46 protein-coding genes and 1 tRNA gene (1 of these 47 only partly in view) are annotated in these 49,245 nt (G+C 44.5%); 27 read left to right on the forward strand and 20 right to left on the reverse strand.

The genetic code is table 11. The annotated features are described in order from the left end of the window. Together ABHV44_RS09060 and ABHV44_RS09065 are read left to right on the forward strand one after the other, a co-directional pair. Window positions 1-1,795 carry the 3' portion of a ligase-associated DNA damage response DEXH box helicase gene (locus ABHV44_RS09060; RefSeq protein WP_459074360.1) on the forward strand. The gene continues 632 nt to the left of window position 1, outside the view, so the window shows 1,795 of its 2,427 coding nt (coding positions 633-2,427); its start codon lies beyond the left edge, outside the window; its stop codon occupies window positions 1,793-1,795. A gap of 143 nt (window positions 1,796-1,938) precedes the next feature. Then, window positions 1,939-4,260 (forward strand): TonB-dependent receptor, encoded by a 2,322-nt coding sequence (locus tag ABHV44_RS09065; RefSeq protein WP_459074361.1) that lies wholly within the window; start codon window positions 1,939-1,941, stop codon window positions 4,258-4,260. A gap of 65 nt (window positions 4,261-4,325) precedes the next feature. On the opposite strand, the gene recN is transcribed toward ABHV44_RS09065, so the two are convergent. The 5 genes from recN to ABHV44_RS09090 all read right to left on the reverse strand — a co-directional run bounded on the left by recN (window position 4,326) and on the right by ABHV44_RS09090 (window position 9,407). After that, window positions 4,326-5,984, reverse strand: coding sequence for a DNA repair protein RecN (gene recN / locus ABHV44_RS09070; protein WP_459074362.1), 1,659 nt, complete (start codon window positions 5,982-5,984; stop codon window positions 4,326-4,328). A gap of 18 nt (window positions 5,985-6,002) precedes the next feature. Then, window positions 6,003-6,896 (reverse strand): type IX secretion system protein PorD, encoded by an 894-nt coding sequence (gene porD, locus ABHV44_RS09075; protein WP_459074363.1) that lies wholly within the window; start codon window positions 6,894-6,896, stop codon window positions 6,003-6,005. Beyond that, window positions 6,893-8,095, reverse strand: a complete 1,203-nt coding sequence (gene coaBC, locus ABHV44_RS09080) for a bifunctional phosphopantothenoylcysteine decarboxylase/phosphopantothenate--cysteine ligase CoaBC (protein ID WP_459074364.1) — start codon at window positions 8,093-8,095, stop codon at window positions 6,893-6,895. The genes porD and coaBC overlap by 4 nt, the downstream gene beginning before the upstream one ends. 74 nt (window positions 8,096-8,169) lie before the next feature. Further along, window positions 8,170-8,586 carry a DNA-directed RNA polymerase subunit omega gene (locus ABHV44_RS09085; RefSeq protein WP_459074365.1) on the reverse strand — a complete coding sequence of 139 codons (417 nt, stop codon included), beginning with the start codon at window positions 8,584-8,586 and terminating at the stop codon, window positions 8,170-8,172. Next, window positions 8,583-9,407 (reverse strand): outer membrane protein assembly factor BamD, encoded by an 825-nt coding sequence (locus ABHV44_RS09090; protein WP_459074366.1) that lies wholly within the window; start codon window positions 9,405-9,407, stop codon window positions 8,583-8,585. The genes ABHV44_RS09085 and ABHV44_RS09090 overlap by 4 nt, the downstream gene beginning before the upstream one ends. Window positions 9,408-9,737: 330 nt before the next feature. Here ABHV44_RS09090 and ABHV44_RS09095 point away from each other — a divergent pair, with 330 nt between their 5' ends. Next, the gene (locus ABHV44_RS09095; protein ID WP_459074367.1) at window positions 9,738-10,982 is read left to right on the forward strand and encodes an aminotransferase class I/II-fold pyridoxal phosphate-dependent enzyme; all 1,245 of its coding nucleotides are present in this window, start codon (window positions 9,738-9,740) and stop codon (window positions 10,980-10,982) included. A 101-nt stretch (window positions 10,983-11,083) separates the two neighbouring features. Here the strand turns inward: ABHV44_RS09095 and ABHV44_RS09100 are convergent, their stop codons facing one another. After that, complete coding sequence (locus tag ABHV44_RS09100) at window positions 11,084-11,395, reverse strand: helix-turn-helix domain-containing protein (RefSeq protein WP_459074368.1); 312 nt, start codon at window positions 11,393-11,395, stop codon at window positions 11,084-11,086. Then, window positions 11,373-11,699, reverse strand: a complete 327-nt coding sequence (locus tag ABHV44_RS09105; RefSeq protein ID WP_459074407.1) for a type II toxin-antitoxin system RelE/ParE family toxin — start codon at window positions 11,697-11,699, stop codon at window positions 11,373-11,375. The genes ABHV44_RS09100 and ABHV44_RS09105 overlap by 23 nt, the downstream gene beginning before the upstream one ends. Before the next feature lie 126 nt (window positions 11,700-11,825). Between ABHV44_RS09105 and truA the strand changes: the two genes are divergently transcribed. The 4 genes from truA (at window position 11,826) to ABHV44_RS09125 (ending at window position 15,390) form a co-directional block, all read left to right on the forward strand. After that, complete coding sequence (gene truA / locus ABHV44_RS09110; RefSeq protein ID WP_459074369.1) at window positions 11,826-12,572, forward strand: tRNA pseudouridine(38-40) synthase TruA; 747 nt, start codon at window positions 11,826-11,828, stop codon at window positions 12,570-12,572. Window positions 12,573-12,606: 34 nt separating this feature from the next. Beyond that, on the forward strand, window positions 12,607-14,355 hold the full coding sequence (locus ABHV44_RS09115; protein ID WP_459074370.1) for an ABC transporter ATP-binding protein: 1,749 nt from the start codon (window positions 12,607-12,609) through the stop codon (window positions 14,353-14,355). Between the two features lie 3 nt (window positions 14,356-14,358). Further along, a complete protein-coding gene (locus ABHV44_RS09120) occupies window positions 14,359-14,787 on the forward strand; it encodes a hotdog fold thioesterase (RefSeq protein WP_459074371.1) in 429 nt (142 codons plus the stop codon). A 75-nt stretch (window positions 14,788-14,862) separates the two neighbouring features. After that, a complete protein-coding gene (locus ABHV44_RS09125) occupies window positions 14,863-15,390 on the forward strand; it encodes a DUF4382 domain-containing protein (RefSeq protein WP_459074372.1) in 528 nt (175 codons plus the stop codon). Window positions 15,391-15,433: 43 nt separating this feature from the next. Here ABHV44_RS09125 and paaD read toward each other — a convergent pair whose 3' ends face one another. The 4 genes from paaD to paaA form a co-directional block, all read right to left on the reverse strand. After that, complete coding sequence (paaD, locus tag ABHV44_RS09130; RefSeq protein ID WP_459074373.1) at window positions 15,434-15,931, reverse strand: 1,2-phenylacetyl-CoA epoxidase subunit PaaD; 498 nt, start codon at window positions 15,929-15,931, stop codon at window positions 15,434-15,436. An 86-nt stretch (window positions 15,932-16,017) separates the two neighbouring features. Further along, on the reverse strand, window positions 16,018-16,776 hold the full coding sequence (gene paaC / locus ABHV44_RS09135; RefSeq protein ID WP_459074374.1) for a 1,2-phenylacetyl-CoA epoxidase subunit PaaC: 759 nt from the start codon (window positions 16,774-16,776) through the stop codon (window positions 16,018-16,020). 10 nt (window positions 16,777-16,786) lie between these two features. After that, complete coding sequence (gene paaB, locus ABHV44_RS09140) at window positions 16,787-17,080, reverse strand: 1,2-phenylacetyl-CoA epoxidase subunit PaaB (protein ID WP_459074375.1); 294 nt, start codon at window positions 17,078-17,080, stop codon at window positions 16,787-16,789. A 224-nt stretch (window positions 17,081-17,304) separates the two neighbouring features. Further along, window positions 17,305-18,255 (reverse strand): 1,2-phenylacetyl-CoA epoxidase subunit PaaA, encoded by a 951-nt coding sequence (gene paaA, locus ABHV44_RS09145; protein ID WP_459074376.1) that lies wholly within the window; start codon window positions 18,253-18,255, stop codon window positions 17,305-17,307. Between the two features lie 220 nt (window positions 18,256-18,475). Here paaA and paaE point away from each other — a divergent pair, with 220 nt between their 5' ends. Then, window positions 18,476-19,558: a 1,2-phenylacetyl-CoA epoxidase subunit PaaE gene (paaE, locus tag ABHV44_RS09150; protein WP_459074377.1), complete on the forward strand. Its 1,083-nt coding sequence runs from the start codon at window positions 18,476-18,478 to the stop codon at window positions 19,556-19,558. Window positions 19,559-20,014: 456 nt separating this feature from the next. Here paaE and ABHV44_RS09155 read toward each other — a convergent pair whose 3' ends face one another. Next, window positions 20,015-21,895, reverse strand: coding sequence for an ABC-F family ATP-binding cassette domain-containing protein (locus tag ABHV44_RS09155; RefSeq protein ID WP_459074378.1), 1,881 nt, complete (start codon window positions 21,893-21,895; stop codon window positions 20,015-20,017). Window positions 21,896-22,077: 182 nt separating this feature from the next. Here ABHV44_RS09155 and ABHV44_RS09160 point away from each other — a divergent pair, with 182 nt between their 5' ends. The 3 genes from ABHV44_RS09160 (at window position 22,078) to ABHV44_RS09170 (ending at window position 25,015) form a co-directional block, all read left to right on the forward strand. Next, entirely contained in the window at window positions 22,078-22,752 is a 675-nt protein-coding gene (locus ABHV44_RS09160) for an FAD-binding oxidoreductase (RefSeq protein ID WP_459074379.1), read from the forward strand. A gap of 76 nt (window positions 22,753-22,828) precedes the next feature. Continuing rightward, entirely contained in the window at window positions 22,829-24,265 is a 1,437-nt protein-coding gene (gene rlmD, locus ABHV44_RS09165; RefSeq protein WP_459074380.1) for a 23S rRNA (uracil(1939)-C(5))-methyltransferase RlmD, read from the forward strand. Between the two features lie 156 nt (window positions 24,266-24,421). Further along, on the forward strand, window positions 24,422-25,015 hold the full coding sequence (locus ABHV44_RS09170) for a class I SAM-dependent methyltransferase (RefSeq protein ID WP_459074381.1): 594 nt from the start codon (window positions 24,422-24,424) through the stop codon (window positions 25,013-25,015). 258 nt (window positions 25,016-25,273) lie between these two features. Here ABHV44_RS09170 and ABHV44_RS09175 read toward each other — a convergent pair whose 3' ends face one another. Continuing rightward, window positions 25,274-25,684, reverse strand: coding sequence for a GxxExxY protein (locus tag ABHV44_RS09175; protein ID WP_459074382.1), 411 nt, complete (start codon window positions 25,682-25,684; stop codon window positions 25,274-25,276). A 186-nt stretch (window positions 25,685-25,870) separates the two neighbouring features. Beyond that, complete coding sequence (locus tag ABHV44_RS09180; RefSeq protein ID WP_459074383.1) at window positions 25,871-26,545, reverse strand: hypothetical protein; 675 nt, start codon at window positions 26,543-26,545, stop codon at window positions 25,871-25,873. Window positions 26,546-26,711: 166 nt separating this feature from the next. Here ABHV44_RS09180 and ABHV44_RS09185 point away from each other — a divergent pair, with 166 nt between their 5' ends. Then, window positions 26,712-27,218, forward strand: coding sequence for a phosphoribosyltransferase family protein (locus ABHV44_RS09185; RefSeq protein WP_459074384.1), 507 nt, complete (start codon window positions 26,712-26,714; stop codon window positions 27,216-27,218). On the opposite strand, the gene ABHV44_RS09190 is transcribed toward ABHV44_RS09185, so the two are convergent. After that, window positions 27,206-27,727 carry a shikimate kinase gene (locus tag ABHV44_RS09190; RefSeq protein WP_459074385.1) on the reverse strand — a complete coding sequence of 174 codons (522 nt, stop codon included), beginning with the start codon at window positions 27,725-27,727 and terminating at the stop codon, window positions 27,206-27,208. The genes ABHV44_RS09185 and ABHV44_RS09190 overlap by 13 nt on opposite strands. A 204-nt stretch (window positions 27,728-27,931) precedes the next feature. Here ABHV44_RS09190 and clpB point away from each other — a divergent pair, with 204 nt between their 5' ends. The 8 genes from clpB to ABHV44_RS09230 all read left to right on the forward strand — a co-directional run bounded on the left by clpB (window position 27,932) and on the right by ABHV44_RS09230 (window position 37,471). Continuing rightward, window positions 27,932-30,553, forward strand: coding sequence for an ATP-dependent chaperone ClpB (clpB, locus tag ABHV44_RS09195; protein WP_459074386.1), 2,622 nt, complete (start codon window positions 27,932-27,934; stop codon window positions 30,551-30,553). A 172-nt stretch (window positions 30,554-30,725) separates the two neighbouring features. Then, the gene (locus ABHV44_RS09200) at window positions 30,726-31,829 is read left to right on the forward strand and encodes an efflux RND transporter periplasmic adaptor subunit (RefSeq protein ID WP_459074387.1); all 1,104 of its coding nucleotides are present in this window, start codon (window positions 30,726-30,728) and stop codon (window positions 31,827-31,829) included. Then, entirely contained in the window at window positions 31,830-33,089 is a 1,260-nt protein-coding gene (locus tag ABHV44_RS09205) for an ABC transporter permease (RefSeq protein ID WP_459074388.1), read from the forward strand. 1 nt (window position 33,090) lies between these two features. Then, window positions 33,091-33,765 carry an ABC transporter ATP-binding protein gene (locus tag ABHV44_RS09210; RefSeq protein ID WP_459074389.1) on the forward strand — a complete coding sequence of 225 codons (675 nt, stop codon included), beginning with the start codon at window positions 33,091-33,093 and terminating at the stop codon, window positions 33,763-33,765. A 27-nt stretch (window positions 33,766-33,792) separates the two neighbouring features. Next, window positions 33,793-34,365, forward strand: a complete 573-nt coding sequence (locus tag ABHV44_RS09215; protein ID WP_459074390.1) for a DNA-3-methyladenine glycosylase I — start codon at window positions 33,793-33,795, stop codon at window positions 34,363-34,365. A 288-nt stretch (window positions 34,366-34,653) separates the two neighbouring features. Next, window positions 34,654-35,154: a SixA phosphatase family protein gene (locus tag ABHV44_RS09220; RefSeq protein ID WP_459074391.1), complete on the forward strand. Its 501-nt coding sequence runs from the start codon at window positions 34,654-34,656 to the stop codon at window positions 35,152-35,154. A gap of 38 nt (window positions 35,155-35,192) precedes the next feature. Continuing rightward, entirely contained in the window at window positions 35,193-35,738 is a 546-nt protein-coding gene (locus tag ABHV44_RS09225) for a hypothetical protein (protein ID WP_459074392.1), read from the forward strand. Between the two features lie 74 nt (window positions 35,739-35,812). After that, on the forward strand, window positions 35,813-37,471 hold the full coding sequence (locus ABHV44_RS09230) for a CTP synthase (protein WP_459074393.1): 1,659 nt from the start codon (window positions 35,813-35,815) through the stop codon (window positions 37,469-37,471). Between the two features lie 16 nt (window positions 37,472-37,487). On the opposite strand, the gene ABHV44_RS09235 is transcribed toward ABHV44_RS09230, so the two are convergent. Genes ABHV44_RS09235 through ABHV44_RS09245 form a run of 3 tightly spaced genes read right to left on the reverse strand, consistent with a single transcriptional unit; the run spans window position 37,488 to window position 40,634 of the window. Next, on the reverse strand, window positions 37,488-38,147 hold the full coding sequence (locus ABHV44_RS09235; RefSeq protein WP_459074394.1) for a transglutaminase-like domain-containing protein: 660 nt from the start codon (window positions 38,145-38,147) through the stop codon (window positions 37,488-37,490). Continuing rightward, window positions 38,144-39,400, reverse strand: coding sequence for an O-antigen ligase family protein (locus ABHV44_RS09240; protein WP_459074395.1), 1,257 nt, complete (start codon window positions 39,398-39,400; stop codon window positions 38,144-38,146). Before ABHV44_RS09240 ends, ABHV44_RS09235 begins: the two co-directional genes overlap by 4 nt. Continuing rightward, window positions 39,381-40,634 (reverse strand): glycosyltransferase family 4 protein, encoded by a 1,254-nt coding sequence (locus ABHV44_RS09245; RefSeq protein ID WP_459074396.1) that lies wholly within the window; start codon window positions 40,632-40,634, stop codon window positions 39,381-39,383. Before ABHV44_RS09245 ends, ABHV44_RS09240 begins: the two co-directional genes overlap by 20 nt. A 228-nt stretch (window positions 40,635-40,862) precedes the next feature. On the opposite strand from ABHV44_RS09245, the gene ABHV44_RS09250 reads away from it, so the two are divergent. Next, window positions 40,863-41,225 (forward strand): BlaI/MecI/CopY family transcriptional regulator, encoded by a 363-nt coding sequence (locus tag ABHV44_RS09250; protein ID WP_459074397.1) that lies wholly within the window; start codon window positions 40,863-40,865, stop codon window positions 41,223-41,225. Beyond that, window positions 41,222-42,517, forward strand: coding sequence for a M56 family metallopeptidase (locus tag ABHV44_RS09255; RefSeq protein WP_459074398.1), 1,296 nt, complete (start codon window positions 41,222-41,224; stop codon window positions 42,515-42,517). Before ABHV44_RS09250 ends, ABHV44_RS09255 begins: the two co-directional genes overlap by 4 nt. A 55-nt stretch (window positions 42,518-42,572) precedes the next feature. On the opposite strand, the gene ABHV44_RS09260 is transcribed toward ABHV44_RS09255, so the two are convergent. Then, window positions 42,573-43,103 carry a DinB family protein gene (locus ABHV44_RS09260; protein ID WP_459074399.1) on the reverse strand — a complete coding sequence of 177 codons (531 nt, stop codon included), beginning with the start codon at window positions 43,101-43,103 and terminating at the stop codon, window positions 42,573-42,575. After that, window positions 43,104-43,568 carry a GNAT family N-acetyltransferase gene (locus ABHV44_RS09265; protein WP_459074400.1) on the reverse strand — a complete coding sequence of 155 codons (465 nt, stop codon included), beginning with the start codon at window positions 43,566-43,568 and terminating at the stop codon, window positions 43,104-43,106. 105 nt (window positions 43,569-43,673) lie between these two features. On the opposite strand from ABHV44_RS09265, the gene ABHV44_RS09270 reads away from it, so the two are divergent. The 5 genes from ABHV44_RS09270 to ABHV44_RS09290 all read left to right on the forward strand — a co-directional run bounded on the left by ABHV44_RS09270 (window position 43,674) and on the right by ABHV44_RS09290 (window position 49,031). Next, window positions 43,674-44,375, forward strand: a complete 702-nt coding sequence (locus ABHV44_RS09270; protein WP_459074401.1) for a hypothetical protein — start codon at window positions 43,674-43,676, stop codon at window positions 44,373-44,375. A gap of 79 nt (window positions 44,376-44,454) precedes the next feature. Next, a complete protein-coding gene (locus ABHV44_RS09275; RefSeq protein WP_459074402.1) occupies window positions 44,455-45,897 on the forward strand; it encodes an SLC13 family permease in 1,443 nt (480 codons plus the stop codon). Between the two features lie 29 nt (window positions 45,898-45,926). Continuing rightward, a complete protein-coding gene (locus ABHV44_RS09280) occupies window positions 45,927-48,011 on the forward strand; it encodes an HD family phosphohydrolase (protein ID WP_459074403.1) in 2,085 nt (694 codons plus the stop codon). A 146-nt stretch (window positions 48,012-48,157) separates the two neighbouring features. Continuing rightward, on the forward strand, window positions 48,158-48,859 hold the full coding sequence (locus ABHV44_RS09285; RefSeq protein ID WP_459074404.1) for a hypothetical protein: 702 nt from the start codon (window positions 48,158-48,160) through the stop codon (window positions 48,857-48,859). Between the two features lie 83 nt (window positions 48,860-48,942). Further along, window positions 48,943-49,031 (forward strand) — tRNA-Ser (locus tag ABHV44_RS09290). Window positions 49,032-49,245: the final 214 nt, after the last annotated feature.

The raw sequence follows: 49,245 nt of genomic DNA on the forward strand, positions 1-49,245 counted from the left end.
CGACATAAAGAAAGAAATTGAGCTGAGATCTGTAATGCCCGATGAGGTGGAACGCTTTCCCTGGGCTGGACATCTTGGCATTAAGTTGCTGCCAGAGGTGGCAAAGATAATTGATAGCAGCACCTCCACATTGATCTTCACAAACACTCGATCTCAAGCTGAAATTTGGTTTCATAGACTGCTCGATGCCCGGCCAGACCTTGCAGGAGTTCTCGCCATGCACCACGGAAGCATCAGTCGTGAAATGCGCGACTGGGTGGAGGAGGCGCTTTACGAAGGTCGGCTAAAAGCTGTGGTTTGTACATCCAGTCTCGACCTCGGTGTTGACTTTAGGCCAGTGGAAACAATAGTTCAAATTGGCGGTCCTAAAGGCGTTGCCAGATTTGTGCAAAGAGCGGGGAGATCAGGTCATGCTCCCGGCCAAAAAAGTACGATTCATTTTGTGCCAACCAACTCTCTTGAACTTATCGAAGCTGCTGCTCTGCGACAGGCAATAGCTGAAAACTACCTCGAGAATAGAACGCCTTACTTGCGCTCATTTGATGTCTTAAGCCAGTACCTGGTGACGCTGGCTGTTTCCGATGGATTTGATCAGAAAGAGATTTTCGAAGAAGTGAAAACCACGCACGCCTACAAAGATATTTCAGAAGAAGAGTGGACGAGAGTTCTAACTTTCATTACCTCCGGAGGTGAATCATTGGGTGCCTACGATGAGTTCAAGAAAGTGGAGATTGTAGATGGGAAGTACCTCGTGACAAGCAGAAGAACTGCCATGCGACATCGACTCAATATGGGGACCATCGTTAGCGACAGCATGATTGCAGTGAAGTTTCTAAAAGGCGGGTTTATAGGGTCGGTAGAAGAGTGGTTTGTTTCTCGACTCAAAGAAGGAGATGTCTTTTGGTTTGCCGGCAGAAGTCTGGAGTTCATCCGGATAAAGGACATGCAGGCGCTCGTAAAGAAATCTAAAAGTAAGAAAGGGCAAATTCCTTCGTGGCAAGGAGGTCGATTGCCATTGACATCGCACATGAGCCACATGCTGAGAAGAAAATTGACTGAGGCCATGGTGAACAATAAACTGAAAGATCCGGAGCTTGAAAAAGTCCAACCACTCTTAAAATTCCAGGAAGATCGCTCGCATGTGCCTCTCGATGACGAATTTCTAATAGAAAAATTCACTACAAGAGAAGGCTTTCACGTTTTAATGTATCCTTTTGACGGTAGGCTTGTTCATCAGGGAATTGCAGGATTGATTGCCTATCGAATTTCTAAAATGGTGCCCATTTCGTTTTCTCTCGCTTTCAATGATTATGGATTTGAGCTGCTGAGCGATTCTGAAATCCCTATCGAGAAAGCCATTGAAGAAGGTGTTTTTGAAACCAAAAACCTCTATGCAGATTTAAGGGCGAGCATCAATGAATCGGAGATGGCCCGCAGAAAGTTTCGCGACATTGCCAGCATTTCCGGCCTCGTTTTCAAGGGCTATCCCGGCAAGGCGGTCAAAGAAAAACACCTGCAGAGTTCTTCGCAGCTTTTCTACGATGTATTCGAACAGTACGATCCCTCCAACTTGCTCCTCAATCAAGCACACGATGAAGTGCTCGAGTTTGAGTTGGAATTCCAGCGCTTTCATGAAGCGATGGAAAGAATCGGTAAACAGAAAATTATAGTGAAATCTCCACAAAAACCCACACCTTTTTCTTTCCCCATCATGGTTGATCGGCTCAGAGAAAGGCTCAGCAGCGAGAAGCTCGAAGACCGAATAAAAAAGATGAGCCTGCAATTTGAAGATTAATCTGCGTTAGGTACTCGTTAGAAATGTAAGATTGCTCAAAAATTGGCGACTGGCAGAACTGTGAGAAGCAAAATCCCACGCTTTAATTGTTACTTTTGCCCGTCTCGGTCCGAGATTTAAACCTGTTTTTAGACGTGTAAGGAATGATAAAAAGACTTAGTATTCTCTGTTTCCTCCTCCTGGGAACACTGGCAGCCTTTTCTCAAGGCTCCATCCGTGGTTTTGTGTATGATGAATCAAATGGTGAACCAGTAATTTTTGCCAACGTGGTGCTCGAAGGAACTTCTTTCGGGATTTCCACAGATGTGAATGGTTACTACTCCATTACCGATGTGCCGGCTGGAACTTACACTTTGATTATTTCTTCAGTGGAGTATCAGAAATTTACCGAGGAAATTGAAATCGTAGACAACAAGGTGAAGAGTAAAAACTTCAACCTGAAGAAAGGTGTGATTGAGCTCGAAGGTGCTGAGATTTCTGCCGAAAAACAGGAGCAGAAAACGGAAGTAAATATGTCTGTGGAGACCGTGAGGCCTAAAGAAATTAAGCAGCTACCATCAGTTGGTGGCCAGCCCGACCTCGCGCAATACTTGCAGGTTTTGCCTGGTGTGGTTTTCACTGGTGACCAGGGTGGACAGCTTTACATTCGAGGTGGATCTCCTGTTCAAAATAAAGTGTTGATGGACGGGATGATCGTTTATCAACCGTTTCACTCTATCGGTTTGTTCTCTGTTTTCGACACGGATATCATTCGAAATGCCGATGTCTACACCGGAGGATTCAATGCGGAGTTCGGAGGAAGAATTTCCTCTGTGATGGATATCAAAACACGCGATGGTAACTCTGTAGAAACTGCCGGAAAAGTTGGTATCAGCCCTTTTGCTGCCAAGCTTTTGCTCGAAGGTCCCATCAAGAAGAGAGCAGAGAATGGAAGCTCGATTTCTTACCTCGTTTCCATGAAGCACTCCTACCTGGAAGAAAGCTCCAAGTTTTTATACAGCTACATCGATGAGGACGGGTTGCCTTTCAATTTCACTGACATCTACAGTAAAATTACTTTTAGCGGGTCTAACGGAAGTAAGTTTAATCTCTACGGTTTCAACTTTACCGATGACGTACGCTATCGAGGCATTGCCGATCTAAACTGGAGAAACTACGGTGCAGGTGGTAATTTTGTGGTGATTCCTTCTGGGTCACCAATGCTGATTTCTGGTAACTTCTCCGCTTCGAATTATGTTGTTTCGCTGAATGAAGAAAGCCTTCAACGCGACCTCACAAGAAGATCAGAGATCGGTGGGTTCAACTTCGGGCTCGACTTTAAGTACCTCAAAGGGGAAGACAACATCCGCTACGGACTTCAGGTAGTTGGAAGAAAAACCGATTTCCAAACTGTCAACCCTGTTGGTCTCAAGGTTCAGCAAGTGGAAAACACTACCGAACTCGGTGGTTACCTCGTTTACAAAAAGACCATTGGAAACCTCATTCTTGAACCGAGCTTCAGGTTGCAATACTATGCATCACTCACTCAGTTTTCTCCTGAACCACGTCTCGGAATCAAATACAACGTGAATGAGCGATTTAGAGTGAAAGGTGCAGTGGGCCGTTACTCTCAAAACATCATCGCTGCTAACAGCGATAGAGATGTTGTAAACTTGTTTTATGGCTTCCTCTCGGGGCCACAGAATCTTCAGGATGAATTCTACGAGCAAGACGGAGAAGTGCGCGAAATCGAATATCCGTTGCAAACTGCCAACCACTACATTGCCGGTTTTGAGTTTGACATTACAGAGAAAATCAACTTGAATGTAGAAGGATATATCAAGGATTTCACGCAGTTGACAAACATCAACAGAAACAAGATATTTAATGACACTCCTGCAAATGCCGATAAGCCAGAAGTTCTCACAAAGGACTACATCGTGGAGTCGGGATTGGCCCGGGGAGTGGATGTTGTCATCAAGTACGAAGAAAAGTATTCTTACTTCTGGGTGGTTTACTCTCTGGGGAAAATCACTCGTTGGGACGGAATTCGCGAATACGCGCCAGTGTTTGACAGAAGACACAACGTCAACCTGGTGGCTTCTCAGGCTTTCGGAAAAGATCACCTCTGGGAGGTTAGTGCTCGCTGGAACCTCGGTTCGGGCTTGCCATTCACCCAAACTCAAGGTTACTACGAAATTCCCAACGTCAATCAGGGAATCAATTCTGATTACGTGACGGACAATGCTGACGAACTAGGCATTCTCTACGCAGGACTCAATGAAGGTCGCCTTCCTGTCTATCACCGATTGGATTTGAACGTTAAGCGTCAAATCACTTTCAAAAACGAAACAGAGATGCAGGTGACTGCAGGTGTGACAAATGTTTACAGCCGCTCGAATGTCTTCTACATCGATCGTGTGACAAACAACAGAGTTGACCAGCTGCCATTCATGCCGTCAATTGGCGTTGAGTACAGCTTCTAAAAATTTGAAAAGAAAAAATTGAAAGTCGGAATTAAGCGAAAAGCTTGATTCCGATTTTTTTTGCTTTAGATCTCGCCCATTAGCTCTCGGGCATTATTCATTGCAGCCTCGGTTGTTTTTTCACCGCTGAGCATTTGAGCAATTTCCTTCACTCTGTCGTTTCCTGTGAGTGGGGTGAGGTAGGTAGAAGTCGAGTTTGAGTCGGTCAACTTATAGACTTTGAAATGGTGGTTCCCTTTTCCTGCAATTTGAGGCAGATGTGTGATTGTGATGAGCTGCATGTTGTTGCTCATTTCCTTCATCACTTCTCCCATTTTGCTGGCGACTTCACCCGAAACACCAGAGTCGATCTCATCGAGAATCAAAACCGGAAGAGCCTTGTGACGCGAAATTGATGCTTTGAGTGCCAACATGACCCGCGAGGTTTCACCGCCTGAAGCAATTTTATCTATCGTTTGCGCCTGATGGCCCTTGTTAGTTTTAATCAAAAAGTCGATGTGATCTTTTCCGAGAGCATCGTAGTTTTCACTTTCGCGGATCTCGGGATTTAGCTCAGCATGAGGCATTCCCACAAAAGACAGGATTTCTTCCACCTCTTTTTTCACCTTGGGAAGTTGTTTCTTTCTTCTTTCTGAAAGGTCTTTGGCAACTCTGGCAAGTTCACGTTCCGCATTTGCCAATTCCTTTTTGGTGGTCTCGATGTCTCCCTCGAGATTGGCCGTGTTATCCAGTTTCTCACGAATACTTTCACGAGTTTCGATTAGTTCCTGAACTCCAGAGACGCGGTGTTTTTGTTCGAGTGAATGAATCTTATTTACCTGATCGGTGAGAAGTGAAATGCGCTCCGGGTCGAACTCTACCTGGTCAGCCGTCTGCTCAATTTCCGAAGCGATGTCCTGAACTTCGATCAAGGCACTCTTTAGCCTTTCAGAAAGGCTCTGGTAATTCTTGCTGAGATGACTGATTTCGCCAATCGCATTGGAGGCATCTTTCAGATTCACAACAACTGAAAAGTCATCTTCATCAAGTTTGGAAAAAGCCCTGGCAAGAGACGACTTGATGTCCTCAGCGTGATTTAAAGTCTGCAGCTCTTCTTCAATTTCTTCGAGATTGAGGTTGTCCAAATTGGCTTCATCAAGCTCCTCCAGTTGAAAATTTAGATAATCTTCATCTTGCGCAGATTGGGCTTGCTTTTCTTCCAGATCTTTAAGCCTGGATTTCAGCTTTCTAAAAGAAGAAAACTTAATGCTGTACTCTTTCAGAACCGTGTCGTTCTGTGCGAAAGCGTCCACGATGCTGAGCTGAAAACTCCTGTCATAAAGAAGTGAGTTTTGATGCTGAGAGTGGATGTCAATGAGCTGCTTGCCGAAGGCTTTGAGCTCATTTAACCGCACCGGAGTGTCGTTTATGAAAGCACGTGATTTGCCCGAAGGAGAGATTTCTCTTCGAACCACAGTTTCCTCATCGAAGTCGAGATCATTTTCCTCAAAAAATTTACGGAGGTTAAACTCGCCAATGGCAAAGTGAGCTTCCACGATGCACTTCACTTCGGGGTTTCTCAGTGTTTTGGTGTCGGCCCTTTCGCCAATGATCAGGCCCAGAGCACCGAGAATGATAGATTTTCCCGAACCGGTTTCTCCGGTAATTACCGAGAGACCGTTGCTGAGTTCTACCTCAATATTTTCGATCAGTGCGTAGTTTTGAATCGACAGTTGACGCAGCATACAAGTTGTGTGAGTTTTTTATCCGGCCAGATCTTCGTACTTGCTGATGTTTCCGGGGTTGATCAGCTTGAGCGTTCGGTAAGCGTTTTGCCTTTCTTCCTGTGGTGCAGGTTTAAAAATCTTCACCAATTCATCAGACTTCACATAAAAATACATCTGAACGTTGTAAGAAATTGGTTTGATTTGGTGAACCTGACGCAGTCCCTGAATCGACTCGAGGATGGTAGCACGCGCCTCGTCCGTTTTGGCGTACATTTTATCAAGCCCGTGACGGTGATACTGGTAAACGCATTCGCGAAGTGGCTCAAAGGTTCTGCTCAAAATATTTTCAACGAGCCAGTACCGGTTCTTTGTTCCGTCACTTGCTCGCCACCCAATTCTACCGCCATTTTGCGCATTCGACACAATGGCCTGAGCTTCTTCGTAGTGATTGGTTCCGCCTTCTTCCGAAAAAGAATCGTAATCCATTCCCAGAATCATGTAGGCGTAGTAAGCCATAATCGAGGAGAGGTTGTCGGTAAACTGCCCACGACTCCAGCGAATGGCCGTGTTTTCCTGATAGTTGATGTGGATGTCCTGATCGTTTACAAAGAAGAGAGGGGTTTTGTAGTCAGATCCGTAAACGGGTCGGCTGCTCTGGATTTGCAGTTGTCCTTTAAATTCGGAAAGAGAAATCTGCTCATTCACAGTCAGCTGCATGCTCACTTCAATCCTTTCTTCAGTGGCAAAGTCATCGTCAGTCCATTTGCGGCCGTTCATAAACTCTTCCATAGCTCGCTCCAGCGATTCGTAAACTCGTTTTTGAGTTCCCTGAATTTGAGGTGTGATTACTGAAATATCACAATTGAGTTCCTGGGCCTGGGTGCCCAAAACGAAAGCAAAGAATGTGAAAAGAAAAAGGAGCTTTTTCATCGGGTTGATCTCTCTATAATTTGATTAACGATTTCTGTTGCCACTTCAGCTTTTGACAGCAACTCAAATCTAACAATTTTATCATCGCTCGAAATGATGCTCACCTTGTTAGTGTCGTGGCCAAAGCCGGCACCTTTATCGCGAAGCGAGTTGAGAACGATGAAATCGAGGTTTTTCTTGTGCAGTTTTTTTCTGGCATTTTCTTCCTCATCGTTCGTCTCCAAAGCAAAGCCAACCAAAAACTGTTTTTCGCTCTTGATTTCCCCCAGAGAAGCCAGAATATCTTTTGTAGGCTCCATTTCAATGCTCATGGAGGCCTCGCTCTTTTTAATTTTTTTGTCAGCTTGGTTTGCGGGTCTGTAGTCGGATACAGCTGCGGCCATCACGGCTCCGTCCGCATTTTTAAAGGCCTCATGACAAGCGTTAAACATTTCTTCGGCCGATGTAACCGCAGTGGAGTGGATGCGTGAATGCGAAGCTGAAAGGTTAGTGGGGCCATGCACGAGTTTCACTTCAGCACCTTTGGCAGCGAGCTCTTCGGCAATTGCAAACCCCATTTTTCCCGAGCTGTGGTTTCCGATGAACCTCACAGGATCAATGCGTTCGTAAGTTGGGCCAGCCGATACCATGTAGGTTTTTCCCTTTAGCGGCAACTCGTTGAAGAAACTGTCTAAAACTGAGACGATCTGCTCGGGTTCGGCCATTCTGCCTTTTCCGGAAAGGCCACTGGCGAGCTCACCATCTTCAGAGTCGATAACGGTGTCGCCTGATTTTATCAGTGTTTCTAAGTTTCGAGAAGTGCTCTTGTGGCGATACATATCGAGATCCATAGCTGGGGCTACAAATACCGGGCACTTAGCAGAGAGGTAAGTGGCCAAAAGAAAATTGTCGCAAACGCCATTGGCCATTTTTGCAAGAGTGTTGGCCGAAGCCGGAGCAACTACCAATGCATCCGCCCAAAGTCCAAGGTCAACGTGGTTGGTCCACTCTCCGGTTTTTTCATTTTCGGTAAAATCAGAAAATACCGGGTTTTTAGACAAGGTGCTAAGGGTGAGTGGAGTGATGAAATCGTGGGAAGTTTTTGTCATCACCACTTTCACTTCAGCTCCGCCTTTTACTAAAAGCCGAACTAGTAATGCCGATTTGTAAGCGGCAATGCTTCCGGTAACAGCTACGATTATTTTCTTCTTGTCGAACATTGGAATAGGATGCAAACAAAAAAAGATGGCTAAAATTGACCATCTTTTTTCAGTTTTCTAAATATGTCAAAAGATTAATCTTTCGATTCAGAGTCTTTTGCTATTTCGTTGGCCGACTCTCTGAGTTCTTTTTTCTGCTTCATTTCTTCTACCAACTTTTGCTCTTCCTCGTCTTCAACCGGGTTGCGGAAGTAAACATTGTCCTCCAGGAGTTCCTGGATGGCAATCGAGTGAGGCTTTGGCAAACGCTCGTAGAACTTTGAGATTTCGATCTGCTCGCGGTTTTCAAAAATCTCTTCGAGGTTATCCTGGTGAGTGGCAAACTCTTCGAGCTTTGAGTGGAGCTCTTCTTTCATTTCTTGTGAAATCTGGTTTGCACGCTTTGTGAGCACCACGATTGTCTCGAAAATGTTATCGTCAACGCGACTGTCCAGATCTTGTGTGTCTCTGGTGATTGTCGTACGAGATGCTTTTGTGTTTTTATACGTCATTGCTCAGCTTTAATTCCCGTGAGGCGTTCGATGGCCTCCCGGCTATTCTCAAAATATTTTTCGGCATCTTTGAAGTATTCACTCTCCGGGCCGTAATCGTCTGCAAATTTAGTAAAGCTATTAATAGTTTCCCGATAACGTTCTACTTTCTTTTTATCAATGCTATAATAAGCGTAGAGGTAGTGCGACTTTAGAAGTAAAAACTGCATCTCCTCGCGGTAGCGTGAGTCGGGAAATTCCCGAATTGTATTCTCCAACGAAATCACTGCGCTTTTGTACTGCTCGGTCTTCACGTAGAGCTTGGCAATTTCGTAGGCTTTCTTCTCCAGCTTGCTTCGCAATTGAGCGACCATTGTATTGGCGCTGTCTTTCAGTTCTGACTGTGGATAGCGATCGAGGTACAACTGGAACTCGTCAATGGCTGCGCGAGTGTCTCGCTGATCGAGTGAGTATTTGGGCGAATTTTCATAGCTGCTCATGGCTGCCAGAAAAAGCGCCTCTTTAGCGTGCTCGCTACGCGGGTAGGTCTTCACAAAATTTTTGAAGTAGTAGTTAGAAAGGTAGTACTGATGCGTGCAAAAATGTGACTGTGCATAGTAGTAGTACACGTCTTCTGCTCGCTGCGTTCCGCGAACCAGGGCAATCAACTCTTCGAGAATTGGCAATGCTTTGTAGCATTCGCCTTCTTCGTAAAACTCTACAGCTTTTTTGTACTTGTACTCCGCATCGTCACTTTTCAAAACCTTGTTGTATTCGCTACAAGACCACAAAAAGAGTACGGAAAATAGAATAGGTAAATATCTCATTCGGTCAAAAAACATCGCGCAAAGATAGCATTTTGATTTAGCTGCTATGTGAAAAATCCTTAACCTGCTTACGACAAACTTTTTACAATTTCAGGTCTAAGCAACGTCTGCGAATTTGAACAAGTATATGCGGACTGCCAAGAAATCACAATGATTTGTTCTATCCTCCGGCACTTGTTGATTAGTTCCCGAAATAGAGGTAAGTTTCATCAATTATGCCTTTACCTTTGTCTTGGATTTGAGCATTTGGCATTATTAAGAATAGCTGTACTTTTGCCAATCGCTTTTTCGATACGAATAATCGTTCCTTTTCGCTCAGCGGCAGGAACATAAAACATAGATGTTTTGGATATTTTTGATAGAATAAAAGACAATCGCGGACCACTCGGACGTCACGCTAAAGAATCGCATGGATATTTCACTTTCCCAAAGTTGGAAGGTCCTATCTCCAACAAAATGCAGTTTCGTGGCAAAGAGGTTTTGGTTTGGAGTATCAATAACTACCTCGGGCTGGCTAACCACCCAGAGGTGAGAAATGTCGATGCTGAAGCTTCCAAAGAATGGGGACTCGCTTATCCAATGGGTGCGCGAATGATGTCTGGACAAACAAAGTATCACGAAGAGCTGGAAAGCAAGCTTGCTGAATTCATGCAGAAAGACGATGCTTTCCTTCTCAACTACGGTTACCAGGGATGCCAGTCGGCCATTGAGGCTTTGGTAGACAGAAATGATGTAATCGTTTACGATTCTGAATCTCATGCCTGCATGGTTGATGGGGTGCGTTTGCACCAGGGGAAACGTTTTGTTTTTCAGCACAACGACATGGAGAGCTTCGAGAAGCAGTTGAAACGTGCCCAAGCCCTTTGTGAAAGAACAAACGGTGGAATTCTTGTTGTTACCGAAGGCGTTTTTGGAATGGCAGGAGACCAGGGTAAACTCAAAGAAATTGTCTCTTATAAGAAGAAATACGGCTTCCGTCTCTTTGTAGACGATGCCCACGGATTTGGAACCATTGGAGAAAACGGCCGCGGTGCCGGAGATTTCCAGGGTGTGCAAGACGAAATTGATGTGTACTTCGGAACCTTCGCCAAAGCGATGGCCTCTATCGGAGCATTCGTTGCTGCCAAGGAGCATGTGATCGAGTACCTGCGCTACAACATGCGTTCTCAAACATTTGCCAAATCTCTTCCGATGCCACTTGTAATCGGAGCACTGAAGCGTCTGGAAATGATGCAGACTATGCCGGAATTCAAGGACAACCTTTGGAAAATTGCAACGGCACTGCAAACAGGATTGAAAGAAGCTGGATTCAACATTGGAGCTACAAACTCTGCTGTAACTCCGGTTTTCCTCAGCGGTTCTCTCGGTGAAGCCACTAACATTACGTTGGACCTGCGCGAGAATCACGGAATTTTCTGTTCAATAGTAGTTTACCCGGTTGTGCCGAAGGATGTCATCATGCTTCGACTGATTCCAACTGCGGTTCACACCCTGGAAGATGTGGAATACACAATTAAGACTTTCTCGAAAATCAAAGAGAAACTGGAAGCCGGTGAATACCAGGCGGAGAAGATTGCCAGTTGGTCTTAGAATAGTGTAATTTCTTTCTAGCTCAGCCATTCGAAATGCTGATCAACCACACATAGAGATTTAAACACTTAAGCCCTCTTCTGTTGAAGGGGGCTTTTTTTTTACCATTTTATGGAAAGTTGAAGTTCAGCACCTAATCCTAATTCGACTATTTTTTTCAAGGTGGAAAATCTCACTTCTTTGATGTTGTTCTCAATCTTTGAGATATAAGATTTAGTGCTGCCTATTTTTTGAGCTAGTTCTTCTTGCGTCATTCCTTGAGATATCCTGGCTTCTTTAATCAGAACTCCTAATTTGAAATCTTCATAATCCGCCTCAAGTTTATCTCTCTTTGGGGTGCCTACTTTTCCGTAATACTTCTCAGTCAGTTGTTCCAAAGAGGTCAGATTTTTATTGTCTTTTTTCGATTTCATATTCCCGCTTTAATTTTTGTGCTTGTTCAATTTCCTTTTTTGGAGTCTTCTGCGTTTTCTTTTGAAAGCCATTAATCAAAATCACTAGTTGGCCTTCGTCAAAAAAGCAGAAAATCCTGAAGATGTCACTACCTTGTTTTATCCTAATTTCATATAGACCGTCTGAATTTTTAATATGCTTGAGGTAAGTCTCCGGCACATTTTCAAGATCTTCAACAACTTTTAAGGTCCAGATGATTTTGTCTTTTACCTTCTGTCTTTGCTTTGCAAAGAATTTCTCAAAATAGTTTTTGTAATAGCTTATTCTCCTGTATTTCTTTTAGAAAGGCACCTTCAAAGATAGTGAAAGTTTCACTTAAGTGAAACAAGTAATCAGAAAAATTTCTCCGATTAGAGATAGCCCGTTAACTTCGCGGCAAATAAAATGAAAATGCAACGCTACTTCGTCAAACTAGCCTATGACGGCACCAACTACAGCGGTTGGCAACGACAGGAAAATGCTGTTTCTGTGCAGCAAACTCTCGAAAAGTGCCTGAGTGTGATTCTTCGGGAGGAGATAAAAATGATGGGGTGTGGTAGAACCGACACAGGTGTGCATGCCTCTAAATTCTATGCGCACTTTGATGTAGCTGAAAAGCTCAATGAATTAGGGAAAATAGTCTTCAAGCTCAATCGCTTTTTACCGCCAGACATTGCCATTCATGAAATTATTGAGGTAGGAGAAAACGACCATACGAGATTTGATGCAGTAGAAAGAGAGTACCAGTATTTCGTTCACTTTCAGAAAAATCCTTTCTTCACTAAAACTTCATATCTGTCTTTTAGAGACCTCGATTTAGAAAAGATGAACGAGGCTGCAGAGCTCTTAATCAAGGAAAGTGACTTTTCAGCTTTTTGCAAAGCCGGAAGTCAAAACAAATCGACAATCTGTGATGTTAAAGTCGCTGTTTGGAAATGGATAGAGGAGGAGCAAGGCATTGTTTTCACGATTCGGGCCAATCGCTTTTTACGCAACATGGTAAGGGCAGTGGTCGGAACACTTTTCGAAGTCGGAATGGGGAATCTCACTGTTGAAGATTTTCAGAAAATAATCGAGAGCAAGGACCGGAGAAGAGCCGGAAGCTCGGCCCCCGCGAGAGGGTTGTTTTTGACCGATGTCGTCTATCCCTTTTTGTAATTTCGCCATCTGCTTTTTTAAAGAATAAACAAGAATGAGTTCAGCCTCGGGAAAGATATTTGATTTGAGCATTCTCAAAAGAGTGCTGAGCTATGTGAAACCCTACCGAAAGCGGTTTGTCTTTACGGGATTTTTGGTTTTGCTCTTGGCAGTGCTCACACCTTTGCGTCCTTATCTGATAAGGATGGCTGTAGATGAGGGAATTGCCAAAGGAGATGCCGATTACGTTATGCGAATGTTCCTGCTCGTAGTTGGTGTGCTTATTATTGAAGCCATTGTACAGTTTTATCAGACTTATCTTGCTAACTGGGTTGCTCAGTCAGTTACGCTCGATCTTCGCTCTAAGCTCTACCGACATGTGCTTCGTTTCAGATTAAAATATTTCGACCGCCATCCCGTAGGGCAGTTTGTCACACGACTTATTTCCGACATCGATGGAATTGCAGAAGTTTTTTCGAATGGAATACTGACCATTGCCGGAGATATTCTCAAACTCGTGGTTGTGGTTGGCGTCATGTTTTTTACCGACTGGAAGCTTACACTGATCGTACTGTTGCCAATTCCGGTTTTGGTCATCGGAACCAAAATTTTTCAGGTGGCGATTAAGAAGGCATTCATTCAGGTTAGAAACCAGGTTTCGAAAATGAATGTATTTGTGCAGGAGCACGTAACCGGAATGAGCGTGGTTCAGATTTTCAATAGAGAGGCCAGGGAGAAGGACAAGTTCGTAGACATCAACCGAGAGCACAAGAAAGCCAACATTCGTTCGATCTGGGCTTTCTCCATCTTTTTTCCCGTTGTGGAATTGCTATCGGCAGCATCGGTAGCATTGCTTCTTTGGTGGGGAATTCAGGAAGTTGCCGATGAGTCCATCACGCTCGGTGTGGTGCTTCAGTTTATCCTCTACATCTTTATGCTTTATCGTCCGATTCGCCAGTTGGCAGATCGATTCAACGTATTGCAAATGGGAATAGTCAACTCCGAACGAGTTTTCCGGGTGTTCGATACTGAAGAGTCGATTCCTGATGATGGAAAAATTCAGAAAGCCGATTTTGACGGGAACATTGAATTTAAAAATGTGAGCTTCGGCTACAACGATGACGAGCTGGTTTTAAAGGACATTAGTTTTGAAGTAAAAGAAGGTCAAACAGTGGCATTCGTTGGAGCCACGGGAGCTGGAAAATCTTCGGTGATCAATCTGCTAAGTCGTTTTTACGAGTATCAAAAAGGAGAGATCTTTATTGACGGCAAAGAAATTCGGGAATACAGCCTTGACTCAATCCGACAAAACATTGCTGTCGTTCTTCAGGATGTTTTTCTGTTTTCCGATACGATTCTCCACAACGTCACTATTGGCGACAAGTCGATTTCCAGAGAAGAAGTGATTGAGGCAGCAAAAATTGTCGGTGCACACGAGTTCATTTCCAAGCTTCCCGGCACTTATGACTACGATGTAAAGGAACGTGGAGGAATGCTTTCTGTGGGGCAGCGCCAGTTACTGGCATTTATCAGAGCTTACGTCTACAACCCAAATATTTTGGTTTTGGATGAGGCCACCTCTTCTGTAGACACCGAGTCGGAGCAGCTTATACAGCAGGCGATCGACAAGCTCACCGAAGGGCGAACTTCAATTGTGATTGCCCACAGACTGAGCACCATTCAAAAAGCCGATCAGATTATTGTTCTTGATAAAGGTAGGATCATGGAAAAGGGCAGCCACCAGGAGCTACTTGAAAAGGATGGACACTATCGCAAGCTTTACGAACTTCAATTTAAAGAGTGAGATATGACACCTGAGGAGAAAGCTACACGAATTGTCGATAAAATGTACAACAACGATCCATTCAGTAAATGGCTCGGAATTGAGAGAGTTGTAGACGGTCCCGGAATCTCGGTGTTGAAGATGAAGGTCCGAAATGAGATGCTCAACGGATTCAGCATCGCCCACGGAGGAATTGCCTACTCACTTGCCGACAGCGCTCTGGCTTTTGCCTCCAACAGTCACGGCCGGCAGGCGGTGTCTGTTGAGACTTCAATTTCTCACGTGCTTCCTGTTAGCGAAGGAGACGAACTCCGCACTGAAGTCGAGGAAGTTAGCCTCAGCCACAAGATTGGCATCTATCACATCACCATCTTCAACCAACACGATGTAGAAGTAGCGCATTTCAAAGGATCTGTCTATCGGAAGTCTAAGGAGTGGGAGGTTGAAGAGTAGCCTTGTCTGGAGGTTGATGTTTTTTCCCGGCTCAATTTTTGGCTAGTGAAGAGAGAAAATCAAAAACTTGTAGCCATGAAGTCCAATATCATAATCGCACTTGCTGCTGTCATTCTCATTGCAGCAGGTTGCTCAAAAGACAATGAAGATCTTAACTCGACAGATTCTCCAACGCGAGTAAAAATTTACATGCACGACCAGCCCATAGATTACCAACAAGTGAACATCGACTTGCAAGCGATAGAATTGAAAGGTAGTGGCGAAGATCAGTTTATTGAACTTGGAGAGTTTGCCGGAATTTACAATTTGCTCGATTACCAAAACGAGGTTGACACGCTGGTTGGAGACAGCCTGATAAACTTTGCTTACTTAAGTCAAATTCGTTTGATCCTCGGCCCTGAAAACTCTGTAATGGTAGACAGTGTGCTTTATCCCATGCAAACTCCAAGTGCACAACAGTCAGGTCTGAAAATCAATGTCAATCAATCTCTCTCTGAAATGGATACATTAGTTGTCTCATTCGACTTCGATGCGAATGAGTCAGTCCACCAGCTTGGAAACGGAGATTATCAATTGCATCCGGTTATTCATTTGGATGAATAAGAGTGATTATTAGCTCTTTCCTAAAGAAGAGTTTGGAAGAGGATCACAAACACTTAAAATAATCGAAAGGGTCGTTGCAATCTTTGCAGCGATGTTGGGCTTTACAGGCTGTAGAGCCGAAAGGACTTATGAGTTCAGTGTTCATGCTGCCACAGTTTGGACACTGAACTTTTCTTTCTTTTTCGAAAAGGACGCCTTTGTCAGCAGTGCCTTTTTCAGGAGGTGCAATTCCGAAGTTTCGCAGTTTTTCTCTTGCCTCATCTGTCATCCAGTCGGTAGTCCAGGGTGGGTGAAGAACGGTGACTACCTCGGCTTCATCAAAACCTTCATCGTGGAGCGCTTTTTCAACTTCAACCTGAATGACGTCCATGGCCGGGCACCCGGAGTAGGTGGGAGTGATGGTGACTTTTGGGTTGCCGTCAATAATTTCAACTTCGCGCACAATGCCCAATTCGACCACGTTAATTACCGGAATTTCCGGATCGTGGATCTGACGCATCAAATCCCAAATTTCGTCTTCTGTGATTGTCTTTGTCGGCATTGATATTCCCTTTTCTTGTAAGTAGGTAATTGAGGTATTGTTCTACACACTAATTACCTTAATTGACCAATTCCCCAATCCCCAAACTACCACTTCGCATCCGGGTAGGCTCTTGGCAGATACTGCATCTCGGCTAAAATATAACCCAGGTGCTCAGTGTGTTGTGTTCCTTGTTTTCCTCCGCTTTGCATCCACTGATCTTCAGGCTGCTCGAGAGTCGCTTCTTTCAAAACAGCGCCAACTTTTTCGTACCACTGCTCCTTTACTCGAGCGAGGTCGCCTCCAATTCCAGCTTCTTTCGCAGCCTTGTCGATTTTATCCTCTTCAAAAAGCTCTCCGGTAAACATCCACAGATTATTAATCGACTGCTGAATTTTTTCCTTGCTTTCTTCGGTTCCGTCTCCCAGACGGATAACCCACTCAGAGCTGTGGCGTGCGTGGTAAGTCACCTCTTTCAGCGACTTCATGGCAATCGCTCTGATTTGCTGGTCTTCCGACTTTACCAGTTGTTGGTAGAGGAAGTAATTGAAGTTGTCCATGAAAAACTGTCGTGCGATGGTGTCTCCAAAGTGTCCGTTTGGTCTTTCTACCAAAAGCACGTTGTAAAATTCAAAAACATCGCGCTTAAAAGCCATGTCATCTTCGGTTCTTCCTTCGCCTTCAATTTTTCCTGCATAATCCAGAAAACTCCTTGATTGGCCGATGAGGTCGAGTGCGATGTTGGTAAGGGCGATATCTTCCTCAAGCACGGGTCCGTGGCCGCACCACTCGGAAAGACGTTGACCGAGAATCAGACTGTTGTCGCCAAGTCTGAGAACGTATTTAAAAAGATCTTCTTTATTCAAATCGATTGATTTACATGTGTTTTACTTCGTCCGGCAATTCGTAAAAAGTAGGATGACGATACACCTTGTCGTTGGCCGGTTCGTAAAAAGCTTCTTTGTCTTTTGGTGACGATGCTGTAATCTGGTCTGAAGGAAGCACCCAAATGCTCACCCCTTCATTTCTGCGTGTGTATACATCGCGGGCATTTTCAATTGCCATCTGAGCGTCTGCAGCGTGCAAACTACCTACGTGCTGATGAGCGAGACCTTGTTTGCTGCGGATAAAGATCTCCCACAGCGGCCAGTTTTTCTTATTCTTTTCCATTATCTAAATAGGTTCGTTGTAATCAAATTCCTAATTCAATTTTCGCTTCTGTAAGAGCTCAAGGCCGATCCTGAAAAATCTCGTTCGTATATAAAGTTTCTTGTTTCTGAATCAGAAAGTTCTCTAGCAAGGCTTGCGCAGTTTTTGAAATCAAGGAGCTTACAACCGTAAGTGACTGTTTCAAAAACAAGCATAACGCAGCTAGTGGGCTTTATGAACAGAAACTATGCTGCTTGATGCTCCTCTTCTCGCTTCTTCCTCTTCTCCGCATGCGCCACTGCAGCATCACGCACCCAAGCTCCATTTTCATATGCTTTTACTCTTGTTTCGAGTCGCTCTTTGTTGCAAGGGCCATTTCCTTTAATCACATTGAAAAATTCATCCCAGTTAATCTCGCCAAAGTCGTAGTGACCGGTTTCTTCGTTCCATTTCAGGTCTGGGTCTGGAATTTCCAATCCAATCAACTCTGCTTGAGGAACAGTCATGTCCACAAAGCGCTGACGAAGTTCATCGTTGCTGTGACGCTTGATTTTCCACGCCATCGACTGAGCCGAGTGCTTAGAATCTTTGTCGCTCGGACCGAACATCATCAGCGAGGGCCACCACCAGCGGTTGAGTGATTCCTGAGCCATTTTCTTTTGCTCTGGAGTGCCTTTCGCCATCTCAAGCATGATTTGGAATCCTTGGCGTTGGTGGAAACTTTCTTCTTTGCAAATACGCACCATGGCACGAGCATAAGGTCCATAAGAGCACTTGCAAATCGGAACCTGGTTTACGATTGCAGCACCATCAACCAACCAACCGATGGCTCCGATATCGGACCAGGTGAGCGTTGGGTAATTAAAAATGCTGGAATATTTTGCTTCACCTTTGTGTAGCTGATCGATCAGCGTGTCGCGGTCTACACCAAGCGTTTCACAAGCGCTGTAGAGGTAGAGTCCGTGACCGGCTTCATCCTGAACTTTCGCTAATAAAATAGCTTTTCGCTTCAAGCTCGGGGCGCGAGTAATCCAGTTACCTTCGGGCAACATCCCAACCACTTCTGAGTGAGCGTGCTGGCTGATCTGGCGTACGAGTGTTTTTCGATAAGCGTCAGGCATCCAGTCTTTCGCCTCAATTTTTTTCTCGTCAGCTACGTATTGGTTGAATTTTTCTAATTGCTCTTGATTTTCCATGCTTCTTTTATTTCTGGTCTTCAGCAACATTTAAATGTCGCGGAAAAACGATGCTACAAGTTTACGGAAAACTGCCCATTGCGGCAATTTTCATGATCCATATCAATTTATTAAACAGGCTTTAAAGTCGCAAGTTCGTTGACGATCAAAGAGACATTGATTTTCGTCATGCCGAACCGGGTTCAGATTTCATATTTTTGCTCCCGGAAAAAACAGACCTATGCCCAAATTTCATTCCCTGCGAGTAAGCGAAGTACGCCCAGAAACAAACGATACAGTCTCAGTAGCTTTCGAAGTTCCTCATGAACTTCAAGACGAGTATCGCTTTGTGCAAGGGCAAAACCTGACTCTTCGAACAGATATAGATGGCGAAGATGTAAGAAGGTCTTATTCCATTTGCAGCGGAGTGGACGATGGAGAGTTGAGAGTAGCGATCAAAAAAGTTGAAGGAGGAAAGTTCTCGACTTTTGCCAATGAAAAGCTGCAACCGGGAGACGAGCTTCAGGTGATGACTCCAAGCGGTAAATTCTACACTGAGCTCGATCCAAAAAATGAGAAGCACTACGTTGCTTTTGCCGCAGGAAGTGGGATAACCCCGATTATGTCGATCATCAAGACGACATTGGCGAAAGAACCAAATAGCGAATTCACGTTGGTTTACAACAACCGCAACACGAAATCAATCATTTTTCGCGAGCAGCTCGAAGACCTGAAAGATGAAAATCTGGGCAGATTGAGAATCTTCCACGTGCTGAGTCGCGAGCCGAGCCAGGTGAAGCTTTATCACGGAAGAATTGACGAAGAAAAATGCAATCACATCTGTTCTACCGTTCTCGACCTGGACACTGTTGACGAGGTTTTTCTCTGTGGTCCGGAGCCGATGATTAAAACTGTGGCAGCTTCTCTCGAAGATAAGGGACTCGACAAAAAGAAGATCCACTTCGAGTTGTTTACATCACCGCTGGCCAATTTGGGTGAGCGCAAGCGCAGGAAAGAAACGAAGCCAGAATACAAAGGAAAGGTAAGTAAGGCCGAAATTATTTTGAACGGTGTGACCTACAACTTTGATGTGCCGTTTGACGGAGAAAGCATTTTGGACATCGCCCATGAAAACGGAGCTGATTTACCGTTTTCCTGCAAAGGTGGAGTGTGCTGCACTTGCCGCGCAAAACTCGAAAAAGGTGAAGTGGATATGGATGTCAACTACGCCCTCGAGCCGGAAGAAGTGGAGAGAGGTTTTATTCTTACCTGCCAGTCGCACCCGATTACCGAGGAGATAACGGTGAACTTTGACGAGCAGTAGATTCGCTTTCTAGAAAGCCCGATAGCTGTGTTGTACAAATTGTTTCGACTCATCATTATGCTTTTCATAACTGCGGATTGCCGCAGCATGAAAGTACTTCGACAAGCTCAGCATGGCACCTTGATCTCGAACTTTCTAGTTCAGCTTAAGAGTGGTTTTCACAAGCCAAATATCCTTTAAACTCCTTCGTGAGAATCAGTTCAGCCTTCCTCAATAACTTTTTGACCTCTTTGGTTGCTGGCTTTATGTTCTTTTGATAATTCATCCTACCAGTGAGTTTGTTTTGAATGACTTCTAAGTTGATAGAAATTGATGTGGACTTACTTGTTTAAATTCTGAGCTGAATCAGAATGGTTTCTGACAAGGCTTGTGAAGAATTGAAAAAGCGCAGTTTACGCAGGTAAATGAGCATTTTAAAATCGAGCGTAACGAAGTCAGAGAGCTTCTGGATTCAGCTTAAGCAAATTCCGAAAGCTCCAACCAACGATCCTCTTTCTCGGCCAGCTCTTTAACTACTTCGCCCAGTTCGTCTGAAACTTCCATCAGTTTCTCGTGGTCTTCGATGCCTGAGTTCATTTCGGTTTCGAGTTCGGCTTTTCGGTTTTCGAGTTTTTCTATTTGCTCGCTCAACTGCTCAAACTCGTACTTTTCCTTGAACGAGAGCTTCGTCTTTGGGCCCTTGTCTTTTTCAGTTGAGGAAGGTTTTGGTTTGGCTTCCTCTTTTTTCTTCAGCTCTTCGGCTCGGTCAGCTTTGTTTTCTTTTTGCTCATAATCGCGAAAAGCCGAGTAGTTGCCGATGATGTCTTTGATTTTTCCATTCCCTCGGAAAACGAGGATGTGATCTACGAGCTTGTCCATGAAATAGCGATCGTGTGTGACCACTATCAGGCAGCCGGGAAATTGCTGAAGGTAATCCTCCAGTGCCTGTAGGGTGAAAATGTCCAGGTCGTTGGTCGGCTCATCGAGAATGAGAAAGTTTGGGTTTTTGATCAAAACTGTTAGCAGGTGAAGACGCTTTTTCTCACCACCGCTGAGCTTTTCGATAAAATCCTGCTGCTGTTTTCTCGGGAAAAGAAATCTTTCGAGGAGTTGCTCGGCAGTGATCTTCTGTCCTTTTTTCAGAGGGATAACATCGGCAATTTCGCGAACGGCTTCAATGACTTTTTGTCCGGGTTTGAAAGACATCCCAGACTGCGTGTAGTAGCCAAATTGAACCGTTTCGCCAACGACTACCTTTCCTCCATCCGGTTCGACTTTTTCAGTGATAAGGTTGAGGAATGTACTTTTTCCTGTTCCGTTTTTCCCGACAACCCCCACTCGTTCTTTCCGCTTGAAGTAATAGGTGAGTCCATCGATGAGTAGCTTATTGCCATACGATTTTCGGACCTTGTGAAGCTCCACGATTTTGCTCCCCAAACGCTCCATGTTGATTTCCAGCGTCATCTTGTCATCATCCTTCACTCGATTGGTTTCATCCTTCAGCTCGTGGTAAGCTTCAACTCTGGATTTTGATTTTGTCCCTCTGGCTTTTGGTTGTCGCCTCATCCAGTCGAGTTCTTTTTTCAAGAGGTTGTTGGCTTTTTCAGCCGTCACCGCTTCGTTTTCGTGGCGCTCCGCCTTCTTCTCCAAAAAGTAGCTGAAGTTACCCTTGTAGCGGTACATCACCCCGCTGTCGAGTTCGAGGATTTCGTTGCAAACACGCTCCAGAAAATAGCGGTCGTGGGTAACCATCAAGAGAGAAAGCGTGCTACGTTCGAGGTATTCTTCCAGCCACTCAATCATGTCGAGATCGAGGTGGTTAGTAGGCTCGTCAAGCAAGAGCAGGTCCGGTTCTTCAATCAAAACTTTAGCCAGAGCGATCCTTCTTTTTTGACCACCAGAGAGCGTGTTCACTTCAAGTGAGAGTTCGTTGAGGTCGAGCTTCCCGAGGATCTGTTTGGCCTTGGTTTCGTACTCCCAGGCATTCAGCCGATCCATTTTGTCGGTGGCTTTTTGGAGTTTTTCCTGATCGTGCGCGTCTGTAAGTGCCTGCTCGTACTGGCGAATCGCCTCCATCATTTCGTTGTTTGCCGAAAAAATGTTTTCGAGGATCGTCAGATTTTCATCGAGCCCGTGTTCCTGAGAAAGAAAGCTCACGCGGATGTCGTTCCGATAAACCACATTTCCCGAATCGGGCGCGTCTTCGCGGGATAGAATTTTTAGCAAAGACGATTTTCCTGTTCCATTTTTGGCAACCAGCGCCACCTTTTGGCCCTTGTCGATGCCAAAACTCACATCCTCAAAAAGAGTTCTGATTCCAAAAGACTTGCTAATATTTTCGACTGACAGGTAATTCATCTCGCGTTGATTGTTGTGCTGCAAATATACCGAGAGAAAGGTGGGGACAATGATCCTTGAATCTAAATTAAAAGTTGTTCTCCTGAAACCCGCTTTGCCGCCAATTCCTCGTGGTTGCTACCAGTACATTTGTCAACATTGACTCTTGTGAGTGGTTACCATAAAAAAAGAACTGAAAAACTATGGCAGAAGAAAAACACACAGTAAAAGTATTAGCATTAGAATGGGTAACTCATGACGTAAGGCGAGTAGTTGTTGAAAAACCAAAAGGATACGACTTCACCCCAGGACAGGCTACGGAAGTGAGTATCAAAAAGGAAGGTTGGGAGGACGAAGCTCGTCCGTTCACTTTCACCTCGCAGCAAAGCGATCCATGCCTCGAATTTACAATCAAAGTCTACAAGGATCACGATGGCGTGACCGAGCAAATCGGTAAACTCGAACTTGGAGATGAACTAATCATCAGAGACGTTTGGGGGGCAATCGAGTACAAGGGTCCCGGATACTTTATTGCAGGTGGGGCAGGAGTGACTCCATTTATCGCCATTTTCAGAATGCTGGAGAAAGAAGACAAGCTCGATGGCAATCACCTGATCTTTTCGAATAAGACAGAGAAGGATATCATTCTCGAAGGTGAATTCCGAACAATGCTCGGAGACCGTTTCATCAACACACTCACCGATAAGCCTGCCAAGGGCTACGACAACAAGAAGATCGACAAGAATTACCTCAGCGAGAAGATCTCCGATTTCAGCAAGAAGTTTTATGTGTGCGGACCAGAGAAAATGGTGGAGGAAATCAGTAAACAACTGGATGATCTCGGTGCGGACACTGAAGGAATTGTATTCGAGAAATAAGCGAAGTCCTCTGGTTTTATCTCCCAGCTTGCCCTATTAGAATTGCTACATTTGCCGTCTCAAAAAACTGTAGACATTGGGCAAGAGAAAAAGACTTTTTAAAAAAGGCCAGCAGCTGGAAATCAGTATTAAAGACATCGCTTTTGGAGGGAAAGGAATTGGCAAAATTCCGACTGACGATGGCGAGATGGCTGCATTCGTGCAAAACTCACTTCCAGGCCAGCGTGTGCGAGCAAAGGTGGTGAAGAGTAAGAGAAGACACATCGAGTGCAAAACACTTGAGGTGTTGGAGCAATCGCCTCAGGAGGTGGCGACCGGATTCCAAACCATTCCGGGAGCACCCTACGCCACACTGCCTCTTGAGCTGCAGGAAGATTTCAAAAAGAGAACAACACTAGAGCTCTACCGAAGAATCGGCCACATCGAAAATGTGGATGATCTTTTTGAAGAGTATATCGAATCTCCTGAAGTTTGGCACTACCGGAACAAGATGGAGTACAGCTTTTCCGAAATTCGTCACGACCTCGAAACGGGAAAAGAACACGATGACTTTGGTCTCGGGTTTAAGCACCGCGGCACCTGGTGGAAAGTCGAAAACCTCGATGCTGACTCAGGTCTTTTTGATGAGGAGTTTGAAAACAAGCTTAGCGAAATTCGTGAGTTTCTAAGAGCGACAGGTCTTCCAGCCTGGCATCCGCCAAAGAAAGAAGGTTTTTTTCGCTACCTCGTGGTCCGCAAAAGCTACTACACCAATCAGCTTCTTGTTAATTTGGTTACCTCCGCCACCGACCTTGAGCAATTCGACAAACAAGCTTTTGTAGAAAAGATGAAGGATCTTTTCGGTGAGCGACTGGCTGGAATTATCCATACCATCAACACGCACGTTGGCGATAGAGTGGAGCCAAACGAAGGGAACACAGAATTGCTTTTTGGCGAGTCCAAGATTATTGAAAAGATAAACGGACTGGAGTTTGAAATCAGTATGACCAGCTTTTTTCAGACCAACCCTAAATGCGCTGAAAAGCTCTATTCAAAAGTCATCGAGTATGCGGATGAAGAATCGGACTCTGACAAATTCTTAATGGATCTTTTCTGCGGAACCGGAACCATCGGTCAGCTTTTGGCCAAATCCACAGGCAGAAAGGTGATTGGAGTGGACATTGTAGAAAGTGCAATTGAGGATGCCAAAGCCAATGCTGCAAGAAATGGAGTTGAGAATCTTGAGTTTCACGCTGCCGATGTAGGTAAGTTTTTAAAGGAATTTCCAGAGTATAACGGCAAGATCAGTACGATTGTGATTGACCCTCCACGTGCTGGAATTGCTCCGAAATCGCTTCAGAAAGTGATTGAAATTGATGCCGACAGAATTGTCTATGTGAGTTGTAATCCCGCCACTCAGGCAAGAGATGCTGAGGAATTGATTAAGGCCGGATACGAATTCAAAAAATTCTCTTTGGTTGATCAATTCCCTCACACTGCGCACATTGAGGCGATTGGAGTTTTTGAGAAATAGGGATTAGGGTAATTAAGTAAATTGAGGTAATTGGCTCGAACAGCGGTCCTTTGCCATTTGGAATTTGGTGCTTAGAGTTTGATAACGGGCTTTTCTTTCAATAAAGAAGAAAGTATCAATTGAATAATCGTAAAAAAGTCCTCATTTAAAAAAGGAATGGAAGACAAATCATTTTCAAAAGATTTTTGGAGCGAGAAATATCAGAGTCAGTCGACAGGATGGGATATCGGCTATGCATCTCCACCGCTTATTGAATTTTGCCAAACGCTGGAAAACAAAGATTTAAAAATTCTAATCCCGGGAAGCGGCCGAAGCTATGAAGGTGAGGAGCTGTGGAAGAAAGGTTTCAAAAACGTCTTTCTACTCGATATGGCCCCGGAGGCGTTTGATGATTTCCGAAAACGGGTACCAGACTTTCCCGAGAAACAAATGTTGGCTGAGAATTTCTTCGATCTCACTGATACTTACGACCTTATTTTGGAGCAGACTTTCTTTTGTGCTCTGCCACCATCAGCTAGGACGGATTATGTTGAGAAAATGAAGGAATTACTGATAAAAGGTGGCGAGCTTGCCGGAGTACTTTTCGATTTTCCACTCACCGAACAGGGGCCGCCTTTTGGCGGAAGCAAAGAAGAGTACGAAAAGCTATTTTCTGAAAAATTCGAAATCTGCAAACTCGAACGCTGCTACAATTCAATCAAACCGCGAGAAGGAAGTGAGCTATTTATTCAAATGAAGAAATTGCTTTAAGACAGTGGGAAAAGGCTTTTGTAGTAACGCTTGGTTTGTCGCTTGCTAGAATGAAAAGTGAACCACATAGGCACAGTAGAAAATCTAAATTCGTTTGACCTTTTCGGAGATTGAGTTCAGTTGGGTTTTATTTGCCAATTCCGCAAAGGCACATAGAACCTTAACTATGTGTCTGTGAAAGCCTATGTATCTATGTGGTTTGGGCTGAGTTGTATAGCGTTCAGAAATGTACTGTGAACTCTGAAACTTCATCAATGTTCAATCAGGTAGCTTCCTGAAAATCTCATTCACGAATGTTTGCTGCCCTTCCTTCATAATGTTTGTCACATGGAAGTTGATTAGAATTCCTTTGGGAACTTCGAGCAACTGCATATAGCTTAGGATCTGAGCCTGATAAACTGGAGCTATTTGCTCAACGGCCTTTAGCTCTACAACGATATTTTCGAAGATCAAAAAGTCACATCTTAATCTTGCTTCAAGTTCTAGTCCCTTGTAATTTATCGGAGTCTCTAGCTGACTTCTGAAAGGAAAACCTCGCAATTGCAGTTCCCTAAACATACATGTGTGATAAACACTTTCTAAAAGCCCTGGCCCGAGTTGCTTGTGAACCTCTATCGCAACATTCAGAATGTCGTAGGTCTGCTTTCGTAGTAGTTTCTTTGCTAACATGAAATAAGTGGTTAAGGTGGTCTGAAGTTAAGAAAATCAGCCTAATAAAACTGCTAGTCTTTTCTATGTGCCTTCGCTAACCTATGTGCCTATGTGTTTCAATGCAGGTTGTAGAGGAAGCTTTTTAGAAGGTTGCTAGAGTAGAACCCTTCAAACCGCGAGAAGGAAGTGAGCTCTTCTTTAGACTCAGAGCTTGAAATAAAAAGAATAGACGAATCCGGCTGTGAAGTAGTTTCTTTCGCTCCAGTCTGTCACTGTAGAAGCCGACTGGAAAAGATCGGTTGAGGCTCTTATCCCGAAAGTGTGAAGTGATTTCTCTCTCCAAACTAAAAACGAGAATTCCGTCACAAGTCCGAATTTTAGCTGACTACCGAATGGTTCGTCAAGCACTGTGTAATTCGTCTCGAGTGAATCGGCAACCCCGGCTCTCGAGCGTATCGAAATTTCTGGTCCGACCAAAACAGCAAAGTCGGTGTTCTCCTTATTGACTGAAGTTTGAACGATAGGAAAAGTAACTGGAACAGAAATGTATTCTTCGTAATAATTGGTGCTGTCGATTAGCCCTGATCGGTAATTTGCAAAGTCCACCCCGATTTTAAAAAATGAATTTCCTTTCGTTTGAAACAGGAACGAGAGCCCAGGCCTGACCAGGAAGCCATGATGAGGTTCTACTCTGATTTCACTCTCCATTGGCGAGTAGATTCCCAGGTTTAGATTCGCTCCGATAAACGTGTTTCCAGAATTTTCAAGGGTATCTGTCTGCCCGAAAGAACCAATAGTGCAGAGTAGGAAAATTGCCGTCAGACAGATAAGGTGAGATTTACTGGCACTGGCAGAAAAAAGTCGGTTGATTAGGGTCATTAGAATAATGTGTGTTACACTGGTATGATTCCAAAAGTAAGGTTTTTGGCGAACCACACAGCCCGGCACAAATGAACAGTCAGGAGCTTCAAACACATTTGGTTCATCCTACAGCTGTCGCTGTTAAAATGCATATTTTTGACTTTCCAAAAACTCAGTTAAAGCAATGACCGAAGAGAAAGTCCTCATCCTGAACCACAAGCAGATCGATCAGAAGATCAAGCGGATTGCACACGAAATCTACGAATACAACTACAAAGAAAAGGAGCTTGTGATCATCGGGATTTACAAACAGGGTTACATCTTTGCCGAGCAGTTGGCTCAGATTCTAAGTGACATTAGTCCGCTCGAAGTGAGTCTGCTCAAACTTCAGATGGATAAGAAAAAGCCGATTAAAGGTAAGATCACCCTCGATGCTGACTCTGAAGTATTAAAAGACAAGGTTGTCATTCTAGTTGATGACGTTTTGAATTCCGGGAAAACGCTGATTCACGCCACTCGATTTTTACTCGAGACGGACATCAGAAAACTGGCCACAGCAACACTCGTAGATCGCATCCACAGAAAGTTCCCTATTCGGGCTGATTATGTTGGACTTACGCTTTCCACAAACATCAAAGAGCACATCGAAGTCGACCTCGACAAAAAAGAACACACCGTTTACCTGACGTAATTTTTGAGTTCTTCGGCCAGGGTCCTGATCTTTTTTCGGTCGAAGCCGAGAGCGGGAACTATTTTTTGAGCATCTTCATAAAATTCAATCCTCTCTTCGAGGTGTTGTTTCACAAAAGCTTCAAGGTCTTCGGGATTTTTATCAGCAAGCAGTGGACGTACTTCATTTGCATGCCTAAGTCGGTAAGCTAAGCTTGCCACGTCCATTTTTAGGTAAACTGTGATGCCCGTGTCATTCATCACCTTCATATTATCGTAAAAGCAAGGAGTGCCACCTCCTGTAGCCAGGACGAAATTGTCGTTTTCGGCCATCATTCTTTTTAGTGCCTTTCTCTCTAAGCCGCGGAAAACTGTTTCTCCTTCTTTTTCAAAGATTTCTTCAACCGATTTTCCTTCCGTCTTGCGAATGAATTTGTCGAGGTCGAAAAAGTCTACTCCGAGCTCTCTCGCCAGAGGCTTGCCAACAGTGGATTTCCCACTTCCCATGTATCCTACCAGAAAGACTTTCATGTTTTCGAAGGTACAATTTTTAAGTTCCCAAAGGTGGGAATTTCATCAACTGGAAAAAAGGTCAGTAAAATCGCTGAAAGTCTGAAATAAAGGCAGCTTCAGCTAGTTTTGAGTGTCAAAATTTCCGAACTTTAGAGCACTTCAGTGGGTGGATCGCGAATTGATAAAACAGAATCGAATTAAACTCAACTAAAAACCCGAGAAATGAATTTTGAAAAATTTACAATAAAGTCGCAGGAGGCCATTTCCAAAGCACAGCAAATCGCTATGGGATTTGGTCAGCAGAGCATCGAAAATGCTCACCTGCTCAAAGCAATGCTCGAGGTTGATGAAAACGTGATGCCGTTTCTTTTGAAAAAATTGAATGTAAACGTCAACGTGTTTTCGCAGGCACTCGATCGCATTGTAGAAGGATATCCTAAAGTAGAAGGCGGACAACTCAGTCTCTCACGAGAAGCTAATGCCACTCTCCAAGGAGCCATGAACATGCTCAAAGAGTTTGGAGACGAGTACGTTTCGCTGGAGCATCTTTTCCTTTCAATTTTAGAAAGCAAAGACAGCGCAGGCCAGCTATTGAAAGACAATGGCGTGAACAAAAAGGATTTGAAGTCCGCCATAGAAGAGCTGCGCAAAGGATCCAAAGTGACTTCTGCCAGTCAGGAAGATACTTACAACTCTCTGAACAAGTACGCCAAAAACCTGAATCAACTTGCCAAAGAAGGTAAACTTGATCCGGTTATTGGTCGCGATGATGAAATTAGACGAGTGCTGCAGATTCTCACCAGGAGAACCAAGAACAACCCGATAATTATCGGTGAGCCGGGTGTTGGTAAAACGGCCATTGCTGAGGGCATTGCCCACAGGATTATCAATGGCGATGTACCCGAAAACCTGGCCGACAGAACCATCTACTCGCTCGACATGGGCGCCTTGATTGCCGGAGCAAAGTACAAAGGTGAATTCGAGGAGCGATTGAAAAGCGTGGTGAAAGAAGTTCAGTCGTCAGAAGGTCAAATCATCATGTTTATCGATGAGATCCACACCCTTGTTGGAGCCGGTGCCGGTGAAGGTGCCATGGATGCAGCTAACATTCTGAAGCCTGCGCTCGCACGCGGTGAACTCCGCGCAATCGGAGCCACTACCTTGAACGAGTATCAAAAGTACTTTGAGAAGGACAAGGCTCTGGAAAGACGATTCCAGAAAGTGATGGTGGACGAGCCCGATCGCGAGTCGGCAATCTCCATCTTGCGAGGGATCAAGGAGAAGTACGAAAACCACCACAAGGTGCAGATCAAGGATGATGCGATTATCTCTGCAGTAGAACTGTCTACACGCTACATCACCGACAGGCATTTGCCAGATAAGGCTATCGACCTGATTGATGAGGCCGCTTCCAAACTCCGTATGGAGATCAACTCAAAACCCGAGCAGCTAGATGAAATCGAAAGAAGAATCATGCAACTCGAAATTGAGAAGGAAGCGATCAAGCGCGAAAATGACGCTCAAAAGCAGGCTGACCTCAATCTCGAACTCGCCAACCTGAACGAGCAGAAAGATGACCTCTACTCGAAGTGGAAATCGGAGCGTGATGTGATTGACACCATACAAAACGCCAAAAAGGAGATGGAAAACCTCAAGCACGAAGCTGAGCAAGCCGAGCGAAATGGCGATTTTGGTAAAGTAGCTGAGATCCGCTATGGTCGCTTGAAAGAGGAAGAACGCAAGATTGAAGAAGGTAAGAAACAGCTCGTTGAGCTTCAGGCCAACAGCAAAATGATCAAAGAAGAGGTGGATGCCGAAGAGGTAGCTGAAGTGGTTGCCAACTGGACTGGTATACCAGTGAAGAAAATGCTGGAGAGCGACAAGGAAAAATTGTTGCGACTGGAAGACGAACTCGGCAAACGAGTGGTTGGTCAGACAGAAGCTATCCAGGCAGTGAGTGACGCTGTTCGAAGAAGTCGCTCCGGATTGGCAGATGAGAAAAAACCGATTGGATCGTTCATTTTCCTCGGTACTACCGGTGTGGGTAAAACAGAGCTTGCCAAAGCACTGAGCGAGTATTTGTTCAACGATGAGAACGCGATGACCCGAATCGACATGAGTGAGTACCAGGAGCGTCACGCAGTGAGCCGCCTGGTCGGAGCACCTCCGGGATATGTTGGTTACGATGAAGGTGGACAACTCACCGAAGCCGTTCGCAGAAAACCATATTCGGTGATACTGCTCGATGAGATCGAAAAAGCGCACCCGGATGTGTTCAATATCTTGTTGCAAGTGCTGGATGACGGCCGACTCACAGACAACAAAGGTCGCGTGGTGAACTTCAAAAACACAATCGTGATCATGACGTCAAACATCGGTTCAGGAATCATTCAGGAAAACTACGACAACATGGAGCCTGGAATGGAAGAGCAAACCTTTGAAAGCACCAGAGGTGAAGTGTTTGAATTGATGAGAAAACAAATGCGTCCTGAGTTCCTCAACCGAGTAGATGAGATCATCATGTTTACTCCACTCACTCGCGAGCAGATTGCAGGAATTGTAAAACTTCAACTGCAGCGACTTGGAGAACGGATGACCAAAAATAACATCCGCATGGTGGTGAGCGAAGATGCCATCAGCTATCTGGCCGAAAAAGGATTCGATCCTCAATTTGGTGCCAGACCGGTGAAGCGAGTGATCCAAAAAGAGGTACTCAACGAGTTCTCGAAATACTTACTCGCCAACAAGGTCGACAAAGACGAACCAGTTGTACTGGATGTATTTGACGGAGAAATTGTTTTCCGCAAACAAATTGAGAAGGAAGAAGTCTTCCACATCAATTAATAGAAGTTGATTTTTCATAACCAGAAGCCCCGCTTTCCGAAAGGAGAGCGGGGCTTTTTCATTTCTTCAAAATCCTGATCGCCCTCAGGTTGTTGGCTGATATTAATTTGGAAGCACTGAAGATCACGTCAAAACGATTTACTTTGTGTATAGAATGGAATCTTACCCAAAAATGAAGCAATTGAAAAACATCGCTCTGCTGCTGCTCACCTGCCTTAGCTCAACATTTCTAATCACCTCTTGCAACGATTCTTCCGAGCAAGTGAAGCCTGATGTAGAAGATATCACAGAATCTGTTTACGCTTCAGTCATCGTGGAACCCGAAGATTTTTACCAGGCCTATTCTGTAGCAACTGGAATCATAGATTCAATTCTGGTGAGCGAGGGTGATTCAATAAAAGTGGGTGACGCTATTTTAAAAATCCAAAACAAAGCTCCCGAACTGAATGTGGAAAATGCCAGAGCTCAACTGCAACTTGCCAGACAAAATGCACGCGGCCAGCAGACAGTCTTAAACGATTTGAAAGCTCGAATCTCCGATGCTCAAATGAAACTGGAGAACGATTCGATGAACTACATGCGCCAGCAAAGACTCTGGGAGAAAAACATCGGTTCGAAAGCTGAACTAGAAAGAAGAGAGCTCGCTTACAAGAACGCAAAACACAACCTCGAGCAGCTTCAAAACCAATTAAAAAGAACTCGCGATGAGTTGAATACTCAGCTCACCCAGGCGGAAAATAATTATCAGGCTGCACTCACCAATGCAGATGAGTTTGTGCTTAGAAGCCAAATCGATGGGAAAATCTATGACATCCTGAAGGAAAGAGGTGAGCTTGTCTCACCACAACAACCACTGGCGGCTATCGGAAGGGCAGATGAGTTTGTCCTCGAAATGCGAGTTGATGAGGTGGACATTTCAGATCTGTCAGTTGGTCAAAAAATTATCCTTTCCCTGGATGCTTTTCCAAATGAGATTTACGAAGCTGAAGTGAGCAAGATCTTTCCACTCAAAGATGAACGGTCGCAAACTTTCAGAGCACAGGGCAAACTCATCGAAAAGCCCGAAAAGCTTTACCCGGGATTAGCTGGAGAAGCAAACATCATCGTGGCCGAAAAGAAAAACTCCTTAACCATTCCAAGATCGTTTTTGCTGGAGGGCAAAAGAGTGATTACCCAAGGCGATACGCTCGATGTGGAAACCGGAATTAAAAGCATGGAGAAAATTGAGATTGTTTCTGGTATCGATTCAACGACAATAATTACCAAACCCGAGTAGATGAACTGGAAGGTCATTTTAGGCATATCGAAAAAGCACTTGCTGTCGCGAAGAAAGCAGACGGGAATTGCCGCACTCGGTGTGACGTTTGGAATCGGTACTTTCATCATCATGGTTAGCTTTATGACCGGTCTGAACGGACTTCTAGATGGACTTATTCTGAATAGGACACCTCACATCCATCTTTTTAATGAGATTAAGCCGAGCGAAAAGCAACCGATAGAGCGGGATGAGAACTATGTTGGCGACTTCAACGTCATCCGGTCGATCAAGCCAAAGCAGAGCCTCAAGCGCATCCACAACGCCTTGCCCATCATCAATCACCTGGAAAAGCAAGAACAGGTGAAGGGAGTGACCTCTCAAGTGGTAGCACAGGTGTTTTACATTTCTGGTGCGATTGAGCTCAATGGAGTAGTGAATGGCGTGAATATTCTCGAGGAGGTTCGTCTTTTTAACATGCAAGATTACATTGTTGAAGGAAGTGCAAGAGCGCTCAACAACGATCAGAACGGAATTTTGCTGGGAGCTGGAATCGCGAAAAAGATGTCGGTTGGAGTGGGAGACAAAGTGCAGGTAGGCACTGTTCGCGGAGACATTTTTCCGCTTAAGATCGTTGGGATTTATCAGAGTGGGCTGGCAGAGGTAGACGACAAACAGAGCTACGTCAACCTATCCACCGCTCAGCGAATTTTGGGTGAACCCAAAAATTACATCACCGATATCAATGTGAAGTTGCACAACATCGAAAATGCAGTGCCAATGGCTGAGCGACTCGAGCGCCAGTTCAATATCAGCGCAGTTGATATCAAAGCAGCAAATGCTCAGTTCGAAACTGGGACCTCTATAAGAAATCTGATTACCTATGCCGTTTCCATCACGCTTTTGATAGTGGCTGGATTTGGCATCTACAACATATTGAACATGGTGATCTACGAGAAAATGAATGACATCGCCATTTTGAAAGCCACGGGTTTTGCCGGCAAGGACGTTAAGATGATTTTTATTTCACAGGCCCTGCTGATCGGTTTGGCTGGAGGACTGCTGGGGTTGATTCTCGGCTACGGAGTTTCGGTGCTCATCGACAATGCTCCATTTGAAACCGAGGCCTTGCCGACAATCAAAACCTATCCGGTAAACTACGATCCACTTTACTACACCATTGGGATTGTCTTTGCGCTTATTTCGACTTTTCTTGCCGGTTACTTACCGGCTTCGAAGGCGCAAAAAATTGATCCGGTAGAAATCATTAGAGGTCAGTGAAATGGGAACAGTTCTGAAAGCCGAAAATATCAACAAACACTTTACTGACCCCGTGGACTTTCATGTACTGAAAGACATAAGCTTCGATGTCGAAAAAGGTGAATTCGTTTCGATTATGGGGAAGTCGGGATGTGGAAAGTCGACCTTGCTTTATATCCTTTCCACGATGGACACGGATTATTCCGGCAGTCTCTATCTCGATGGCGAAAAGCTCACTGGCCAGTCTGCAAATCAACTGGCGAGGGTTAGAAACGAGCACATCGGATTTGTCTTTCAATTCCACTACCTGTTGCCCGAGTTCTCTGTTTTGGAAAATGTGATGTTGCCGGCCAGGAAACTCGCCAAAAAGTCGGAAGATGAAATAAGGGAAGACGCCATGGAGAAGCTCCGCCTGCTCGACATTAAGGATCAGGCCCACAAAAAAGCCACGATGATTTCGGGTGGTCAAAAGCAGCGGGTGGCCATTGCCAGGGCTTTGATCAATAATCCCTCTATCATCATGGGGGATGAACCTACCGGAAATCTCGATTCGAAAAACTCCAATAATGTTTTCAATATCTTCAAAGACATTGGTCATGAAGAGAATCTCTCACTGCTAGTGGTGACCCATGATGACGATTTTGCCGCCAAAACAGATCGTATCATTCAGATGGAAGACGGACGGATAATTAGCTAAATTCGTCTCATCACCAAAAATCCTGAGATGGCTCAAAAACACCGCTGTGGCTGGGTCGGTTCCGATCCGCTCTACCAAAAATACCACGATGAAGAATGGGGAGTTCCTATTCGGGATGACCGAAAAATGTTTGAGTTTCTGCTACTCGAAACTTTCCAGGCGGGCTTGAGTTGGCTCACAATCTTGAAGAAACGGGAAAACTTCAGAAAGGCGTTTGCGGGATTCGATCCCGAGAAGGTCGCAAAGTTTTCGGAGAACGATATCGATAAGCTTCTCCAAAATGAAGGCATCATCCGCTATCGGCTAAAAATTGAATCAGCCATCAACAATGCTCAGCGATTTCTCGAAGTGCAGAAAGAGTTTGGCACCTTTTGCGATTACATCTGGAGTTTTGTAGACCATGAACCCATTCAAAACGCCAGGAAAAATCTTTCTGAAGTACCAGCAAAAACCGACAGGGCCGAGAGGTTGAGTAAGGATTTGAAAAAGAGAGGTTTCAAATTTATTGGGCCGACAACAGTTTACGCACACATGCAAGCCAGCGGCATGGTGAACGACCACGAAATGAGCTGTTTTAGATATGACCAATTGAAAAGTTGATCTACGGAAGAGTAGAAATCTAGTCTTCGGTCACATCAGCGCCAACATTAATTTTTTTTAAAATTTTTCTTTCTGACTGCAAGAGAGTTAAGCTTTTCTCAGGAAGATTCTTCAGAAAAATCTAAACCTAAAACGAGTGCCTCCCGTAGACTTGGGCGCAACTTAATTTTGAAGGTTCTCATAATTAAGCAACTTAAGGTTATTAGTATTTAGGCTAAAGAAACAACCCCACAGAAACGTCTGTGGGGTTTTTCTCTTTTTGGCCTATCTTGCAGCGAAATTTCCGCGATGAAAACGCTTTACATTCACCGACATGCGAAGTCTTCCTGGGCCAATCGCAATCAGCGAGATTTCGACCGACCACTCAACGACAGAGGTCTTCGTGATATTCCATTCATGGCAAAAAAGTTTGTAGAAAGAGAGAAATCGGTAGATGGCCTCGTTTCCAGTCCTGCCAAACGCGCTCAAACTACAGCTGAGATTTTTGCTCAGGAACTCGGAAAGCCCATTACCGACATAGGTCTGGATAACAGGATTTACGAAGCTCAGGTCACGGATCTCAGTAGTGTTGTTGAAGCTCTGGACGACAACTGGAATAGTGCTGTGGTTTTTGGTCACAACCCGGGCCTCAGCAGTTTGGTCGGGTACTACTCCAACGAACATGTGGACATGCCGACTTGCGCCATCGCCAAATTAACTTTCGACATCGACTCCTGGCAAGAAGCTTTTGCGGGCACCGGCTTTTTGGAATACCTCGATTTTCCTAAAAATTATGCTGAATTGCGTTAATTCGCATCTCACGAATTTCTCAAAATCAGATTTTCCAAATGGAATTGGAGACACTCGAAAATTGGATCGATAAAAATGTGAAGTGGGTTTTTGCGGCTGTTTCTCTAATCATCCTGGTTTACTTCGGGAGCTTGTTTTGGGGCTACGCGGTTATCAGCTTTGGATTTATCAGCTATGTTCAACTTGCCATCACCGGAGCTGCAGGAGGGTTGATCGTCAGCCTGGTGAAGCCACACCGCAGTTATAGGTTTTTCTTTCTGTTTGGGGCTGGTTTAGCCACATTGCTCGTTTACTTCATTGGCCAGTGGATTGGCTACGTTCATTTTATTGAGCATCGGGAAGGCATTTTGAAAGCTGGTGCTCTGGTATCGAGCCATGCTATCCTAACTGATTTTAACGTTGGTGACTGGCTCGCTTTTTTGAAAGATTCGAATAATTATCTGGGTCTTGAGGAGGTGCTCGCCATTGTGTTTATGTTCTATGTAGTTCAGTATGTGGGCTCCAAAGGGAGAAAGCAAAAACCAGGGGATCACAATTATCACACAGAACGCAAAAGCCGATTCAAAAGAAGGTTCGATCGTTGATAATTCTGCGATCGGGCACCGTTTAATTTTCTACCTTTGCGCTCCGTAATTCTTCATTTAAATATTACGGAACAATGCCCGGAACCACCAAGTATATCTTTGTCACAGGTGGAGTGACATCTTCTCTCGGAAAAGGAATAATCTCAGCATCACTGGCCAAACTGCTTCAGTCGCGCGGCTATCGGGTGACCATCCAAAAGTTTGACCCCTACATCAACATCGATCCGGGTACGCTAAACCCCTACGAGCACGGAGAGTGCTACGTGACTCACGATGGTGCCGAAACCGACCTCGACCTCGGGCATTACGAAAGGTTTACCAATGTGTTGACCTCGCAAGCCAACAACATCACTACCGGAAGAATTTACCAGAGCGTAATCAACAAAGAGCGCAAGGGTGAGTATTTGGGGAAAACCGTTCAGATCATTCCTCACATCACTGACGAGATTAAGCGCAGTGTGCAGATTTTGGGAAGCAAAAGCGAATACGATTTTGTGATAACCGAAATTGGCGGAACTGTAGGTGATATTGAGTCACTGCCTTACATCGAGGCTGTGCGCCAGATGAAGTGGGAGAAAAAAGGCGACTGCATCGTGATTCACCTCACTTTGATTCCTTACCTGGCTGCTGCCGGAGAGCTCAAAACCAAGCCAACGCAGCACAGCGTGAAACAGCTGCTCGAGTTTGGTGTGCAGCCAGAAATCCTCGTTTGCAGAACCGAGCACGACCTTTCAACTTCTATTAGAAACAAAGTGGCTAAGTTTTGTAACGTAGCTCAAAATGCCGTGATCCAGAGTATCGATGCCGACACGATTTACGATGTACCGCTCTTGATGCTCGAAGAAAAGCTGGACGATGTTGTGCTCGAAAAGCTAAACATGAAAACGCGCAAGAAGCACGACCTCAAGAAATGGATGAGCTTTTTGTCGCGTCACAAAAATCCAAAGCATAGAGTCGAAATCGGATTGGTTGGAAAGTATGTTGAGCTCAAAGATTCCTACAAGTCGATTGCAGAGGCTTTCGTTCACGCTGGGGCAGAAAAAGAAATTGCAGTAGACCTGAGGTGGATTCACTCCGAAGAACTCACAGCAAAAAATGTGGATGAAAAGCTAGAGGGAATTGACGGCCTGATGGTGGCTCCTGGATTTGGTTCTCGCGGAGTAGATGGAAAGCTCGATGCTGTGAAATGGGCCAGAGAAGGCAATGTTCCGTTTTTCGGAATTTGTCTGGGAATGCAGTGTGCCGTAATTGAGTTTGCACGCAATGTCATGGGACTTACTGATGCCCACTCAACTGAGATTAAAGAGTACACTCCGAATCCTGTGATCTCTTTGATGGCAGAGCAAAAGTCGATCACCAACCTCGGTGGAACAATGCGTCTCGGAGCCTACACCTGCGAACTGAAAGAAGGCTTTAAATCCAGAGAAGCATACGGAAAAGCTGAAGTGGAAGAACGCCACCGTCACCGCTTTGAGTTCAACAACGACTACATCGAAGCTTTCACCAAAGCTGGAATGGTGCCTACAGGATTTAATCCCGATTCAGGACTTGTGGAAATTGTAGAAATTCCGAAGCACCCTTATTTTGTAGGGGTTCAATTCCACCCAGAGTATAAGAGTACTGTGGCGAATCCACATCCTCTTTTTATTGAGTTTGTGAAAGCTTCACTTGACAATCAAAAGAAGTCTGGAAAAAGTAACAAGTCGACCAGAGAAGTAGCCAACCAGGATTAATCGAAAGTTTAGATTTTTATTCCTCGACTTTTAGAGCTGCAGAAGACAGGTTTCCTTCTTCGTCAACCAGGTGAGGGTACTCCTTTTTCATCAACCAGGAGATCAGGTTTTGAGGGATATCTTCGAAGGTGCCATAGTCTTCGATGTATTCCATAAAACCGCCATCCTCTCGGTCGAACTGCTGAAAGAGCGAATCCGACTTCCCATCCCACTCCAGTGGTTTCACTCCTAGCTTTTCACAGAGAGATTTGTTGAATGCGGGGGTGCATTTAATCCATTTCTCGTTAAGGAAAACTTCCGTGTAGCCGTGTGGAACGAGAATGTCTGTCTTTAGAATTTTCTCCAATTTGGCCGTTCCCATGTGATTGCGAACCTTGGCAAGTCCCAGTCTTGCGGGAATACCGAGCAAACGACAGCAGGAAACCATAAGTCCAGCCTTGTCGATGCAATGACCATGACCTTTTTCAATCACGGAACTGCTCGTCACATTTTCGAAATCGAACCGAATGTCAAAAGGATTGTAGAAAATCTCATCCCTGATTTTGTAGTAAAGACAAACAGCCATGGCTTGCTGAGTGAGGCCTTCTTCATTACAAGAATGCACAAACTCTTCAATGACATCACTGTCAGCATCGAAGTTTTGAGTTGGGGCCAGAAATTTCTTTGATACGTTCATTTTACAAATCTTTCCTTTGATCGGGTGGAGGTGATTAGTAGCCCAAAGAAGAAAGCGAAGAATACAATACCTCCCTGCACTTCGAGCATGGATTCAACAAAGATATTGGCAGAAATTATGAAAATGAACAGGAATAGGAGGTTTTTATCCTTGCGGATAGCTTCAAAAAGTCCAAAGAGCAATGTCAGAACTAGAGCAAAAGTTCCAAAAATACCCAGAGCTGCCCAGGTTTGTAGGTATTGATTGTGAGAATTGAGTTGATCTTCTGCAAGTTCAAATTGTCCCATAGCAGTGTACTCCTCTGCCAGAGCGATTTTCACATCTCCCGTGCCAGTTCCGAAAAGCCAATTTTTCTCGATAACTCTCAGTGAAGCGGTCCAGGTGGTGATGCGAGCAGTGGTGCTCTCAGTATCTTCTGGCTCCAATTGGCCGGGATTAGATTCTGTATTTTGATCTTCAGTAGCTTCTGCTGTGATGGTGATCATATTCTTAATCCGATTAATAGTCTGAGTAGAAAAGAACAGGGAAACTCCAAAAACAGCAAGCAAAGAAGCCGCGTAAACCAACCCTTTTTTCGCTGACTTTCTAAACCGAGCAATCAGGATGCTTAGAATAACTATGGCAACAGGAGCGAGAAGGACACCTGCTTTTGATGCCAGGAGATTGATGTAAATAAGTAAAAAAAGAAGAATCAGAGCGTAGATCCATTTTCGATGGATACCTAAAAACAGTCTTTTCCCAGATAGTGAAAGCACAATGTAGGAGAAAGCAAAAAGTGCATACATCGATAGGTAGGACGGATGCATGGTGGCAAAATCCGTGTAGTAGAAAACATTTTGGCTTCCCGTTTCGGAAAATTTGATAAAAGCATTTACAACTGAATAACTGGCTACAACAAGCACTCCGATGGTGAAAGCACTCATCACCAAATCAGTTTGCCGTGAGGAGAATTTGCGACTGCCTAACCAAATGAGTGGCATCAGTAAAAAGCTGACTTTCATTCCCAGGTCAAGAAAGGCATAATCAAAATTAGTTGTGTGAATCAGGCCAGTTAGGTGAAAAATATAAAAAGCTATCAGCGCCCAGAGTCCTCTTTTAGACCACTTGCTTTTGCCTTTAGTTTGCCACATCAGAAGTGAAGAAACAACCCATAAAACAATGGCGTAGGAGGTGAGTAATTTGCTGATAGGAATCAGAAAAGCCAGCAAACCTGCTGAAAACATCTGAAAATTTCTAAGTACTCTCGGGGTCATCTTTTCCGCTCTTAAATTCCATTAATTCACTTCGAAATTTACTGGCAATTTTGCTCCTTTCGAAATATTCTCTTACGTAATCGAGACCATTTTTGCCGAGCTTTCTGGTGAGCTCTGGATCTTCCATTAATTGCCGTGCAGCATCCGTTAGCGACTGGGCATTTTCTGGTTCAAAAGCCAAACCGCAGTTTCCTTCTTTTATAAATCGGTCATAGGCTTCTCCCTCAACCCCCAACAAAATGGGTTTTTCGAGCGCCAGACTTTCAAATATTTTTGAGGGAATGGCACCTTTGAAAAGTTCGATCTTTCTCAATGGGATCACCGAGACGTCAATGGCACTGATGATTTCAGGGATATTGTCACGACTAACCGAGTCGTAAAAATAAACGTTGTCTAGCTCGAGGTGGTCGGCAATGAGCATTAGACTTTCTTTTTCCGGACCATCACCGAGAAGAATAAATTTGATGTGCTCTTCATGGCGGAGCTTGTCGGCTGTTTTCAAAATGACTTCAAGTCCCTGGGCATAGCCTAAAATACCACCATAAAAAAACAGGAAGTCGCTTTCTTCAAATCCCATTTTCTTCCGCCACTGCTGTTTGTCGGTTTTCATAGAAATGATTTGCTCGGTATTGACACCGTTCGGCAGCCAGATTACTTTTTTATCTGGGAAACGTGAGCGAATGTTGTTCACTATGCCCATTGTTTGCCCAGAAATCATCGTGGCTTTCTTATAAAGGTGCTCTTCAAGACGAGTGGCCATTTTCAAGAACCGCTTGTTGGTGACGATCCCCAATTTTTCAGCACTTTCTGGCCAGAGGTCGGAAACATTAAAAATCATATCGATTTTTTTCCACTTGCTAAGCGCTCTGGCAGTAATTCCCAGAAAGAGGGGAGGAGATTCGCAAAAAAGAAAATCTCCCTTTTTGATCTTAAACAGCCCGAGCCAAAAGGACGTGAAAACGAATGAAAAATAGTTGAGCAGCCTTGCCAGTACAAATCTTGCCCGGGTGACAAAGATGGCCGATCGGTGAATCTTAATTCCATTAATAATTTCTGTCTTCCAAAGGCGCCAGCGGTAGCCTTTTTTGATCCGCATGTCGGGATAGTTGGGCATGGCGGTGAGCACAATCACTTCATCACCCTTTTGCTGCAATTGCAACGCCAACTCATAAAGCCGGTTTTGGGGAGCGCCTGTCTCTGGCGGAAAATATTGGGTAAGGAAATAGATCTTCATCAGCTGTGCTTACGGAGCTCAAGTATCGGACGTTCGGTTATTAAATCCAATTTCAAAGTTATAAATCTGAAGTTATCAAGTTTGAACTCTCGGGAAAGCCCGTAAAAACTGGTGTTTCCGATAGAAATGAAATTTATAAACTAAAGTTTTAGTGCTAAAACTAAAAAATTAGTTATGTTTGTAGTGAAGAAATTGGAAAACAGATCGTCTCAACGAAAAAAGAAGCACATGAAAGAATTAACAAAAGCAGAGGAACAGGTGATGCAAGTGCTCTGGGAATTGGAAAAGGGTTTTGTGAAAGAGATTATTCCGAAGTTACCCAGTCCGAAGCCAGCGTATAACACGGTGTCAACGATCGTTCGCATTCTAGAGCAAAAAGGATTTGTGAAACACGAGTCGTTTGGAAGAAGTCACCGGTATTTTCCTATAGTCGATAAAGACGACTACACAGAGTTTGCCACCGATAGGCTGATGAAAGGCTACTTCGACAATTCTGTGAAAAGCATGATCTCCTTTTTTGTGAACGAAAAAAAGATGAGCATCGAAGAGCTCGATGAAGTTTTAGAAACCCTGAAAAACCAGAAAAAATGAGTCTCACTACTTTCCTTTTGATGAATCTTGCTCTGGCAATTTTTTATGCCATCTACAGAATCTTTCTTCAAGGCGAAACGCATTTCGGTTGGGCCAGGGCCTATCTTGTTTCGGCTATTATAGCCACGTTTGCGCTGCCTTTGCTCATTTTCCCCGAGTCAGTTTCGAATACGATCGGCAACGCAGCTTTCAAGCTTCCGGCTGTGGAAATAGGCGGTGGCACAACTGCTGCTTCAAGCATTAACTACATGACTTTGACGATAGTTTTCTATTGTCTAGTAGCTCTGGCTCTCTTGCTGAGGAGTTCGATTCGCGTGCTTCGTCTGAATCAATTTGTAAAGCAGGCAGTCCCATTACCAGAACTGGGCAACAGAGTTTACGAAAGTCCGATTGGCGGCTCGTTCTCATTTTTCGGTCGTATTTACCTGGAACCGGGTCTGGACAAAGAAGACCAGCTGTCGATACTCAACCACGAATTGGTGCACTTGCGCGAGAAGCACGCCATCGACTTGTTTTTTGCAGAACTGACCAAAGCCATTTTTTGGATCAACCCTGTAGCCTGGTTTTATGGAAAAAGACTGGCCGAGGTGCACGAATTTGCTGCCGATCAGGTGGTGACAGAGCAGCTCGCCAACAAACTGGAATATCAGGAATTGCTTGTGGCCAAAGCGATGGGAATCAACAGAAAAGAACTTGTACACTCTTTTATAAATCAATCAATGTTAAAACGTAGAATTATGATGATCAACAAACCGAGCTCCTCAGTTTGGAGCAAATTTCGCTACGCACTTTTCATCCCCGTTTTGGGAGGGATGATTGCTTTGGCTTCGTGCCAGAAAAACGAGGGCGAGTCAGCCACGTCCACAATTTCAACGAAAAACTCCGAAGTGCCTAATCCGCCAGCACCACCAAGCCCGAGTGATCCAACTCTGGCAGGTGTTGAAGAAATGGATATTGTACAAAGAGGTGAAGGTGTTCCGGAAAACTATACCCAACCTGAATTCCCCGGTGGGATGGATAAGCTTTACGAATTCATGGGAGCGAACCTTAAATATCCCGAAAACCTGAAAGATGCAGGTGTTGAAGGAAATGTATATACTGGTTTCACCGTGAATGCTGACGGAAGCATTTCAGATATTAAGATTCTGAAGGGAGTGGATAGAGCACTCGATGCTGAAGCTATAAGAGTATTGAAACAAATGCCAAAATGGAAGCCTGGTAAAAAAGACGGCAAGGCTGTGGCTGTGGAAATGACTCTGCCGATCAACTTCAAACTTCCGGAAGGGGAGTGATTAAACTTTTGATTTTCGTATGAATAAAGAAAGGAGCAGGTATTCTGCTCCTTTTTTATTGCGCTTGTTTAATGCGATTGAGTTGGTGAATGTGATGAGCAATGTGATTGATCAAAAAATCTATTGTTTGTCTGGCACTGAGCATTCCTGAAAAAGGATGTCTAAAAACCTGCCGGTCGAGATATGCATTGTCCAGGTTTTCGAAAAAATCGCGATAGGCGAGGTTGAGCTTGTTCCACTCCTCGGTGTATTGATCGAAGCTGAACTTGCCCTCTGGTTCTGGCATCACGTCCGGTTTCTCATATCGTTTTGTGGATTTCAAAACCTCGTTGAGCTGAATTGAAGCCAGTCGGTTTTCCTCAGTGGCTTCAGGCAAATCTTCTGGCGAAGCCTGAGTCTTTTTCTTCATGTAGCCGAGAGTTCCTTTTTCCGAACCCATCACGTGCTCCACTACCTGAAGTGCGCTCCAGCTTTTGTCATCCGGTTTTTGATTGAGCTCTTCTTCGCTCCACTGGCTCAGGATTGAGAGCATTTCGTTTTTGGACTTTTCGAGCGCGTCCAATTGGTTTTCAATGTCTTTGTTCATTTAATTTGTTTTAGGTGTGTAGAGCATTTCTATGTGTGGGATGTCATCTTCGAGATACATTTCGCTGACCTGAAGAAATCCGAAGTGTTCGTAGAAAAGTTTGAGGTGTTGCTGAGCAGAAATTCGAATGGCAACGTTACCCCATTTTTTCTTCAACTCATTCATCGCTTTCACCATCAACTCTTTTCCGATGGCTTTTCCTCTAATTGAAGGGTCAACCACAATCCGCCCCATCGAAAGTTCCTGGTAAGATACTCCCGGGTGCGGAATACGTGCATAAGCTACAATCTTTTCATCCGCGTCTACACCAAAAAAGTGATCACTTTGCCGGTCCTTTCCATCGACTTCCTGATAAGGACAATCCTGCTCAATCACGAAAACTTTTACGCGCAGCGCAAGACAGTCGTAAAGCTCGTCCTTGGTAAGCTCTTCGTACGTTTTATATTTCCAGATTAGATCAGTCATGGATGTCAAAAATAAGACAATGCGCCACATGGCCTGGCTCTTGAGGAAAATCGGTTGTTCAGGTTTTTTTATAACTTTTTACCGACACTATCCAATCCACGAGATATGAAAATTGCCCGTCCATTATCTGCCTTTTCTATTCGGTTTGCTTCTGTAGCTATAGCTTTTTTACTGATTCCATTTTTTTGTATTTCACAAGATGAGGAAGATCCAGAAACTAAATCGGACACTAACAAAATTGAGGAGCAGTCTCCAGTCTACTTTGGGTTTTCGCCTGGGATGGGGTTTTTCAAAAGGACATCTGAAGGAGGAGTGCCAGGGAAAACTTTTCACAGAGCAAACTTCAATGGAGGCCTGACTTTGCTTGCGGGAGATTTTGAAGAGTTTACTTTCAAAACGGGACTGGAAATCAATTTTTTTCGTTCGGCTTATGTAAACGATACGTCATACTACGAAGAGTTTTTGACGATTCCTTTTCTCTTTCAGCTTGGGAGCTTTGCCAATGAATTCAATGATAAATTCTTTTCGATACACTTTGGACTGGCGATGAGTCTTTCTGCTGGAAACGGGTATGCCGGAGCTTTCGATGAATTCTACATTAAGGAAGAAGGGCAATTCCTCGACTACGCCAAAGTTAGTGGCCTCACCGAGTTTGCATTTTACAGCAAGCAAATGGACGGTTTCAATGCTATTGGTCTTCGATTGTCTGCCGATCTTACAACGGGTGAACAGCTTGATGGGCTGAAACTTCAGCCGCAAAGGTATTTCATGGCTACTGTCTTTGCATCTTTTCTTTTTGGCGAGTGACTTTAGGTTACTGATTATCATCTAGGGTTGATTTTTATCTTTGGGCATCGCGTAAAAATCGCGGCAAAAACCAAAGCCGATGAAATTGACCAAGAAAACCGCTGGACTTGTGCTAGGTCCGTTGGTGTTTTTTATAGCTCTCATCTTTCCTTCTGAATCGCTAAGTACGGATGCCTGGAAAGTTATCTGCGTTGCCGCTTTTATGCTGGTTTGGTGGATTTCTGAGGCGGTACCTATCCCGGTAACCGCATTACTCCCCGTTCTTTTGCTTCCATGGTTGGATGTGATGCCTATAAAAGAAGCAGCAGCTCCCTATGCGAGTGACATTGTATTCCTTTTTCTGGGTGGTTTTATGCTTGCTCTGGCATTGGAAAAGTGGAACTTACACAGACGAATTGCACTGGGAATCGTCCGGATTACAGGAACTGGAGCCAACAGAATAATTCTCGGCTTTATGCTGGCAACAGCAGCTCTCAGTATGTGGATCAGTAACACGGCCACTGCAGTAATGATGCTGCCCATCGCCATTTCCGTGGTCAACTTGCTTTTGAAAGATGAGGAGAGTACCTCCAAAGGTGTTCGAAACTTTGCCCTGGTCCTGATGCTCGGAATTGCCTATGGAGCTAATGTGGGAGGAATTGCTACACTCATCGGTACGCCACCTAACATCGTAATGGCCGGTATATTAAAGACCAACCATGGAATTGACGTTACCTTTTTTAGCTGGATGAAAGTAGGCTTTCCATTCTCCATGGTCATGCTATTTGTCACTTATTGGATGCTGACTCACGTGCTGTTTCCCAACAAGCTGGGCAGCTTCAAAAAAGCCGAGAAAATTATCGATCAGGAAATAAAAGCCCTGGGGCCGCTCACGCATCAGGAAGTGCGCGTGATGGTCATCTTTATTGCGACTGCTCTTCTGTGGATTTTTCGAAAAACGATTAATGAGAATCTGACTTTTGTTGAGCTCTCCGATGCCGGTATTGCCATATTGGCTACGGTCATGCTGTTTGTGGTTTTTGCAGGAACAAAAAAAGAAAAAGCACTCCTCGCCTGGAAAGACACCGAGAAACTTCCCTGGGGAATTCTGCTTCTTTTCGGTGGTGGACTTTCGCTGGCCAATGCGCTCAATGTGGTTGGCCTGATCGATCTAATTGGCGAATCCTTTACCGGACTGGGAGATGTGAATCCAATTTGGATTATTTTAGGACTGGCCGCTGTTTCTTTGTTCCTAACTGAGCTTATGAGCAACGTGGCGCTCACGAGTGTCTTTGTACCTGTTGTTGCTGCTGTGGCTATCGGTGTCGGACAAGATCCGTTAGACTACGCGGTTCCAGTGACTCTAGCAGCAAGTTGTGCGTTTATGTTGCCGATGTCTACTCCACCCAATGCCATCGTCTTTGCGAGTGGTCATATCTCAGTAGCACAGATGGTTAGGGGAGGAATTGTTTTGAACATCGTAGCTATTTTGATGATTTGGGCCTTTTGCACCTACGTTTTCCCGCTACTGATGCACACTTGAGTCGCGGTGAAATTTTAAATTAGCCCTCTATGAACTCATTTTTAGGTAAAGTTCGCGATCAACACAACACTATCCTGGTTGTCATTCTACTGCTTTTGAGTGTTGGAGTGCTGGTCTATCTTTTTCCGCGCAAGGCTCAATTCAAATACGAATTTGACCTCGGGAAGGTGTGGGAGCACGAAGATCTTTACGCTCCATTTGAGTTTGCTATCCGAAAGCCGGCAGAAGAGCTCAAGGAAGATCGAAAGAAAGCGATCGAGTCTGTTGCGCCTTACTACTACAAGGACAAGCTTGTGAGCTCCGGTCAGATCAGTCAATTTAAAGAAGACTTGAATAAACGCTGGGATGATTTTACCGGTCGCACGGAGGACGAAATTGACGAAGACTCCGAAAAGTTGAAGAAAGAGTATGCAAAAATTGGTGAGTCAGTTTTAGATGAAATTTTTGCAAAAGGGCTCATTGACTTAAACAAAGCTCATGAGCAAAAGTCTGATGACTTTACCATTGTTGTTGTAGAGAACAACGTAGGACGATCAGTAGAAGTTGGCGATTTGCTCAATTTCCAATCGGCCTACAATCTCGCTCGAGACGAGATTCCCGACAACGATCAGATCAACGAGACTTTCTTACTCACGCTGATCGAGGAGAACCTCGCTTACAACGTTTTTTTCGATCAGGCAAAAACAGCCCAACTTATAGAGGAAAGACTTGCTACTGTTTCGAGTTCGCGAGGCAAGGTGAACGAAGGCGAAAAAATAATTTCCAAGGGCGAAGTGATCACTGAGAACAAGTATCAAAAGCTTTTATCTCTCAAAGAAGAATACGAGGAGCAGGTAGTAGGAAAGCGCAGTGCATATATTATTCTTCTCGGGCAGATAACTCTTGTGGCGCTGTGTATTTTTTCCATGTTTATTTTCCTGAAACTTTTCGCAGCCAGAGTTATTCACTCGCCTTCTAAAGTTTTGTTCATACTCGTTTTGCTGATTCTGAACATGCTGATGGCAAAGTTCACACTGGAAGTGGAGTTTCTCAGGGTTTATCTCGCACCTCTGTGCATTTTGCCAATCATCATAAGGACCTTTTACGACACCAAACTGGCGCTCTTTTTACACATTGTGTCGGTATTCATTGTGTCTTTCATTGTTCCTAATCCGTTTGAGTTTGTTTTCCTCCAGGTTTTCGCGGGAATTTTGCTGCTCTACGCCATCACCAATCTGGTGAAACGCAGTCAATTCTTTTTATCGGCAGCAATCATTCTGTTTAGCTATTCCATCACCTACTTTGGGCTCAACATCATTCAGGAAGGAGATTTGACCAACATTGCCTGGGAAAACTACGCCTGGTTTGCCGGAAACGCGATGCTTTCACTATTTGCCTATCCACTGATTTATCTGTTCGAAAAAACTTTCGGATTTCTGTCAGATGTTTCTCTGCTTGAGATTGCCGATGCCAACAATCCACTTTTGAGACAATTAAATGAAAAGGCACCAGGCACTTTCCAGCATTCGTTGCAAGTTGCCAACCTGGCGGAAGAGGCAATTAGAAAAATCGGTGGAGATCCTTTGCTTGTCAGAGCAGGAGCAATGTATCACGACATCGGTAAGATGTATGCCCCGCAGTATTTTATAGAAAACCAGCACGGCACCAATCCTCACGATGATCTCAATTATAAGGAGAGCGCAAAGCTGATTATCGATCACGTGATCAGAGGAGTGAGCCGGGCCAAAAAACAAGGGCTCCCAGATCAAATAATTGATTTTATCAGGACCCACCACGGTACCACGCGCACTGAGTATTTCTACAGGAAGGCCGTTCAGGAATTAGGGGAGGAGAATGTAAAGGACAAGAAGTTTAGATATCCCGGTCCTCTTCCATATTCAAAAGAAACGGCTGTGTTGATGATGGCAGATTCGGTAGAGGCAGCATCCAAGTCCATCAAGGATGTTAATGCCGAAAAACTCGACAATCTTGTGGAGACGATCATTAATCAGCAGATGGCTGACGGACAGTTTATTTACGCGAATGTGACGTTTAGGGAGATCACTATGGTGAAGCGACTGTTCAAGAAAAAGTTGATGAATATTTATCACGTTCGTCTGGAGTATCCCGATTAAATCTCATCGTTTTTCTTTTTAACTTTATCTGGATCAGTTGATTAATATTCAGCGGTTTGACGCGGTTTTATCTCTGGGGATAGATTTGGTGCTCTATCGCAAAATTCTTTCTTTCTAACAACTGTAAAAATTAAAATTCGATTCATATGAAGTTCAGGATATACTTATTCGCACTTTGCATTTTAGGTGCTCAGTCTGTAGTGGCTCAGAACGAAGTAGCCCTTCGTGGTGGTGGAGGAGGATTCTCTATTGGCTATGCAAACATGGATGTTTCGGCTTTTGAAGAATTCATTCAGGGTGAAGCCAAACGTTTCACAAACGATCAACTTCTATTTGGGGGAGGCGGCCGAAGTTTTATCGGCAATTTCATTATTGGAGGAAGTGGCCAGGGACTGATTGGCGACACGCACACGGACGACAGTCTCAAGATGAGCCTCGCTGGAGGTATGGGTACACTTGACATAGGGTATCTCGTTTACAATCGCGAACAATTAAAGATTTATCCAATGCTCGGCCTCGGTGGGGGTGGCTACGAAGTGCAGATTACACAAAATGAGAACATCTCAGCTGATGAGGTGCGTCAGGATCCCGGAAGGGAAATCACCGTTGGTACTGGAGGTTTTCTTGCGGACATTTCTTTAAATATGAATGTTTTACCAATTATTGAGCAAAGTGAGGATGGAAGTTCTTATGGCGGTTTTAGTATCGGGCTCAGTGCTGGATACACCTACGGTGTGCGTTTTTCGGAGTGGGGTTTTGCTGGAGGAGATATCTCCGGAGGCCCAGATTTCAACATGGATATGTTTTATGTGAAAGTGACAATTGGTGGAATGGGCTTTGAAAAGTGATCTAAGATCAGGGATGAATTATTTGTGAAAGAAAATAGCTTGGCAATAAATCAATATTTTTTACATTTGCGCCCCCACAAAACGGAGAGGTGGGTGAGTGGCTGAAACCACATGTTTGCTAAACATGCATACCCGGAAACGGGTATCGGGGGTTCGAATCCCCCTCTCTCCGCAAGATCCAAAAACCCCATTCAGCAAAGCTGGATGGGGTTTTTGCTTCAGGGGCCCGAGCCAAGCTTTGCTTGGGTGAAGGGCCTCTGAAGCAAAAAGCCAACGATGCGCAGCATTGTCAGGTTTTTGGATCTTGTAGTTCCTCCCCACCAGGATCACGTTAGTAATCCCCGAAGTTTAGAGCCCCGAGCCAAGCTTTGCTTGGGTGAAGGGCC

Origin of the sequence: Halocola ammonii (assembly GCF_049334165.1) — a bacterium.
Lineage (GTDB): Bacteria > Bacteroidota > Bacteroidia > Flavobacteriales_D > Sanyastnellaceae > JBEGHD01.

Excerpts from the sequence above, each read along its gene's own strand:
- ABHV44_RS09065 (WP_459074361.1), top strand. The coding sequence starts at position 1,939 with ATGATAAAAAGACTTAGTATTCTCTGTTTCCTCCTCCTGGGAACACTG.
- recN (WP_459074362.1), bottom strand. The coding sequence starts at position 5,984 with ATGCTGCGTCAACTGTCGATTCAAAACTACGCACTGATCGAAAATATT.
- porD (WP_459074363.1), bottom strand. The coding sequence starts at position 6,896 with ATGAAAAAGCTCCTTTTTCTTTTCACATTCTTTGCTTTCGTTTTGGGC.
- coaBC (WP_459074364.1), bottom strand. The coding sequence starts at position 8,095 with ATGTTCGACAAGAAGAAAATAATCGTAGCTGTTACCGGAAGCATTGCC.
- ABHV44_RS09085 (WP_459074365.1), bottom strand. The coding sequence starts at position 8,586 with ATGACGTATAAAAACACAAAAGCATCTCGTACGACAATCACCAGAGAC.
- ABHV44_RS09090 (WP_459074366.1), bottom strand. The coding sequence starts at position 9,407 with ATGTTTTTTGACCGAATGAGATATTTACCTATTCTATTTTCCGTACTC.
- ABHV44_RS09100 (WP_459074368.1), bottom strand. The coding sequence starts at position 11,395 with ATGAAATCGAAAAAAGACAATAAAAATCTGACCTCTTTGGAACAACTG.
- truA (WP_459074369.1), top strand. The coding sequence starts at position 11,826 with ATGCAACGCTACTTCGTCAAACTAGCCTATGACGGCACCAACTACAGC.
- ABHV44_RS09115 (WP_459074370.1), top strand. The coding sequence starts at position 12,607 with ATGAGTTCAGCCTCGGGAAAGATATTTGATTTGAGCATTCTCAAAAGA.
- ABHV44_RS09120 (WP_459074371.1), top strand. The coding sequence starts at position 14,359 with ATGACACCTGAGGAGAAAGCTACACGAATTGTCGATAAAATGTACAAC.
- ABHV44_RS09125 (WP_459074372.1), top strand. The coding sequence starts at position 14,863 with ATGAAGTCCAATATCATAATCGCACTTGCTGCTGTCATTCTCATTGCA.
- paaD (WP_459074373.1), bottom strand. The coding sequence starts at position 15,931 with ATGCCGACAAAGACAATCACAGAAGACGAAATTTGGGATTTGATGCGT.
- paaB (WP_459074375.1), bottom strand. The coding sequence starts at position 17,080 with ATGGAAAAGAATAAGAAAAACTGGCCGCTGTGGGAGATCTTTATCCGC.
- paaA (WP_459074376.1), bottom strand. The coding sequence starts at position 18,255 with ATGGAAAATCAAGAGCAATTAGAAAAATTCAACCAATACGTAGCTGAC.
- paaE (WP_459074377.1), top strand. The coding sequence starts at position 18,476 with ATGCCCAAATTTCATTCCCTGCGAGTAAGCGAAGTACGCCCAGAAACA.
- ABHV44_RS09155 (WP_459074378.1), bottom strand. The coding sequence starts at position 21,895 with ATGAATTACCTGTCAGTCGAAAATATTAGCAAGTCTTTTGGAATCAGA.
- ABHV44_RS09160 (WP_459074379.1), top strand. The coding sequence starts at position 22,078 with ATGGCAGAAGAAAAACACACAGTAAAAGTATTAGCATTAGAATGGGTA.
- ABHV44_RS09170 (WP_459074381.1), top strand. The coding sequence starts at position 24,422 with ATGGAAGACAAATCATTTTCAAAAGATTTTTGGAGCGAGAAATATCAG.
- ABHV44_RS09175 (WP_459074382.1), bottom strand. The coding sequence starts at position 25,684 with ATGTTAGCAAAGAAACTACTACGAAAGCAGACCTACGACATTCTGAAT.
- ABHV44_RS09180 (WP_459074383.1), bottom strand. The coding sequence starts at position 26,545 with ATGACCCTAATCAACCGACTTTTTTCTGCCAGTGCCAGTAAATCTCAC.
- ABHV44_RS09185 (WP_459074384.1), top strand. The coding sequence starts at position 26,712 with ATGACCGAAGAGAAAGTCCTCATCCTGAACCACAAGCAGATCGATCAG.
- ABHV44_RS09190 (WP_459074385.1), bottom strand. The coding sequence starts at position 27,727 with ATGAAAGTCTTTCTGGTAGGATACATGGGAAGTGGGAAATCCACTGTT.
- clpB (WP_459074386.1), top strand. The coding sequence starts at position 27,932 with ATGAATTTTGAAAAATTTACAATAAAGTCGCAGGAGGCCATTTCCAAA.
- ABHV44_RS09200 (WP_459074387.1), top strand. The coding sequence starts at position 30,726 with ATGAAGCAATTGAAAAACATCGCTCTGCTGCTGCTCACCTGCCTTAGC.
- ABHV44_RS09205 (WP_459074388.1), top strand. The coding sequence starts at position 31,830 with ATGAACTGGAAGGTCATTTTAGGCATATCGAAAAAGCACTTGCTGTCG.
- ABHV44_RS09210 (WP_459074389.1), top strand. The coding sequence starts at position 33,091 with ATGGGAACAGTTCTGAAAGCCGAAAATATCAACAAACACTTTACTGAC.
- ABHV44_RS09215 (WP_459074390.1), top strand. The coding sequence starts at position 33,793 with ATGGCTCAAAAACACCGCTGTGGCTGGGTCGGTTCCGATCCGCTCTAC.
- ABHV44_RS09220 (WP_459074391.1), top strand. The coding sequence starts at position 34,654 with ATGAAAACGCTTTACATTCACCGACATGCGAAGTCTTCCTGGGCCAAT.
- ABHV44_RS09225 (WP_459074392.1), top strand. The coding sequence starts at position 35,193 with ATGGAATTGGAGACACTCGAAAATTGGATCGATAAAAATGTGAAGTGG.
- ABHV44_RS09230 (WP_459074393.1), top strand. The coding sequence starts at position 35,813 with ATGCCCGGAACCACCAAGTATATCTTTGTCACAGGTGGAGTGACATCT.
- ABHV44_RS09235 (WP_459074394.1), bottom strand. The coding sequence starts at position 38,147 with ATGAACGTATCAAAGAAATTTCTGGCCCCAACTCAAAACTTCGATGCT.
- ABHV44_RS09240 (WP_459074395.1), bottom strand. The coding sequence starts at position 39,400 with ATGACCCCGAGAGTACTTAGAAATTTTCAGATGTTTTCAGCAGGTTTG.
- ABHV44_RS09245 (WP_459074396.1), bottom strand. The coding sequence starts at position 40,634 with ATGAAGATCTATTTCCTTACCCAATATTTTCCGCCAGAGACAGGCGCT.
- ABHV44_RS09250 (WP_459074397.1), top strand. The coding sequence starts at position 40,863 with ATGAAAGAATTAACAAAAGCAGAGGAACAGGTGATGCAAGTGCTCTGG.
- ABHV44_RS09255 (WP_459074398.1), top strand. The coding sequence starts at position 41,222 with ATGAGTCTCACTACTTTCCTTTTGATGAATCTTGCTCTGGCAATTTTT.
- ABHV44_RS09260 (WP_459074399.1), bottom strand. The coding sequence starts at position 43,103 with ATGAACAAAGACATTGAAAACCAATTGGACGCGCTCGAAAAGTCCAAA.
- ABHV44_RS09265 (WP_459074400.1), bottom strand. The coding sequence starts at position 43,568 with ATGACTGATCTAATCTGGAAATATAAAACGTACGAAGAGCTTACCAAG.
- ABHV44_RS09270 (WP_459074401.1), top strand. The coding sequence starts at position 43,674 with ATGAAAATTGCCCGTCCATTATCTGCCTTTTCTATTCGGTTTGCTTCT.
- ABHV44_RS09275 (WP_459074402.1), top strand. The coding sequence starts at position 44,455 with ATGAAATTGACCAAGAAAACCGCTGGACTTGTGCTAGGTCCGTTGGTG.
- ABHV44_RS09280 (WP_459074403.1), top strand. The coding sequence starts at position 45,927 with ATGAACTCATTTTTAGGTAAAGTTCGCGATCAACACAACACTATCCTG.
- ABHV44_RS09285 (WP_459074404.1), top strand. The coding sequence starts at position 48,158 with ATGAAGTTCAGGATATACTTATTCGCACTTTGCATTTTAGGTGCTCAG.